Source organism: Streptomyces sp. NPDC049837 (genome assembly GCF_040674455.1).
GTDB lineage: Bacteria > Actinomycetota > Actinomycetes > Streptomycetales > Streptomycetaceae > Streptomyces.
The window spans coordinates 280,939-338,609 of sequence record NZ_JBFAMP010000008.1 but is presented as its reverse complement, the minus strand read 5'-3'; the positions used below and the strand labels follow the sequence as shown (position 1 = coordinate 338,609).

At 72.8% G+C, this 57,671-nt stretch carries 50 protein-coding genes (2 of these 50 only partly in view); 31 read left to right on the top strand and 19 right to left on the bottom strand.

Features of this window, described 5'->3' with window-relative positions:
• The 4 genes from AB0J57_RS23385 to AB0J57_RS23370 form a co-directional block, all read right to left on the bottom strand.
• Positions 1-283 carry the beginning of an alkaline phosphatase D family protein gene (locus tag AB0J57_RS23385; protein ID WP_366130221.1) on the bottom strand. It extends 1,373 nt beyond the left edge of the window, so 283 of the gene's 1,656 nt are visible here — the first part of the coding sequence; the start codon lies at positions 281-283; its stop codon lies beyond the left edge, outside the window.
• Positions 284-371: 88 nt separating this feature from the next.
• Positions 372-1,184: a DsbA family protein gene (locus AB0J57_RS23380; protein WP_366130220.1), complete on the bottom strand. Its 813-nt coding sequence runs from the start codon at positions 1,182-1,184 to the stop codon at positions 372-374.
• Positions 1,185-1,265: 81 nt separating this feature from the next.
• On the bottom strand, positions 1,266-1,952 hold the full coding sequence (locus AB0J57_RS23375; RefSeq protein ID WP_366130219.1) for a hypothetical protein: 687 nt from the start codon (positions 1,950-1,952) through the stop codon (positions 1,266-1,268).
• A gap of 65 nt (positions 1,953-2,017) precedes the next feature.
• Positions 2,018-3,343 carry a DUF2252 domain-containing protein gene (locus AB0J57_RS23370; protein ID WP_366130218.1) on the bottom strand — a complete coding sequence of 442 codons (1,326 nt, stop codon included), beginning with the start codon at positions 3,341-3,343 and terminating at the stop codon, positions 2,018-2,020.
• Positions 3,344-3,547: 204 nt separating this feature from the next.
• Here AB0J57_RS23370 and dnaE point away from each other — a divergent pair, with 204 nt between their 5' ends.
• On the top strand, positions 3,548-7,087 hold the full coding sequence (gene dnaE, locus AB0J57_RS23365) for a DNA polymerase III subunit alpha (RefSeq protein ID WP_366130217.1): 3,540 nt from the start codon (positions 3,548-3,550) through the stop codon (positions 7,085-7,087).
• Between the two features lie 96 nt (positions 7,088-7,183).
• On the opposite strand, the gene AB0J57_RS23360 is transcribed toward dnaE, so the two are convergent.
• Positions 7,184-7,357: a hypothetical protein gene (locus AB0J57_RS23360; protein ID WP_366130216.1), complete on the bottom strand. Its 174-nt coding sequence runs from the start codon at positions 7,355-7,357 to the stop codon at positions 7,184-7,186.
• A gap of 225 nt (positions 7,358-7,582) precedes the next feature.
• Between AB0J57_RS23360 and AB0J57_RS23355 the strand changes: the two genes are divergently transcribed.
• Genes AB0J57_RS23355 through AB0J57_RS23340 form a run of 4 tightly spaced genes read left to right on the top strand, consistent with a single transcriptional unit; the run spans position 7,583 to position 11,528 of the window.
• Positions 7,583-8,968 (top strand): NYN domain-containing protein, encoded by a 1,386-nt coding sequence (locus AB0J57_RS23355; RefSeq protein ID WP_366130215.1) that lies wholly within the window; start codon positions 7,583-7,585, stop codon positions 8,966-8,968.
• A gap of 38 nt (positions 8,969-9,006) precedes the next feature.
• The gene (locus AB0J57_RS23350) at positions 9,007-9,978 is read left to right on the top strand and encodes an ABC transporter ATP-binding protein (RefSeq protein WP_366130268.1); all 972 of its coding nucleotides are present in this window, start codon (positions 9,007-9,009) and stop codon (positions 9,976-9,978) included.
• A 40-nt stretch (positions 9,979-10,018) separates the two neighbouring features.
• On the top strand, positions 10,019-10,828 hold the full coding sequence (locus AB0J57_RS23345; RefSeq protein ID WP_366130267.1) for an ABC transporter permease: 810 nt from the start codon (positions 10,019-10,021) through the stop codon (positions 10,826-10,828).
• Between the two features lie 34 nt (positions 10,829-10,862).
• Positions 10,863-11,528 carry a DUF2567 domain-containing protein gene (locus AB0J57_RS23340; RefSeq protein WP_366130214.1) on the top strand — a complete coding sequence of 222 codons (666 nt, stop codon included), beginning with the start codon at positions 10,863-10,865 and terminating at the stop codon, positions 11,526-11,528.
• 165 nt (positions 11,529-11,693) lie between these two features.
• Here the strand turns inward: AB0J57_RS23340 and ybaK are convergent, their stop codons facing one another.
• From ybaK to AB0J57_RS23320, 4 genes are all read right to left on the bottom strand, one after another.
• Positions 11,694-12,191, bottom strand: coding sequence for a Cys-tRNA(Pro) deacylase (ybaK, locus tag AB0J57_RS23335; protein ID WP_366130213.1), 498 nt, complete (start codon positions 12,189-12,191; stop codon positions 11,694-11,696).
• A gap of 30 nt (positions 12,192-12,221) precedes the next feature.
• Entirely contained in the window at positions 12,222-12,962 is a 741-nt protein-coding gene (locus tag AB0J57_RS23330; RefSeq protein WP_366130212.1) for an LON peptidase substrate-binding domain-containing protein, read from the bottom strand.
• 5 nt (positions 12,963-12,967) lie between these two features.
• Entirely contained in the window at positions 12,968-14,014 is a 1,047-nt protein-coding gene (locus tag AB0J57_RS23325; protein WP_366130211.1) for a hypothetical protein, read from the bottom strand.
• Between the two features lie 113 nt (positions 14,015-14,127).
• Positions 14,128-15,738, bottom strand: a complete 1,611-nt coding sequence (locus tag AB0J57_RS23320) for an oxidoreductase (protein ID WP_366130210.1) — start codon at positions 15,736-15,738, stop codon at positions 14,128-14,130.
• A 160-nt stretch (positions 15,739-15,898) separates the two neighbouring features.
• Here AB0J57_RS23320 and hisD point away from each other — a divergent pair, with 160 nt between their 5' ends.
• The 8 genes from hisD (at position 15,899) to hisF (ending at position 21,757) form a co-directional block, all read left to right on the top strand.
• Entirely contained in the window at positions 15,899-17,221 is a 1,323-nt protein-coding gene (gene hisD, locus AB0J57_RS23315; RefSeq protein WP_366130209.1) for a histidinol dehydrogenase, read from the top strand.
• Positions 17,218-18,336, top strand: a complete 1,119-nt coding sequence (locus AB0J57_RS23310; RefSeq protein ID WP_366130208.1) for a histidinol-phosphate transaminase — start codon at positions 17,218-17,220, stop codon at positions 18,334-18,336. Before hisD ends, AB0J57_RS23310 begins: the two co-directional genes overlap by 4 nt.
• A complete protein-coding gene (gene hisB / locus AB0J57_RS23305; protein WP_030492957.1) occupies positions 18,333-18,926 on the top strand; it encodes an imidazoleglycerol-phosphate dehydratase HisB in 594 nt (197 codons plus the stop codon). The genes AB0J57_RS23310 and hisB overlap by 4 nt, the downstream gene beginning before the upstream one ends.
• Positions 18,927-19,014: 88 nt before the next feature.
• Positions 19,015-19,182, top strand: coding sequence for a hypothetical protein (locus AB0J57_RS23300; protein WP_366130207.1), 168 nt, complete (start codon positions 19,015-19,017; stop codon positions 19,180-19,182).
• Positions 19,183-19,187: 5 nt separating this feature from the next.
• Positions 19,188-19,829: an imidazole glycerol phosphate synthase subunit HisH gene (hisH, locus tag AB0J57_RS23295; protein ID WP_366130206.1), complete on the top strand. Its 642-nt coding sequence runs from the start codon at positions 19,188-19,190 to the stop codon at positions 19,827-19,829.
• 31 nt (positions 19,830-19,860) lie between these two features.
• The gene (gene priA, locus AB0J57_RS23290) at positions 19,861-20,586 is read left to right on the top strand and encodes a bifunctional 1-(5-phosphoribosyl)-5-((5-phosphoribosylamino)methylideneamino)imidazole-4-carboxamide isomerase/phosphoribosylanthranilate isomerase PriA (RefSeq protein WP_366130204.1); all 726 of its coding nucleotides are present in this window, start codon (positions 19,861-19,863) and stop codon (positions 20,584-20,586) included.
• Entirely contained in the window at positions 20,583-20,996 is a 414-nt protein-coding gene (locus tag AB0J57_RS23285; protein WP_366130203.1) for a RidA family protein, read from the top strand. Before priA ends, AB0J57_RS23285 begins: the two co-directional genes overlap by 4 nt.
• Entirely contained in the window at positions 20,993-21,757 is a 765-nt protein-coding gene (hisF, locus tag AB0J57_RS23280) for an imidazole glycerol phosphate synthase subunit HisF (RefSeq protein ID WP_366130202.1), read from the top strand. The genes AB0J57_RS23285 and hisF overlap by 4 nt, the downstream gene beginning before the upstream one ends.
• A 32-nt stretch (positions 21,758-21,789) precedes the next feature.
• Here the strand turns inward: hisF and AB0J57_RS23275 are convergent, their stop codons facing one another.
• Positions 21,790-22,176: a VOC family protein gene (locus AB0J57_RS23275; protein WP_366130201.1), complete on the bottom strand. Its 387-nt coding sequence runs from the start codon at positions 22,174-22,176 to the stop codon at positions 21,790-21,792.
• An 87-nt stretch (positions 22,177-22,263) separates the two neighbouring features.
• Complete coding sequence (locus AB0J57_RS23270; RefSeq protein WP_366130200.1) at positions 22,264-22,899, bottom strand: TIGR03085 family metal-binding protein; 636 nt, start codon at positions 22,897-22,899, stop codon at positions 22,264-22,266.
• 84 nt (positions 22,900-22,983) lie between these two features.
• Here AB0J57_RS23270 and hisI point away from each other — a divergent pair, with 84 nt between their 5' ends.
• From hisI to lgt, 11 genes are all read left to right on the top strand, one after another.
• The gene (gene hisI / locus AB0J57_RS23265; protein WP_073752349.1) at positions 22,984-23,334 is read left to right on the top strand and encodes a phosphoribosyl-AMP cyclohydrolase; all 351 of its coding nucleotides are present in this window, start codon (positions 22,984-22,986) and stop codon (positions 23,332-23,334) included.
• Positions 23,335-23,338: 4 nt separating this feature from the next.
• The gene (locus AB0J57_RS23260; protein WP_366130199.1) at positions 23,339-24,826 is read left to right on the top strand and encodes an anthranilate synthase component I; all 1,488 of its coding nucleotides are present in this window, start codon (positions 23,339-23,341) and stop codon (positions 24,824-24,826) included.
• Positions 24,827-24,848: 22 nt separating this feature from the next.
• A complete protein-coding gene (locus tag AB0J57_RS23255) occupies positions 24,849-25,508 on the top strand; it encodes a TIGR02234 family membrane protein (protein ID WP_366130198.1) in 660 nt (219 codons plus the stop codon).
• Between the two features lie 121 nt (positions 25,509-25,629).
• Positions 25,630-25,905, top strand: coding sequence for an HGxxPAAW family protein (locus tag AB0J57_RS23250; RefSeq protein ID WP_366130197.1), 276 nt, complete (start codon positions 25,630-25,632; stop codon positions 25,903-25,905).
• An 83-nt stretch (positions 25,906-25,988) separates the two neighbouring features.
• Positions 25,989-26,570, top strand: coding sequence for a DUF2752 domain-containing protein (locus AB0J57_RS23245; protein WP_366130196.1), 582 nt, complete (start codon positions 25,989-25,991; stop codon positions 26,568-26,570).
• Between the two features lie 115 nt (positions 26,571-26,685).
• The gene (gene trpC / locus AB0J57_RS23240) at positions 26,686-27,495 is read left to right on the top strand and encodes an indole-3-glycerol phosphate synthase TrpC (RefSeq protein ID WP_366130195.1); all 810 of its coding nucleotides are present in this window, start codon (positions 26,686-26,688) and stop codon (positions 27,493-27,495) included.
• A 141-nt stretch (positions 27,496-27,636) separates the two neighbouring features.
• The gene (locus AB0J57_RS23235) at positions 27,637-27,933 is read left to right on the top strand and encodes a tryptophan synthase subunit(beta) (RefSeq protein ID WP_366130194.1); all 297 of its coding nucleotides are present in this window, start codon (positions 27,637-27,639) and stop codon (positions 27,931-27,933) included.
• Between the two features lie 138 nt (positions 27,934-28,071).
• A complete protein-coding gene (gene trpB, locus AB0J57_RS23230) occupies positions 28,072-29,385 on the top strand; it encodes a tryptophan synthase subunit beta (protein ID WP_366130193.1) in 1,314 nt (437 codons plus the stop codon).
• Positions 29,382-30,206, top strand: coding sequence for a tryptophan synthase subunit alpha (gene trpA, locus AB0J57_RS23225; RefSeq protein WP_366130192.1), 825 nt, complete (start codon positions 29,382-29,384; stop codon positions 30,204-30,206). The genes trpB and trpA overlap by 4 nt, the downstream gene beginning before the upstream one ends.
• A gap of 63 nt (positions 30,207-30,269) precedes the next feature.
• A complete protein-coding gene (locus AB0J57_RS23220) occupies positions 30,270-31,133 on the top strand; it encodes a thioredoxin domain-containing protein (protein ID WP_366130191.1) in 864 nt (287 codons plus the stop codon).
• A gap of 87 nt (positions 31,134-31,220) precedes the next feature.
• The gene (gene lgt / locus AB0J57_RS23215; protein WP_366130190.1) at positions 31,221-32,198 is read left to right on the top strand and encodes a prolipoprotein diacylglyceryl transferase; all 978 of its coding nucleotides are present in this window, start codon (positions 31,221-31,223) and stop codon (positions 32,196-32,198) included.
• 71 nt (positions 32,199-32,269) lie between these two features.
• Here the strand turns inward: lgt and AB0J57_RS23210 are convergent, their stop codons facing one another.
• From AB0J57_RS23210 to AB0J57_RS23180, 7 genes are all read right to left on the bottom strand, one after another.
• Positions 32,270-33,091, bottom strand: a complete 822-nt coding sequence (locus AB0J57_RS23210; protein WP_366130189.1) for a CoA ester lyase — start codon at positions 33,089-33,091, stop codon at positions 32,270-32,272.
• The gene (locus tag AB0J57_RS23205; protein ID WP_366130188.1) at positions 33,088-34,287 is read right to left on the bottom strand and encodes a CoA transferase; all 1,200 of its coding nucleotides are present in this window, start codon (positions 34,285-34,287) and stop codon (positions 33,088-33,090) included. The genes AB0J57_RS23210 and AB0J57_RS23205 overlap by 4 nt, the downstream gene beginning before the upstream one ends.
• Positions 34,284-35,168: a ribokinase gene (rbsK, locus tag AB0J57_RS23200; RefSeq protein WP_366130187.1), complete on the bottom strand. Its 885-nt coding sequence runs from the start codon at positions 35,166-35,168 to the stop codon at positions 34,284-34,286. Before rbsK ends, AB0J57_RS23205 begins: the two co-directional genes overlap by 4 nt.
• Positions 35,165-36,688 (bottom strand): ADP-ribosylglycohydrolase family protein, encoded by a 1,524-nt coding sequence (locus tag AB0J57_RS23195; protein ID WP_366130186.1) that lies wholly within the window; start codon positions 36,686-36,688, stop codon positions 35,165-35,167. The genes rbsK and AB0J57_RS23195 overlap by 4 nt, the downstream gene beginning before the upstream one ends.
• The gene (locus AB0J57_RS23190) at positions 36,685-37,851 is read right to left on the bottom strand and encodes an ADP-ribosylglycohydrolase family protein (protein ID WP_366130185.1); all 1,167 of its coding nucleotides are present in this window, start codon (positions 37,849-37,851) and stop codon (positions 36,685-36,687) included. Before AB0J57_RS23190 ends, AB0J57_RS23195 begins: the two co-directional genes overlap by 4 nt.
• Complete coding sequence (locus AB0J57_RS23185) at positions 37,787-39,127, bottom strand: ADP-ribosylglycohydrolase family protein (protein WP_366130184.1); 1,341 nt, start codon at positions 39,125-39,127, stop codon at positions 37,787-37,789. Before AB0J57_RS23185 ends, AB0J57_RS23190 begins: the two co-directional genes overlap by 65 nt.
• A 449-nt stretch (positions 39,128-39,576) precedes the next feature.
• Complete coding sequence (locus AB0J57_RS23180; protein WP_366130183.1) at positions 39,577-40,602, bottom strand: ADP-ribosylglycohydrolase family protein; 1,026 nt, start codon at positions 40,600-40,602, stop codon at positions 39,577-39,579.
• Between the two features lie 231 nt (positions 40,603-40,833).
• Between AB0J57_RS23180 and AB0J57_RS23175 the strand changes: the two genes are divergently transcribed.
• The 6 genes from AB0J57_RS23175 to AB0J57_RS23150 all read left to right on the top strand — a co-directional run bounded on the left by AB0J57_RS23175 (position 40,834) and on the right by AB0J57_RS23150 (position 50,813).
• Positions 40,834-41,562 carry a VIT1/CCC1 transporter family protein gene (locus tag AB0J57_RS23175; protein ID WP_366130182.1) on the top strand — a complete coding sequence of 243 codons (729 nt, stop codon included), beginning with the start codon at positions 40,834-40,836 and terminating at the stop codon, positions 41,560-41,562.
• Between the two features lie 437 nt (positions 41,563-41,999).
• On the top strand, positions 42,000-46,562 hold the full coding sequence (gltB, locus tag AB0J57_RS23170) for a glutamate synthase large subunit (protein ID WP_366130181.1): 4,563 nt from the start codon (positions 42,000-42,002) through the stop codon (positions 46,560-46,562).
• The gene (locus tag AB0J57_RS23165; RefSeq protein WP_366130180.1) at positions 46,555-48,015 is read left to right on the top strand and encodes a glutamate synthase subunit beta; all 1,461 of its coding nucleotides are present in this window, start codon (positions 46,555-46,557) and stop codon (positions 48,013-48,015) included. Before gltB ends, AB0J57_RS23165 begins: the two co-directional genes overlap by 8 nt.
• Positions 48,016-48,342: 327 nt before the next feature.
• Complete coding sequence (locus AB0J57_RS23160; RefSeq protein ID WP_366130179.1) at positions 48,343-49,317, top strand: hypothetical protein; 975 nt, start codon at positions 48,343-48,345, stop codon at positions 49,315-49,317.
• Positions 49,318-49,327: 10 nt separating this feature from the next.
• The gene (locus AB0J57_RS23155; protein ID WP_366130178.1) at positions 49,328-49,981 is read left to right on the top strand and encodes a hypothetical protein; all 654 of its coding nucleotides are present in this window, start codon (positions 49,328-49,330) and stop codon (positions 49,979-49,981) included.
• Entirely contained in the window at positions 49,962-50,813 is an 852-nt protein-coding gene (locus AB0J57_RS23150) for an inositol monophosphatase family protein (RefSeq protein WP_366130177.1), read from the top strand. Before AB0J57_RS23155 ends, AB0J57_RS23150 begins: the two co-directional genes overlap by 20 nt.
• 1 nt (position 50,814) lies before the next feature.
• On the opposite strand, the gene AB0J57_RS23145 is transcribed toward AB0J57_RS23150, so the two are convergent.
• Positions 50,815-52,011: an SLC13 family permease gene (locus tag AB0J57_RS23145; protein ID WP_366130176.1), complete on the bottom strand. Its 1,197-nt coding sequence runs from the start codon at positions 52,009-52,011 to the stop codon at positions 50,815-50,817.
• Between the two features lie 88 nt (positions 52,012-52,099).
• Between AB0J57_RS23145 and AB0J57_RS23140 the strand changes: the two genes are divergently transcribed.
• A protein-coding gene (locus tag AB0J57_RS23140; RefSeq protein WP_366130175.1) for a TIR domain-containing protein crosses the window boundary here: on the top strand, positions 52,100-57,671 show its 5' portion. It continues 272 nt past the right edge of the window; the window shows 5,572 of its 5,844 coding nt (coding positions 1-5,572); the start codon lies at positions 52,100-52,102; its stop codon lies off the right edge, out of view.

The following is a 57,671-nucleotide window of genomic DNA, read 5'->3' as shown; positions in this document are numbered from 1 at the left end:
CGGTCCGGGTGAAGGCTCTGTCCTCGGCGACTTCCCATCTCACCTCGGTGTCCGGGCCCTTGCCGGAACCGGGGAGGGCGTCGGGGGAGGGGGTCACGCGCGTCCACAGCAGGACGCCATCGGGCAGCGGATCGCCGGAGGCGACCCCGTGGAGGAAGGCCGGGGCCCGGAGCTCCGCCGCGGCGGGCGGGGCGGCGGCCAGGACGGGCGCGGCGACAACGGTGGCGGCAGCGGCCTTGACGACCGTGCGGCGGCTGGGTGTGGAAAGAGAACGACTGGTCACGGCCGATCAGATTACTGATCGGTAGAGCACTTGGGCGGGCGAACTACCCTGAGTTCGCCCGCCCGTTGGCCGAAATCCGCGCCCCGGGTTACTTCTTGAGCGCCTCGTCGATCGCGGCGGTGAAGTCGGCAGCCGTCATGGGGGCGTTGCCCCGCGCGTCCGTCACCGGCTTGCCGTCCATCTTCAGCGTGGGCGTGCCCTTCACCCCGCTCTTGTCGAAGGCCTCGGACATCTTGAGCGCCCAGGCGTCGAAGGTGCCCTCCTCGACGTTCTTCTTGAACGCGGCGTTGCTCTTGAGCGCCGGGACGGTCTCGGCGATCTCCAGGAGGTAGGAGTCCTTGGCGAACTTGTCCTTGCTCTCCTCGGGGTGGAACTTGGCCGAGTAGAGGGCCGCCTTGTAGTCCAGGAACGCCTCGGGGCTGACGTCGAGGGCGGCACCCAGCGCGGACAGCGCGTTCTTGGAGCCCTCACCCTGGTCGCTGTTGTCGATGAAGGTGGCGCCGATGTACTTGATCTTGTACTTGCCGGCCGCGACGTCCTTCTCGATCGTCTCGCCCACTCCCTGCTCGAACGTGGCGCAGATCGGGCAGCGGGAGTCCTCGTACAGCTCCAGCGTCTTCTTCGCGGCCGGCTTGCCGATGACGAGATTGGTGCCGTTCTCGCCCGAGGTGTTCTTCGGCGCGGTGACGCTCTTCTGGTCCTTCGCCGCCTCCCAGTGGGAGGGCTTGTTCGCCTGCATCACGGCGTAGCCGACGCCGCCGGCCACCGCCAGGACGGCGACCGCCGAGACGGCGACGGTGATCTGCCGGCGGAGCTTCTCCTTCTTGGCCTGGCGCTCGCGCTCCTGGCGGAGCCGCTCGCGGGCCGCCGCCTTGTTGGCCTGGCTGTTGCGTGCACTCATGGTGGTGTTCTCCGTGGAAATCCGTGCTGAACCGGTGCGGAAAGGGACTGCTGTGCTCAGGCGGAGAGAGCCGCCCGGCATTCAGGCGGCGAGAGCCGCCCGGCACGGCGGTCCACGCCGCCCCACGGAGTGCACGAGAAGGCGGGTACGGGACGGGCGCGGCCGGCTCGTGAGCCGCGGGCCCCGCCGCACGGCCAGGCCCGGCGCGGCCACCGCGGCGACCGCGATCAGCAGGGGCCGGAACGCGAAGGCGGCCACCGCCCGCACCAGGCCGGCCAGCGCGCTCTCGCCCCGCCGCAGCCACGCCGAGGCCAGCAGCCCGACCGTGACGTGCGCGGCAAGCAGCAGCCACGGCAGCGCCGGGTCGGCGGAGCGGAGCAGGGCGGCGACACCGCCGTCGGGGGCGACGACACCGGGCAGCGGGGTGCCCACGTCGCCGCCGCACAGCACGTCGACGCCCACCGCGCGCAGGGATCCCGCCACGGGGCCGCCGGCCGGGCCGTAACAGACGTGCTGGCCGGTGGTGAAGACCGTGTCGGCGGCCAGCTCCAGCGGGACGAGGAGCCCCGCGATGCGCCAGTACCCGCGCTCGGCGCCCGCCAGCGCGTACGCCACGCCGAAGACACCGGCCGCGACGGCGGCGACGGTCGTCAGTGGCAGCGGGGCGCCCGAGAGCAGCACATGGGAGGCCACGGACAGCGTCACGACCAGTGCCGTGAAGAACGCCGCCCGCAGCCACCTGAGCCGGGTCCCGGAAATGTCGTCCATCGCCCGAGAGTGTGCCACGCCTTCCTGTAAGCGGTCCCTAAAGGATCCGGCCTCGTACCGGGCGCCTAGAGGCCCGGGATGCGGCCGTTGCGGAACAGGTCGACGAAGATCTGGTGGTCCGCCCGGGCCCGGGCGCCGTAGCTGTGCGCGAAGTCCACCAGCAGCTCCCCGAAGCCCTCCTCGTCCGCCGCGATCGCCGCGTCGATGGCCCGCTCCGTGGAGAACGGCACCAGGGAGTGCCCGCTCTCGTCGTCCGCCGCCGCGTGCATGGTGGCCGTCGCCCGGCCCAGGTCGGCGACGGTCGCCGCGATCTCCTCGGGGTCGTCGATGTCCGACCAGTCCAGGTCCACGGCGTACGGCGAGACCTCCGCCACCAACTGCCCGGCGCCGTCCAGCTCCGTCCAGCCCAGCCACGGGTCGGCGTGCGCCTGGAGCGCCCGCTGCGAGATGACCGTGCGGTGCCCCTCGTGCTGGAAGTAGCCGCGCACCGCCGGGTCCGTCACATGGCGGGAGACCGCCGGGGTCTGCGCCTGCTTCATGTAGATCACGACATCGTTCTCGAGGGCGTCGCTGTTGCCTTCGAGGAGGATGTTGTACGAGGGCAGCCCGGCCGACCCTATGCCGATGCCGCGCCGCCCCACCACGTCCTTCACGCGGTACGAGTCCGGCCGGGCCAGGCTCGACTCGGGCAGCGTCTCCAGGTACCCGTCGAACGCGGCCAGCACCTTGTAGCGGGTGGCCGCGTCCAGCTCGATCGATCCGCCGCCGGCCGAGAACCGGCGCTCGAAGTCCCGGATCTCGGTCATGGACTCCAGCAGCCCGAACCGGGTCAGTGACCGGGCGTCACGCAGCGCGTCCAGCAGTGGTCCCTCGGCCGTGTCCAGGGTGAACGGCGGGACCTCCTCGTTCTTGGCGCCCGTGGCCAGGGCGTGGATGCGCTCCCGGTAGGCGGCGGCGTAGATCCGTACCAGCTCGGTGATCTGCGCGTCGCTGAGCGCCTTGGTGTAGCCGATCAGCGCCAGGGACGCCGACAGCCGCTTCAGGTCCCAGGTGAACGGCCCGACGTACGCCTCGTCGAAGTCGTTGACGTTGAAGATCAGCCGGCCGTTGGCGTCCATGTACGTGCCGAAGTTCTCGGCGTGCAGGTCGCCGTGGATCCACACCCGGCCGGTCCGCTCGTCCAGGTACGGGCCGCCGTGCCGTTCCCGGTCGAGATCGGCGTAGAAGAGGCAGGCCGTGCCCCGGTAGAAGGCGAAGGCCGAGCCGGCCATCTTCCGGAACTTGACCCGGAAGGCGGCCGGGTCGGCGGCCAGGAGCTCGCCGAACGCGGTGCCGAAGACGGAGAGGATCTGCTCACCGCGTTCCTCGGCGGTGGGCTGCGGGACCGACATCGCGGGGTGCCTCCTGGTGCGTACCTACACGGGCGCGCGCATGACCGCGCGCATGACAAAAAGGACAGGTGTTCCGTCCCCCTCCAACGCGCGACCGTACTCCCGAGTGCCCGCCCGCCACTCCCCATCGGGCACATCCGTTGTCAGTGGGGCGACGTAGACTTCCGAGCTGTCCCCCATCCCCGACCCCCGGAGGCAGCAGCCGTGTCGAAGCCGCCGTTCACGCACCTTCACGTGCACACCCAGTACTCGCTGCTGGACGGTGCCGCGCGGCTCAAGGACATGTTCAACGCCTGCAACGAGATGGGCATGACGCACATCGCGATGTCGGACCACGGCAACCTGCACGGGGCGTACGACTTCTTCCACTCGGCGCAGAAGGCGGGGGTCACGCCGATCATCGGCATCGAGGCGTACGTCGCCCCCGAGTCGCGGCGCAACAAGCGCAAGATCCAGTGGGGCCAGCCGCACCAGAAGCGGGACGACGTCTCCGGTTCGGGTGGTTACACCCACAAGACGATCTGGGCGGCGAACGCGACCGGCCTGCACAATCTGTTCCGGCTCTCCTCCGACGCGTACAAGGAGGGCTGGCTCCAGAAGTGGCCGCGTATGGACAAGGAGACCATCGCCCAGTGGTCCGAGGGGCTGATCGCCTCCACCGGCTGCCCCTCCGGCGAGCTCCAGACCCGGCTGCGCCTCGGCCAGTTCGACGAGGCCCTGAAGTCGGCTTCCGAGTACCAGGACATCTTCGGCAAGGACCGGTACTTCCTGGAGCTGATGGACCACGGCATCGAGATCGAGCGCCGGGTCCGCGACGGCCTGCTGGAGATCGGCAAGAAGCTCGGCATCCCGCCCCTGGTCACCAACGACTCGCACTACACGTACGCGCACGAGGCCTCCGCACACGACGCGCTGCTGTGCATCCAGACCGGCAAGAACCTCTCCGACCCGGACCGCTTCAAGTTCGACGGCACCGGCTACTACCTCAAGTCCACGGACGAGATGTACGCCATCGACTCCTCGGACGCCTGGCAGCAGGGCTGCGCCAACACGCTCCTGGTGGCCGAGCAGATCGACACCACCGGCATGTTCGAGAAGCGCGACCTCATGCCGAAGTTCGACATCCCCGAGGGCCACACCGAGGTGAGCTGGTTCAAGGAGGAAGTCCAGCGCGGCATGCACCGCCGCTTCCCCGACGGCATCCCCGAGGACCGCCAGCAGCAGGTCGAGTACGAGATGGACGTCATCATCCAGATGGGGTTCCCGGGGTACTTCCTCGTCGTCGCCGACTTCATCATGTGGGCGAAGAACCAGGGCATCGCGGTGGGCCCCGGCCGAGGCTCCGCGGCCGGTTCGATCGTGGCGTACGCGCTGGGCATCACCGACCTCGACCCGATTCCGCACGGCCTGATCTTCGAGCGGTTCCTCAACCCCGAGCGCGTCTCCATGCCCGATGTCGACATCGACTTCGACGAGCGCCGGCGCGTCGAGGTGATCAGGTACGTGACCGAGAAGTACGGCGAGGACAAGGTCGCCATGATCGGCACGTACGGCACGATCAAGGCCAAGAACGCGATCAAGGACTCCGCGCGCGTGCTGGGCTACCCGTACGCGATGGGCGACCGCATCACCAAGGCCATGCCCGCCGACGTCCTCGGCAAGGGCATCCCGCTGTCCGGCATCACCGACCCCTCCCACCCCCGGTACTCGGAGGCGGGCGAGGTCCGCTCGATGTACGAGAACGAGCCGGACGTGAAGAAGGTCATCGACACCGCGCGCGGTGTGGAGGGCCTGGTCCGGCAGATGGGCGTGCACGCCGCAGGCGTGATCATGTCCAGCGAGCCCATCGTCGACCACGTCCCCGTCTGGGTGAGGCACACCGACGGCGTGACCATCACCCAGTGGGACTACCCGAGCTGTGAGTCGCTCGGCCTGCTGAAGATGGACTTCCTGGGCCTGCGCAACCTCACGATCATGGACGACGCCGTCAAGATGGTGAAGGCCAACAAGGGGATCGACATCGATCTCCTCGGCCTCCCGCTCGACGACCCGACCACCTTCGAGCTGCTCCAGCGCGGCGACACCCTCGGCGTCTTCCAGTTCGACGGCGGCCCCATGCGGTCCCTGCTGCGGCTGATGAAGCCCGACAACTTCGAGGACATCTCCGCCGTCTCGGCCCTCTACCGGCCGGGCCCGATGGGCATGAACTCGCACACCAACTACGCGCTGCGCAAGAACGGCCAGCAGGAGATCACCCCGATCCACCCCGAGCTGGAGGAGCCGCTCAAGGAGGTCCTCGGGGTCACCTACGGCCTGATCGTCTACCAGGAGCAGGTGCAGAAGGCCGCCCAGATCATCGCCGGGTACTCGCTCGGCGAGGCCGACATCCTCCGCCGCGTCATGGGCAAGAAGAAGCCCGAGGAGCTGGCGAAGAACTTCACCATCTTCCAGGCCGGCGCCAAGAAGAACGGCTACAGCGACGAGGCCATCCAGGCCCTGTGGGACGTGCTGGTCCCCTTCGCCGGATACGCCTTCAACAAGGCCCACTCCGCCGCGTACGGACTGGTCTCGTACTGGACGGCCTACCTCAAGGCGAACCACCCCGCCGAGTACATGGCGGCGCTGCTCACCTCGGTCAAGGACGACAAGGACAAGTCGGCCGTCTACCTGAACGAGTGCCGCCGCATGGGCATCAAGGTGCTCCCGCCCAACGTCAACGAGTCGGAGTCGAACTTCGCCGCCCAGGGTGATGACGTCATCCTCTTCGGCCTGTCCGCCGTGCGGAACGTCGGCACCAACGTCGTCGAGTCGATCATCCGGTGCCGCAAGGCGAAGGGGAAGTACACCTCCTTCCCCGACTTCCTCGACAAGGTCGAGGCGGTCGTCTGCAACAAGCGCACCATCGAGTCGCTCATCAAGGCCGGTGCCTTCGACGAGATGGGCCACACCCGCAAGGGCCTGGTCGCCCACCACGAGCCGATGATCGACAACGTGGTCGCGGTCAAGCGCAAGGAGGCCGAGGGGCAGTTCGACCTCTTCGGCGGCATGGGGGACGAGACCAGCGACGAGCCGGGCTTCGGGCTCGACGTCGAGTTCTCCGATGTCGAGTGGGACAAGTCCTACCTCCTCGCCCAGGAGCGCGAGATGCTCGGCCTGTACGTCTCCGACCACCCGCTCTTCGGCATCGAGCACGTCCTGTCCGACAAGACCGACGCGGCGATCTCCCAGCTCACGGGCGGGGAGCACGCGGACGGCGCGGTCGTCACCATCGGCGGCATCATCTCCGGCCTCCAGCGGAAGATGACCAAGCAGGGCAACGCCTGGGCCATCGCGACCGTCGAGGACCTCGCCGGCTCCATCGAGTGCATGTTCTTCCCGGCGACGTACCAGCTCGTGTCCACCCAGCTCGTCGAGGACACCGTCGTCTTCGTCAAGGGCCGCCTCGACAAGCGCGAGGACGTGCCCCGGCTGGTCGCCATGGAGCTGATGGTCCCCGACCTGTCGTCGGCCGGCACCAACGCGCCCGTGGTGCTCACCATCCCGACCGTCAAGGTCACCCCGCCGATGGTCAGCCGCCTCGGCGAGATCCTCACCCACCACAAGGGCAACACCGAGGTGCGGATCAAGCTCCAGGGCCCGCGGTCGACCACCGTGCTCCGGCTCGACCGGCACCGCGTCCAGCCCGACCCGGCGCTCTTCGGCGACCTCAAGGTGCTCCTCGGCCCCTCCTGCCTGGCCGGCTGACCGGCCCGGCCACGTCACCGCGCGGAAGGGGCGCGCCCGTCGTCACGGGTGCGCCCCTTCCGGCGTACGCGGGGTACGCCGCGCCTTCAGGCGTGCCTAGTTGTGGCCGAACCTCTTCTGCCGGCCCTTGCGCGCGACGTCCGCCGGGGTGGCCGCCGCCATGCGGTGCTCGGCCTGCGCCTCCATCGAGGTGCGCTGGGCGTCCTGGCTGCTGCGCTCCGCCGGCGACGCCTTCGGCTGACTTCGGTCCGACTTCTTGTTCTTGGCCATGGTGATGCCTCCTGTGGGGGTGTAGGGGCCAGGGCCGCTGCCAGACTCACATACGTACATAATGCGCGCATTTTGGATCATTGCGGACGGTAGTCGGCGGCCCTCATGGGGGCTTGCGGCGATCCGCCACGCCGATGATCCAGTTCCGGCCGTTAACCCCTCGGCAGTCGGGCAGACTCGAAGGAAACCCGAAGCAACTTCCGATCCCGAGGTTCCCGAAAGAGGGTGGAACACGTGGACCGCTGCGTCGTTCTGGTGGACGCCGGCTACCTGCTGGGAGCCGCCGCCAGCCTTCTCGCCGGAGAACCGGCCCGCTCCCGGATCACCGTCGACCACACCGCCCTCATCCAGGGCCTCCGCGAACGCGCCGAGGCCGACACCCAGCAGCCCCTGCTCCGGATCTACTGGTTCGACGGCGCCCCCGACCGCGTACCCCAGCCCGAACACCGCCGGCTGCGCGTCATGCCGCGCGTCACCGTCCGGCTGGGCGCCCTGACCCGCAGCGACGGCCGCTGGGCCCAGAAGGGCGTCGACGCCGCCATGCACGCCGAACTCACCGAACTGGCCCGCAACCGCGCCTGCTCCGACATCGTGCTGGTCACCGGCGACGGTGACCTGCTGCCCGGTCTGATGTCCGCCAAGGAACACGGCGTCGCCGTCCACCTGTGGGCCGTCCAGGCCGCCGACGGCGACTACAACCAGTCCGAGGACCTGGTCGCCGAGGCCGACGAACGCCGGGTGCTCGACCGCGAATGGATCACCCGGGCCGTACGCGCCAAGGAGCTCACCGGCCCCTGCTCGCCGCCCCCCGCCCCGCGCCCCGAGATCGCCGCGATCCTCTCCGCCCCGCTGCCCGAGTCGGCGCTCGCCGCCTCCGCCGAGCGCGCCGCCGAAGCCTCCCCCGCAGCCTTCGGCGCGGGAGGTACCCCCACTGCCGCCGCCGTCAACGGCTCGTCGTCCGTCAACGGCTCCACGGCCGTGAACGGCACACCGCCGGGCCACGGGACGTCCGTCAACGGCACACCTGTCCACGGCGCCCCCCGCGAGGGCGGGGCCGGCACCGACGAATCCGGCGCGCCCACCCCCGCCGGCGGCGGCAAGGGCGGCGTCCCCACCCCCAAGGACCTGGCGGCCCTGCACGCCCCCGGCCACCAGAACACCAGCCCGGGACCCGCCCAGCCCGCGAACGCCACCCTCCGCTGGTCCTCCGACCGGGGCTGGGTCGACCGCCCCGGCGGCACCGTGGGCGAACCGCCCGAGACCGCCTCGCTGCCCACCCTCGCCCAGCTCACCAGCGCCGAGCAGCGCTGGGCCGACCGCGAGGAGGACATCACCACGGTCGGCGGCGACCCCTTCGAGGTCGGCCAGGTCTTCGCACGGCGCTGGATGGAACGGCTCCCCGACCCCGCCCACGTACAGAAGCTGTCCACCATGTACCCGCGCATCCCGCACCGCATCGACGGCGAACTGCTCCGCTACGCCGCCCGCTTCGGGCTCCTCGCCCACAAGGACGACCAGATCGACGAGCACGACCGGTACGCGATCAGGGCCGGGTTCTGGCGCGAGATCGACGTCCGCACGGCGGCCGAGCACGCCCCCGTGGGCGAATAGGGCACGGCGACCCTTTAGGCTCATCCCTCGTGAGTACGGTGTGCGTGGTGCGGGAGCTGGTCAAGACGTACCCCGCCACGCGCGGCGGGCGAGGGAGGCCCGCGACACCCGAGGTGCGCGCCACCGACGGGGTGTCCCTGGACGTGCGCGGCGGTGAGATCTTCGGCCTGCTCGGCCCCAACGGCGCCGGCAAGTCCACCCTCGTGCGCCAGCTCACCGGCCTGATGCGGCCCGACTCCGGCACCGTCCAGATGCTCGGCCACGATCTCGTACGCCACCCCGAGCGCGCCGCGCGCCTCATCGGCTACCTCGGGCAGGAGTCCACCGCCCTGGACGAGCTGACCGTCGCGCTCGCCGCCGAGACCACCGGGCGGCTGCGCGGCCTCACGGCTCGGGACGCGCGGGCCGAGCGGGACGCCGTACTGGACGAACTCGGGCTGTCCGGGCTCGCCGGGCGGCCCCTGAAGAAGCTGTCCGGCGGGCAGCGGCGGCTCGCCTGTTTCGCGGCCACGCTGGTGGGGGAGCGGCCCGTGCTGATCCTCGACGAGCCGACCACCGGCATGGACCCCGTCGCCCGGCGCGCCGTGTGGGCGGCGGTCGACCGGCGGCGCGCCCAGCACGGCACGACGGTGCTGCTGGTCACCCACAACGTCATCGAGGCCGAGACGGTACTGGACCGGGTCGCCGTCCTGGAGCGCGGGCGGGTCATCGCCTGCGACACCCCGGCCGGGCTCAAGGAACGGGTGGCGGGCGAGGTACGGGTGGAGCTGGTGTGGCGCGAGCGGGCACCGCTGGACGTGCCCGAGGTGGCGGCGCTGCGGGAATCCGCGCAGGAGTCCGGGCGCACCTGGGTGCTGCGGCTCGCGCCGGACGAGGCGCGGGCGGCGGTCGCGGCGGTGACGGGCGGCGCGGCGTTCGCGGCGCTCGACGACTTCACGCTCGCCACGCCGAGCCTGGAGGACGTGTACCTGGCGCTGGGCGGCGAGACGAAGGGCCTGGTCAAGGCATGAACAGGAGTATCCGTTGAGCATCGTGCCCGCACAGGCCGCTCTGTCGTCGGGCGCGGCCGTCTCCGCGCCGGCCGCCGGCGCCGACACACCTGACGCCGCGCCGCTCGCGCCCCGGGCGCGGCTGCTGCCGGCGCTCGCCGCCGTGTACCGGGCCCAACTGTCGCGGGCCCGGGTGGCCCGTATCCCGCTGCTGTTCGTGGCGACCTTCCAGTCCGTCGGGATCATGGTCCTGATGCGTGGGGTCGTGGACGGCGGGGCGGAGGCGCGGGCCGTCGTGGCCGGCTCGTCGGTGCTCGTGGTGGCGTTCGTGGCGCTGAACCTGCTCGCGCAGTACTTCGGGCAACTGCGGGCCAGCGGCGGGCTCGACCACTACGCCACGCTTCCGGTGCCGCCCGCCGCGGTGGTGCTGGGCGCGGCCGGCGCGTACGCCTCCTTCACGGTGCCCGGGACGGTCGTGACGGCGGTGGCCGGCTCGGTCCTCTTCCAACTGCCGCTGACCCACCTGTGGATCCTGGCCGCGGTCGTGCCGCTCGCCGGGGCCGCCCTCGCCGGGCTCGGCGCGGCGCTCGGGCTGCTCGCGCCGCGTCAGGAGCTCGCCACCCTGCTGGGCCAGCTCGGCATGTCGGCCGCCCTGCTGCTGGGCGTGCTGCCGGCCGACCGGCTGCCGCAGCCCATCGGGTGGGCACGCGACCTGCTGCCGTCGACGTACGGGGTGGAGGCGCTCGCCCGGACGTTCGACGCCCGGCCCGACTGGGCGGCCGTCGGGCTGGACCTCGCGGTGTGCGCGGTGGTCGGCGTCGTCTCGCTGGCCGCCGCGACGTGGGCGTACCGGCGGGCGGCGGTCCGGTGAGGCACCGGGCCGGGGCGCCTGGCACGATGGCAGGGTGACCGCACCGCTGACTCCGCCCCACCGGCCCTCCCCGCACGACTCGCACGGTTCGCACGGTTCGTCCGACTCGCATGGCTCGCACGGCTCGCACGAGACCGGGTGGCCGCCGCCGTATCCCACCGCCCCGAAGGGCGCGGACGACGCGCCGGACGTGGCCACGGAGGTACGCCAGGGTGCCGTGGTGCTGCTCGGGGTGACCCTCGCGGGTATCGCGCTGGGGCTGCTGTGGCTGTGGCTGGCCCCCCGGATTCCGCTGGTCTCGGACGGCAAGGCGGTGTTCCTCAAGGACACGGAGGGCGAGGGCGCGGTCGGCGCCGACGGTACGTTCGCCCTGCTGGCGCTCGGCCTCGGGGCGCTCAGCGCGGCCGTCGTCTTCTGGTTCCACCGGCACGGTGGCATCGCGATCGTGGTGGGCCTGGCCCTGGGCGGCCTGCTGGCCTCGCTCCTCGGGTGGGGCGTCGGCACCCTGCTCGGCCCGGCGCACGACGTGGCCGAGCACGCCCGCGCGGTGGGCGCGGGCGTCACGTTCGACGCGCCCCTGAAGCTCCAGGCGCACGGGGCGGTACTGGCGTGGCCGGTGGCGTCGATGCTGGTGCACCTGGCCCTCACGGCCCTCTTCGGCCCCCGCGACCCGGAACCGGACTGGGACGCCCCTGCCTGAGTCCCTTCAGAGACGGGCAGGGTCAGGACGGGCGGCGGCCGTGGTTGGCGCGGTGCTTGCGGATGCGCCACTTCCGTTTGCGGGTCCTCTTCGACATGGGCGGCCCCTTCCGAGACGCGTTCCGTTCCTACGGTCGTAGCCGAGGACGGGACCGCCGTCGAGGGGTTACGCGCGACCGATCGGCGCCAGCACCGCGTCCGTCAGGGCAGCCAGGTCCGACGGGGCGAGCTCGACCTCCAGGCCCCGGCGCCCCGCCGAGATACAGATCGTGTCGTGCTTCGACGCCGAGGCGTCCAGCACCGTGGGCAGGCGCTTGCGCTGGCCCAGCGGGGAGATGCCGCCCCGGACGTACCCCGTCGTGCGTTCCGCCGCGGCCGGGTCGGCCATCGTCGCGCGCTTGCCGCCCACCGCCGCCGCGAGGGCCTTCAGGTCGAGCTGGCCGGCGACCGGGACGACCGCGACCGTGAGGGTGCCGTCCACATCGGCGACCAGGGTCTTGAAGACCCGGTCGGGGGAGACCCCGAGGGCCTCGGCGGCCTCCTCGCCGTACGAGGGGGAGGCCGGGTCGTGGTCGTAGGCGTGCACCGTGAAGGGTGTGCCGGCCGCCGTCAGGGCCACCGTCGCGGGCGTGCCGTTGGCCTGCTTCTTGGGCTTCTTCGCCACCTGTCGTGTCCTCGGGTCGGTTGGGTCGCGTCAGTTGGGGCTCGTCGGCGCCCGGGTCAGTTCCACCGCCGGCAGCGACGGCAGGTGCCGCAGCACCGCCGTCTCCGCGCGCAGCAGGTGCAGTTCCTCCCGCAGCCGCGTCGCCGTGTCCGGTGCCTGGAGGAGCCGCTGCTTGGCCGGGGTGTCGAGCACCGCCGCCGCGGCCACCAGGTACGAGACCACCGACGGCTCGTCGGGCAGTTCCTGACCGGCCGTCATGGACCGTTCCCGGGCTCCCGCCAGCCGCTTCTGGTAGGCGCGGAAGGCCCGCAGGACGCCCTCCGCGAGCGCCCCGGCCCCCTCGCCCTGTTCCTCCTCCAGCTCCTCCAGCTCCGCCGTGAGGAACGGGCCGCTCGCGTCGACCGAGAGCAGCTTGACCCGTTTCGTCCCGGTGGCCAGCACCTCGAAGCTGCCGTCCTCCCGCTCCCGGATCGTCGCCGCGTCGGCGATGCACCCGACCCGGTGGAAGGCCTGGATCGGGTCGGGGCCGAAGCCCGCGGCGGGACCCTTCTCCGGCAGCGCCGTCTGGTCGGGCATCCCGGGCGCGGTGGGCGCGACCTCACGCCCGTCGCGGATCGCCACGACGGCGAAGCGGCGCGGCTCCGACTCGTCGGTCTTCGACAGCTCGCGCATCATGGCGCGATAGCGCTCCTCGAAGACGTTCAGGGGCAGCACGAGGCCTGGGAACAGCACCGCGTTCAGCGGGAAGAGTGGCAGGCGAGCGGTGGTCACAGCGGTTAAGCGTAATGGCCGCCGAAGCGGCCGCGTCCGGCCCGTCCGCGCAACGGGACGGCCGAGGCCACCTCCAGCCGTACGCCGTGGCGCGCGTCGAGGAACCGGCCCAGCGGGTCGTCGCTCACCGACGACCACGGAAACGACGTCGCGTACGGGCCGATCAGCCGGAACTGGTCCAGCGCCGCCGCCCACCGCTCCCGCCCCACCAGCACGTACACCAGGACGTTGCGCACCTCGGCCGGCCACGGGTCGGCGACCGCGTACCGCCCGGACAGCTCGACCGCCAGGTCCGCCGCCGCGTCGATCCGCTCCGCCCGTACGGGCTTGGCGCCACCGGCCAGCAACTGCGCGAACGCCGCCCGCACCGGAAGCGCCCTTATCAGCGACCCGGGCAGCGCGTCGGCGGCGGCCTGCTCGGCGAAGTCGAAGCAGAAGTCGAAGTCGAAGGACCCGCGGTGCGAGCCGCGCCGCTGGGTGGCCAGGTACTTCAGCGCGGCCACATGGCAGCCGTAGTGGTGCGCGGCGCGGCGCACGGCCTGCTCCCACAGCGTCTCGAACGCGGTGTGTGTGGCGTGCGTACCGCGCGCGTGGTCCAGCGCCAGGCGCCAGGGCACCGGATCGTGCGGCGCGGCCTCGGCCGCCGCGTCGACCAGCGGTCCCAGCTCGCGCAGCCGCTCGGCCCGCGCCGGGGACTGCCACGCCCTGCGGACCGCGACCTCCGCATTGACCAGCAGGGCGTCCGGGTCGTGGGGCGTGGCCGCCAGCCAGCCGGTCAGCCACTCGTCGCGGCTGTGCGCGAAGGCGGCGAGCCGCTTGACGTACCGGTCACGGCTCTCCCACTCGGCGGCCCCGCGTGTGGCGGCCAGCAGCTTCGCGGCCGGTTCGTGGTCCCCGAGGGCGGCGGAGACCAGCGCCGGAGCCAGCCGCTCGTCCGGCGCGTCGAGCAGCACCGCGTGGTCCGGCGGCAGCCCGTCGGCGAGCTGCGGGACGTGCCGGACCGCGCGCGCGGTGCTGAGCAGGGCACGGAGCAATGACATGGTGCGGACCATTGAAAACCGCAGGTCGGAGCCGCGCCAGTGGCCTGCTGTGAAGCTTTGGTGGCGGCGGAATGGTTGCACGGACGAATGCCAAGAGAGCGTAAAGAAAGCGGTGTACGGGTGTGTCAACTGCGCCTCAGGAGACGCGAGGCACCGGCCGCGACGGTAGTGGCGAGGATCCAGCCCAGCAGGATCAGCACGGTCGACGCCCACTGCCATATGCCGCCCAGCCGCCAGTACCCGTCCTGGCCGAGATTGATCACCGGCAGCAGCAGATCCAGCGCGTACAGGGCCGCGTTCCAGTTCGGGTGCTCAGCCGGCTTGATCGGCGGCGGATCGCACTGCGCGAAGGCGAGCGTCCCCGCCGCCCACAGCACCGCCATCCACAGCGCCGCCCGGCCCGGCCGGTAGCCGTACGCCACCGTCCAGTCCTGTAAGTAGCCCCACATCTTCGCCGCCAGCGGGAGCGTCTCGCGCCGCCGGCGCTGCTTGGCCAGCAGCACTTCGCGCGCGTCCGCGTCCTCCCCGCTGTTGCGCAGCACGGTCGCCAGCCGCTCGTACGGCTCCGGGGCGAACTCCGGGGTCGCCGCCGCCACCCACTCCAGACGGCGGGCGAGCGGGAAGTGCCCGTACGGCACGAGGTTCTCGTACACGAAACCGCCCATCGCCAGCCCGCCGGGCCCCGGCCAGCTCGTCGACAGGTCGATCAGCGTCACGACCTTCGCGCCGTTCAGCACCACCCGCCCCTCCTCCGGGCGCTCCCCGTTGAAACGCAGCTCCGGGGTGACGATCCGGCGCAGCGACAGCTCCTCCCGCCGCTCCGAGGACAGCAGGAACCGCGCGTGGTGGAAGTCCACCGCGTCCCCGAACCGGCCGTCGTCCAGCCGCACCCCGCCCCGGCACTCGAACGGCTGCACGCGCGTGCCGCGCATCGGCGTGTTGAAGTTCGCCAGCCCGCCGGGCGGCGTCGTACCCGCCGCGTTGCCCGTGCGGTCGCTGACCCAGGCGTACGTCATGTACAGCGTCCGCTCCACGGTGAGCTGCGGCGCGTTGAGCGCCCGGCGGCCCTCCGCGCCCCGCAGCCTGCTGCCGCGCAGGCTCAGCGAGACGCCGATCTTCGCCCCGCGCAGCGAGAACTCGCCATGCGTCTCGATCAGCTCCGCCGTCAGGTCCTGCGCCACCGCCATCCCGTCGGCGACGATCGCCCGCCCCCGCCGGTCCGGGCCCACATGGATCTGGCTGATCAGCAGGTCCGTGCCGATCTGGGCGTCGGTGAGCCGCATCCCGTGCTCCACCCGGCAGCGCGGCAGGTGCAGGTCGCCCTCCGTGTGCAGCCGCGCCGCCTCCAGCCGGGGTATCGCGCACTTGACCATGCGCAGCGTGGTGAACCGCGACTCCGGCAGCACCACCTCGTTCTCGAACCGGCAGCCGTACAGCTCCACGTACGGCCCCACCGTGCCGCCCGCAAGATCCAGCGTGCCGGTGATCTGCACCCCGCGCAGCTTCAGCGCCGAGACGCGCCCGGCCAGCGCGGGCGGCCCGTCGAGCAGCAGCAGCGCCACCTTGTCCGCCCGCACGCTCCGCTCGGGCGGCCAGACGCGCGGCGAGAACGGATCGTCCAGCATCGCGTTGCCCGCGCTCAGGTCGTACGTGGCGCCGATCCGGAACGCCTGCCACATGCCCACCTCGGACGGGGTGAGGTCGTCCGGTACGTCGTCGTCGTGCGGCTCGGTCACTGCCGCCCCCTCCGCTTCCCCTGTTTCGTACGGCTGTTCTTCCCGCTGTGTGACGGACTGAACGCTAACGGTCAGGTGTGACAGTCCAGCCCTGCCGTGGCGTGTATCAGCCAGTGATACGGACGTCCGGCCGCGGGAAGCCGTCTGCGAGAATTGACCTGTGATCTCACGAATCGATCTGCGCGGCGACGCCCTCCCCAAGGGTGGCGCTCTGCGCGACCTGCTGCCCCGTGCCGAGTTCGACGTGGAAGCCGCCCTGGAGAAGGTGCGGCCGATCTGCGAGGCCGTGCATCATCGGGGAGACGCGGCGCTGATCGACTACGCGGAGAAGTTCGACGGTGTGGTCCTCGACCAGGTGCGCGTTCCGGCCGCCGCGCTCACGCGCGCGCTGGAGGAGCTCGACCCGGCCGTCCGCGCCGGACTGGAGGAGTCGATCCGCCGCGCCCGCATCGTCCACCGCGAGCAGCGCCGCACCCAGCACACCACCCAGGTGGTGCCCGGCGGCACGGTGACCGAGAAGTGGGTTCCGGTCGAGCGCGTCGGGCTGTACGCGCCGGGCGGCCGCTCCGTCTACCCCTCGTCCGTGATCATGAACGCCGTACCGGCGCAGGAGGCGGGCGTCGAGTCGATCGCCCTCGCGTCCCCGCCGCAGAAGGAGCACGGCGGCCTGCCGCACCCGACGATCCTCGCCGCCTGCGCGCTGCTCGGCGTCGACGAGGTGTACGCGGCCGGCGGCGCCCAGGCCGTCGCCATGTTCGCGTACGGCACCGAGTCCTGCGCCCCCGCCAACATGGTCACCGGCCCCGGCAACATCTGGGTCGCCGCCGCCAAGCGGTACTTCACCGGCCGGATCGGCATCGACACCGAGGCCGGCCCGACCGAGATCGCGGTCCTCGCCGACGACACCGCCGACCCCGTCCACATCGCCGCCGACCTGATCAGCCAGGCCGAGCACGACCCGCTCGCCGCCGCCGTCCTGGTCACCGACTCCGTCGACCTCGCCGAGGCCGTCGAGAAGGAGCTGGAGCCGCAGGTCGCCGCCACCAAGCACGTCGAGGACCGGATCGTGCCCGCCCTGCGCGGCAGGCAGTCCGCGATCGTGCTGGTCGACGGCCTGGAGGAGGGCCTGCGCGTGGTCGACGCGTACGGCGCCGAGCACCTGGAGATCCAGACCGCCGACGCCGCCGCCGTGGCGCAGCGCGTGCGCAACGCGGGCGCCGTCTTCGTCGGCCCCTGGGCACCGGTTTCGCTCGGTGACTACTGCGCGGGCTCCAACCACGTCCTGCCCACCGGCGGCTGCGCCTGCCACTCCTCGGGCCTGTCCGTGCAGTCCTTCCTGCGCGGCATCCACATCGTGGACTACACGCGCGACGCGCTCGCCGAGGTGGCCCACCACGTGGTGACCCTCGCGGAGGCGGAGGACCTCCCGGCGCACGGCGCGGCCATCAAGGCCAGGTTCGAGTGGAAGGTGCCCCAGCGGTGACGATCGGCATCGACGACCTGCCCATCCGCGACGAGCTGCGCGGCAAGTCCCCCTACGGCGCGCCCCAGCTCGACGTGCCCGTACGCCTCAACACCAACGAGAACCCGTACCCGCTGCCCGAGCCGCTCGTCGAGCGGATCGCCGAGCGCGTCCGGGAGGCGGCCCGTACGCTCAACCGCTACCCCGACCGGGACGCCGTCGAGCTCCGCACGGAACTGGCCGCCTACCTCACCCGCACCACCGGGTACGAGGTCGGCCTCGCCAACGTCTGGGCCGCCAACGGTTCCAACGAGGTCATCCAGCAGCTCCTCCAGACCTTCGCGGGACCGGGCCGCATCGCGATGGGCTTCGAGCCCTCGTACTCGATGCACGGCCTGATCTCGCGCGGCACCGGGACGGGCTGGATCTCCGGACCGCGCCGGGACGACTTCACCATCGACGTGGCCGACGCCACGGCCGCCATCGCCGCGCACCGCCCCGACGTCGTCTTCATCACCTCGCCCAACAACCCCACGGGTACCGCCGTCGACGCGGAGACCGTGCTGGCGCTGTACGAGGCGGCGCAGGCGGCCAGGCCGGCGCTGGTGATCGTCGACGAGGCGTACGTGGAGTTCAGCCACCGCCCGTCCCTGCTGTCCCTCATCGAGGGCCGCCCCCACCTGGTGGTCTCCCGGACCATGTCCAAGGCGTTCGGCGCCGCCGGACTGCGCCTGGGCTACCTCGCAGCCCACCCGGCCGTGGTCGACGCCGTCCAGCTCGTACGCCTGCCGTACCACCTCTCGGCCGTCACCCAGGCCACCGCGCTCGCGGCCCTGGAGCACACCGATACGCTGCTGGGGTACGTCGAGCAGCTCAAGGCCGAGCGGGACCGGCTGGTCGCCGAGCTGCGGGCCATCGGCTACGAGGTGACCGAGTCCGACGCCAACTTCGTCCAGTTCGGGCGCTTCACCGGCGAGGGCGGCGCCCACGCCGTGTGGCAGGCGATCCTCGACCGGGGCGTCCTGGTCCGGGACAACGGCGTACCGGGCTGGCTGCGGGTCACCGCCGGCACACCCGAAGAGAACGACGCGTTCCTGGATGCGGTTCGCGCACTGAAGAAGGAGCAGAGCTCATGAGCCGCGTAGGACGGGTCGAGCGCACCACCAAGGAGACGTCCGTCGTCGTCGAGATAGACCTCGACGGCACCGGAAAGGTCGATGTGTCGACCGGCGTCGGCTTCTACGACCACATGCTCGACCAGCTCGGCCGCCACGGTCTGTTCGACCTCACCGTCAAGACAGACGGCGACCTGCACATCGACTCGCACCACACCATCGAGGACACCGCCCTCGCGCTCGGCGCCGCCTTCAAGCAGGCCCTCGGCGACAAGGTGGGCATCTACCGGTTCGGCAACTGCACGGTGCCGCTGGACGAGTCCCTCGCCCAGGTCACCGTCGACCTCTCCGGCCGCCCCTACCTGGTGCACACCGAGCCGGAGAACATGGCGCCGATGATCGGCTCCTACGACACGACGATGACCCGGCACATCCTGGAGTCGTTCGTCGCCCAGGCCCAGATCGCGCTGCACGTCCACGTGCCGTACGGGCGCAACGCCCACCACATCGTGGAGTGCCAGTTCAAGGCCCTCGCCCGCGCCCTGCGCTACGCCTCGGAGCGCGACCCGCGCGCGGCCGGCATCCTGCCCTCCACGAAGGGCGCGCTGTGAGCGACGCACGCGCGGCCGCCGGGCCGCGGACGAGCGTGATGCCCGCGCCGCTGCGCCGCGCGGGCGGAGAAGCGAACGAGGGAGCACTGTGAGTCCGCTGTCCACGCTGCTCATCATCGTCGGACTTTTCCTCGCGGGAGGCGTGTACTCCTTCAGCAAGCAGAAGATGCCCAGGGGCGTCATCGTCCTGCTGGCCGTCGCCTCGGCGATGTGCCTGCTCGCGGGCGTCCTGCGTATCCAGGGGATCTGGGAGTGAGCGCAATGAGCACTGCGAAGAAGGTCGTGGTCTTCGACTACGGATTCGGCAACGTCCGCTCCGCCGAGCGGGCGCTCGCCCACGTCGGCGCCGACGTCGAGATCACCCGCGACTACGACAAGGCCATGAACGCCGACGGGCTCCTCGTCCCCGGCGTCGGCGCCTTCTCCGCCTGCATGGCCGGGCTCAAGGAGGCCCGCGGGCACTGGATCGTGGAGCGCCGGCTCTCCGGCGGCCGCCCCGTCATGGGCATCTGCGTCGGCATGCAGATCCTCTTCGAGCGCGGCATCGAGCACGGGGTGGAGACCGAGGGCCTGGACGAGTGGCCCGGCACGGTCGGGCCCCTGAAGGCCGCGGTCGTCCCCCACATGGGCTGGAACACCGTCGAGGCGCCGGAGGACAGCGAGCTGTTCGCCGGCCTCGGCGCCGACGCCCGGTTCTACTTCGTGCACTCCTACGCCGTGCACGACTGGAGCCTGGAGATCACCAACCCCGCGATGCGCGCGCCCAAGGTCACCTGGTCCACGCATGGCGAGCGGTTCGTGGCGGCCGTCGAGAACGGGGCGCTGTGGGCGACCCAGTTCCACCCCGAGAAGTCCGGCGACACCGGCGCACAGCTCCTGACCAACTGGCTCAACACCTTCTGACCTCCCTCCAAAGGATCTAGGACCCGCTGAGATGAGCAAGCTCGAACTCCTCCCCGCCGTCGACGTCCGGGACGGCCAGGCCGTACGGCTCGTCCATGGCGAGTCCGGTACGGAGACGTCCTACGGCTCCCCGCTGGAGGCCGCCCTCGCCTGGCAGCGCGCGGGCGCCGAGTGGCTGCATCTCGTGGACCTCGACGCCGCGTTCGGCACCGGTGACAACCGGGACCTGATCGCCGAGGTCGCGAAGGCCATGGACATCAAGGTGGAGCTGTCCGGCGGCATCCGGGACGACGCGTCGCTCGCCGCCGCGCTCGCCACCGGCTGCACCCGCGTCAACCTGGGCACCGCCGCGCTGGAGACCCCCGAGTGGGTCGCCAAGGTCATCGCCGAGCACGGCGACAAGATCGCGGTCGGCCTGGACGTGCGCGGCACGACGCTGCGCGGCCGCGGCTGGACCCGCGACGGCGGCGGCCTCTACGAGACGCTGGCCCGCCTCGACTCCGAGGGCTGCGCCCGCTACGTGGTCACCGACATCGCCAAGGACGGCACGCTCCAGGGCCCCAACCTGGAGCTGCTGCGCAACGTCTGCGCGGCCACCGACAAGCCGGTCGTCGCCTCCGGCGGCGTCTCGTCGCTCGACGACCTGCGGGCCCTGTCGGAACTCGTTCCGCTCGGTGTCGAGGGCGCGATCGTCGGCAAGGCGCTCTACGCGAAGGCGTTCACCCTGGAGGAAGCGCTCGCGGTGGTGGCCGAATGACCCAGACCGTACGCAAGGTCGTGACCGGCGCGCCCTGGGAGGAGCAGTTCGGCTACTCCCGGGCCGTCGAGTTGCCGAACGGCCTGGTCCTGGTCTCCGGCTGCACCTCCGTCGTCGACGGCGTGATCGCCGAGGGCGGCCCCTACGAACAGGCGGTCAACTCCTTCAACGTCGCCCTGGGCGCGCTGGAGCAGCTCGGCCTCGGTGCGGCGGACGTCGTCCGTACGCGCATGTACATCACCCACGCCCGGGACGTGGAGGAGGTCGGCCGCGCCCACAAGGAGCTGTTCGACGCCGTCCGCCCCGCCTCATCGATGATCATCGTCGAGGGCTTCGTCGACCCGCGGCTGGTCGTCGAGGTCGAAGTCGAGGCGTACCGGGCAGCAGAGCGAGGAGGTGCCTCGTCATGACCCTCGCGGTCCGAGTGATCCCCTGCCTGGACGTGGACAACGGCCGGGTCGTCAAGGGCGTCAACTTCCAGAACCTGCGCGACGCGGGCGACCCCGTCGAGATGGCCAAGCTGTACGACGCCGAGGGCGCCGACGAGCTGACCTTCCTGGACATCACCGCGTCGTCCGGCAACCGGGAGACCACCTACGACGTGGTGCGCCGCACCGCCGAGCAGGTGTTCATCCCGCTGACCGTCGGCGGCGGCGTGCGCAGCGCCGAGGACGTCGACAAGCTACTGCGCGCCGGCGCGGACAAGGTCGGCGTCAACACCGCCGCGATCGCCCGCCCGGAGCTGATCCAGGAGATCGCCGAGCGCTTCGGCCGCCAGGTGCTGGTCCTGTCGGTGGACGCCCGCCGTACCGACTCCGGCACGCCCTCGGGCTTCGAGGTCACCACGCACGGCGGCCGCCGGGGCACCGGCATCGACGCCGTCGAGTGGGCCCACCGGGCCGCCGAGCTCGGCGCGGGCGAGATCCTGCTGAACTCGATGGACGCGGACGGCACCAAGGACGGCTACGACACCGAGATGATCGCGGCCGTGCGCAAGCACGTCACCGTGCCGGTGATCGCCTCGGGCGGCGCGGGCAGGCTCGCGCACTTCCCGCCGGCGATCGACGCGGGCGCGGACGCGGTGCTGGCGGCTTCCGTGTTCCACTTCGGCGACCTGCGGATCTCCGAGGTGAAGGACACCTTGCGCGAAGCGGGCCACCCGGTCCGCTGAGGCATCTTCCGGCGGTCAGGCCCTTCCGGCGGTCAGACGAGCGGCTGGGCGAGCTGTACGAGGTTGCCGACGGTGTCGTCCAGCACGGCCGTCACCAGCGGACCCTGCTCCGTGGGCGGCTGGGTGAACCGCACACCCAGCCCGCTCAGCCGCTCGTACTCGGCCGCCAGATCGTCCACACCGAGGACGATGCAGGGCAGCCCGGCCTCCCGCAGCCCCTTGCGGTACTGCTCCGCCACCGGGCTGTCGCCGGGCTCCAGCAGCAGCTCCACGTCCTGCCCGGGGGCGGCCACCGTGATGAAGCGCGCCTCACCCAGATCGAGGTTCGTCCGGGTCTCGAAGCCGAGCACGTCCGTGTAGAAGGCGTGGGCCTTGTCCTCGTCGTCGACGTACACGTTGGTCATCGCGATCTTGATCATGGTCCGCCTCCCGGGTGAGCCGCGTACGTCCGATGATGCCCGCCACCACTGACAACGGCTCCCCGAGGCCTCCCACGAGGGAGGCGGCTAGATCCCGAGCTGCTTCGCCCCGTGCAGCCGCTCCACGGCGTCCTTGTCGCCCTCCACCTCGACGTTCGCCGCGTCCTGGCGGCCGAACGCGAACATCGTCAGCTCGCCCGGCTCACCCGTCACCGTCACCACCGGCGCACCCCGGTGCGCCACCACCGTCTGGCCGTTGGGGCGGCGCAGGACCAGGCCCACGGGGACCTTGCGGCACAGCATGCGGGCCGCCTTCTCCAGGCGTACCCACAGGGCCTCCGCGAAGACCGGGTCCAGCTCGCGGGCCGTCCAGCCCTGCTGCGCGCGCCGCACGTCCTCGGCGTGCACGTAGAACTCGACCGTGTTGGCCCCCTCGTCGACCTGCTTGATCGCGTACGGGGACATCCTCGGCGGGCCCGTCCGGATGAGCTGGATCAGCTCCTCGTACGGCTTGGATGCGAATTCCGCCTGCACCTGCTCCAGGCGCCCGCGCAGCGGGCCCAGCAAGATCCCCGCCGCCGCGTCCGGGCGGCGCTCGCGCACCACCACGTGGGCCGCCAGATCGCGGGTCTTCCACCCCTCGCACAGGGTCAGGGCATCGGGGCCCGCCGCCTCCAAGAGGTCGGCGAGCAGGAGCCGTTCACGCTTGGCATGGGTCGACATGGAGGCCAGCGTACGGCCGCACGGTCCGGTCCGCCCAGTGGACGCACCACCGGGAACACCTCGCCGTCACGGCACAATGGCGACATGACCAGCAACCTTGACCCGGCCATCGCCGCCCGTCTCAAGCGCAGCCCCGACGGGCTGGTCCCGGCCATCGCCCAGCAGTACGACACCGGCGAGGTGCTCATGCTGGGCTGGATGGACGACGAGGCCCTGCACCGCACCCTCACCACCGGCCGCTGCACCTACTGGTCCCGCAGCCGCCAGGAGTACTGGGTCAAGGGCGACACCTCCGGTCACGTCCAGCACGTCAAGTCCGTCGCCCTCGACTGCGACGCCGACACCGTCCTGGTCAAGGTCGACCAGGTGGGTGCCGCCTGCCACACCGGCGCCCGGACCTGCTTCGACGCCGACGTCCTCCCGCTGGGAAAGTAACGCCATGGATCTCGAGACCTTCCGCAAGCTGGCGGCCGACCGCCGCGTCATCCCCGTCAGCCGCCGCCTCCTCGCGGACGGCGACACCCCGGTCGGCCTCTACCGCAAGCTCGCCGCCGAACGCCCCGGCACCTTCCTCCTGGAGTCCGCCGAGAACGGCCGCTCCTGGTCGCGGTACTCCTTCATCGGCGTCCGCAGCTCCGCCACCCTCACCGCCCGTGACGGCCAGGCCCACTGGCTCGGCACCCCGCCCGTCGGCGTACCCGTGGACGGCGACCCCCTGAAGGCGCTGCGCGCCACCGTGGAGGCCCTGCACACCCCCCGTGACCTCGCCTCCGGGATGCCGCCCTTCACCGGCGGCATGGTCGGCTACCTGGGGTACGACATCGTGCGCCGCCTGGAGCGCATCGGCGACCACGGCACGGACGACCTCCACCTGCCCGAGCTGACCATGCTGCTCACCTCGGACCTCGCCGTGCTCGACCACTGGGACGGCACGGTGATGCTCATCGCCAACGCCATCAACCACAACGACCTCGACACGGGCATCGACGAGGCGTACGCGGACGCCGTCGCCCGCCTCGACGCCATGGCCGCCGACCTCGCGAAGCCGCTCGCGACGGAGCCCGCCGCCCTGCCGCCCTCCGAGCTCCCGCCGTACACCGCCCTGTGGGGCGGCCAGGCCTACCAGGACGCCGTCGAGGACATCAAGGAGCGCATCCGGGCCGGCGAGGCCTTCCAGGTGGTGCCCTCCCAGCGCTTCGAGACGCCCTGCACGGCGAGCGCCCTGGACGTCTACCGGGTGCTGCGGGCCACCAACCCGTCCCCGTACATGTACCTGTTCCGCTTCGACGGCTTCGACGTCGTCGGGTCCAGCCCCGAAGCCCTGGTCAAGGTCGAGGACGGGCACGCCATGGTCCACCCGATCGCCGGCACCCGCCCGCGCGGGGCCACGCCCCAGGAGGACCAGGCTCTGGCCGACGAGCTCATCGCCGACCCCAAGGAGCGCGCCGAGCACCTGATGCTCGTCGACCTCGGTCGCAACGACCTCGGCCGGGTCTGCGAACCCGGCTCCGTCGAGGTCGTCGACTTCATGTCGATCGAGCGGTACTCGCACGTCATGCACATCGTCTCGACCGTCACCGGCCGGGTCGCCGAGGGCCGCACCGCCTTCGACGTGCTCACCGCCTGCTTCCCCGCCGGAACGCTCTCCGGCGCGCCCAAGCCGCGCGCCATGCAGATCATCGAGGAGCTCGAACCCACCCGGCGCGGACTGTACGGCGGCTGCGTCGGCTACCTGGACTTCGCCGGCGACTCGGACACCGCCATCGCCATCCGCACCGCCCTGCTGCGTGACGGCACGGCGTACGTCCAGGCCGGCGCGGGTGTCGTGGCCGACTCCGACCCGGTCGCCGAGGACACCGAGTGCCGCAACAAGGCGGCCGCCGTCCTCCGCGCCGTGCATACCGCCAACCGGATGAACGGCGCATGACGGCATAAGGGATAGTGGTGACGTGAGTGCCGCATCCGTACCCCAGCCCCGTGCCACCCGCGCGGACGAGACGGCGGCCGCTTCGGGCGGCCGCCGCAGCCTCGCCGCCGCCCTGTCCCTCGGCGCCGTCGGCGCGGCCGTCGTGCTGCTCGCCTCGGGCCAGACCTGGGCCGAGGGCACGGTCGCGGTCGGCGGCGGCACCGTGCCGCTCGAAGCGTCGGGCGGCGACGTCACCGGCGTACCGACCGCCCTCGCCATCGTGGGCCTCGCGGCCCTCGTCGCCGTCTTCGCGGTACGCCGCGCCGGCCGGTTCCTGGTGTCGCTGCTGCTCACCCTGAGCGGCGCGGGCGCGGCCCTCGCCGCCTACCTGGGCGCCACCGACAGCGCGGCGCTCAACGCGAAGGCCGCCGCGACCACCGGCGACGCCGCGGCCCGGATCGGCACCCTCACGCACGGCGCCTGGCCCTACATCACGGCCGCCGGGGGCCTGCTGATCCTCGTCGCCGGGCTCCTCGCCCTCCGCCACGGCCGGACCTGGCCGGCGATGTCCGGGCGGTACGAACGCGACGGCGGCCCCCGCGAGCGCAAGGGCACCCGCACGGCCGCCCCCGCCGGCCCGGACCGTCCCGAGGACCTCTGGAAGGCCCTGGACCGGGGCGAGGACCCCACCCGCGACGCGTGACGCGCGGCGGCCTCCGAGGGTGACCCCCGGATCACCCCGCACGCGCGCGTGCGGGACAATGACGCTGAGCGTCCGCACCCGGCGGGGCCGTACACAGAGCAACAGCAACGAGGAGCAATTCATGGCGGGCAGCGACCACGGACACACCCCGGCCGCCTGGACCGGAGTCACCATCTCCTTCATCGGCTTCTGCGTCGCCGGTGTCTTCATGGTGGCGGCCAACCCGCTCGGCTTCTGGGCCGGCATGGCCGTCATCCTGCTCGGCGGTGTCGTCGGATACGCGATGAAGCTCGCCGGCCTCGGCCAGAAGGAGGCGCCCGAGCTCGTCCGGGCGCGTGAAGAGGCCGCCCGCAAGGACCACACCCCGGAGACCGCCCGCGCGGACGTCCACGCCTGACCCGTCCGGGCGCATCGCGACACGAGGCGCGGTCCGGCACGAGCCGGGCTGCGCCTTTCCGTATGACCGGCGACAATCACCCGGTGGACCCCAACCCGACCCCCGCGTCGCCCGCCGAGCCGCCCGTTCCCGCCCGGCCCGGGCCGTCCGGCCCCGCGCCGGCACCCGTGCGGCCCGGCCCGGACGGGGCGGCACCTGTGGAGCCCGGCCCGGATGGGGCGGCACCCGTGTGGCCCGGCCACACCGTGGCGGCGGCCCCGCCCCCAGCCCCGCTCGTACGGCGTGTCGCGGCGCCCCTGGGCGTCCTCGCCGCGGTCGCCGGGGCGTTCGCGTACGTCGGCGCGGTCGACCCCAACGAGCCCGGGCACTATCCCGTCTGCCCCCTGCTCCGCTTCACCGGGATCCTCTGCCCCGGCTGCGGCGGCCTGCGCAGCGCCCACGCCTTCATCCACGGCGACCTGACCACCGCCCTCGGCGCGAACGCGATCGCAGTCGCCGGATACCTGCTCTTCGCGGTGTGGCTCGTGTACTGGCTGGCGCGCGCCGTCCGGGGACTGCCCGTACGGATCACCCTCGGACCCGTGTGGTGGTGGTCCGCCGGCGCCCTGCTGGCGGTTTTCTCCGTCGTCCGGAACCTTCCGTTCGGCTCCGCCCTCGCTCCGTGAAACACCAGGTCACAGCGGTGCGGTCGGCCGGATGAGGACTCTCGGCCCCGGTACGGATACCATCAAGGTGACTGATCCTGATCCAACATCACCGTCGTGGAAGGGGGCCTCTCGCGTGAGTGTGCTCGACGAGATCATCGAAGGCGTTCGCGCCGACCTCGCAGAGCGACAGGCGCGGGTGTCCCTCGACGAGCTCAAGGAGCGGGCGGCCAAGGCGCCCCAGGCCAAGGACGGCGCCGCCGCGCTGCGCGGCGACGGCGTCAAGGTCATCTGCGAGGTGAAGCGCTCCAGCCCCTCCAAGGGCGCGCTCGCCGCGATCGCGGACCCCGCAGGGCTCGCCGCGGACTACGAAGCGGGCGGCGCCGCCGTCATCTCCGTACTGACCGAGCAGCGGCGCTTCGGCGGCTCCCTGGCCGACCTCGAAGCGGTGCGCGCCAAGGTCGACATCCCGGTCCTGCGCAAGGACTTCATCGTCACCGCGTACCAGCTCTGGGAGGCCAGGGCGTACGGCGCCGACCTCGCCCTGCTGATCGTCGCCGCGCTGGACCAGCCGGCCCTCGAGTCGCTGATCGAGCGGGCCGAGTCCATCGGTCTCACCCCGCTGGTCGAGGTGCACGACGAGGAAGAGGTCGAGCGGGCCGTCGACGCGGGAGCCCGCGTCATCGGCGTCAACGCCCGCAACCTGAAGACCCTCAAGGTGGACCGCTCCACCTTCGAGCGGGTCGGCCCCGAGATCCCCGCCGGGATCGTGAAGGTCGCCGAGTCCGGCATCCGTGGCCCGCACGACCTGATCGCGTACGCCAACGCGGGCGCCGACGCGGTGCTCGTCGGCGAGTCCCTGGTCACCGGGCGCGACCCCAAGTCCGCGGTGGCCGACCTGGTCGCCGCGGGCGCCCACCCGGCCCTCCGGCACGGACGGGGCTGAGCCTCTCCCATGACCGCCGCCCGCCCTCGCGTCTGCGCCGCCCCGGCGCCGCACCGCACGCCGCCGCGTGCCGTGCCGCCGGGCGCCGCGGCGCGCCCGCGGGCGAGCCGTTCCACGGCTTCGGCGACGGCGGTTTCCGCGGTGAGCGGGACCGCCACCGGTGTGGCGGACTCGGCCGCGACCCCGGCCACGCGCGCGTGCGTGGCCTCCGCGACGGCCGGACGTGTCTGCCGCCCCTACGCGGCGGACCTCCTCACCGGCGTGCACGCCGTCCCCGACGCGTACGCCCGGCTGGCCCGGGGCTGCCGCCCGCGTGGCTGCCGTGCCCCGGCGCGGCGCGTGCACGGGCGCCGCGTCCGCTACGTCATCGGTGACGAGCCCGGCCAGGTCAACGGCATGCGATGGCGCGCGCGCACCGCGCGCCTCCGCCACCGCTGACCCACAGCCCTCCGTCCGTACGACACGGACGTGACGACGGGCGGGCAGCGGTCGCCCGGTGGCGTCGGCGCACACCGTGACCACCGTCAAGCCGAGACGTCCGGGGGCGAACACCGCCCCCGTAGAGGAGCATGTCGCATGCCCAGCGAGTTCTTCATTCCCGATCCCGAGGGCCAGGTCCCGAGCGCCGAGGGTTACTTCGGTGCCTACGGCGGCAAGTTCATCCCCGAGGCCCTCGTCGCCGCGGTCGACGAGGTGGCCGTCGAGTACGACAAGGCCAAGAACGACCCCGCGTTCGCGGCCGAGCTCGACGACCTGCTGGTCAACTACACCGGCCGTCCGAGCGCCCTCACCGAGGTGCCCCGGTTCGCCGAGCACGCGGGCGGTGCCCGGGTCTTCCTCAAGCGCGAGGACCTGAACCACACCGGCTCGCACAAGATCAACAACGTGCTCGGCCAGGCCCTGCTCACCAAGCGGATGGGCAAGACCCGGGTCATCGCCGAGACCGGCGCCGGACAGCACGGCGTGGCCACCGCCACCGCCTGCGCCCTGTTCGGCCTCGAATGCACCATCTACATGGGCGAGATCGACACCCAGCGCCAGGCGCTGAACGTCGCCCGGATGCGGATGCTCGGCGCCGAGGTCATCCCGGTCAAGTCCGGCAGCCGCACCCTCAAGGACGCCATCAACGAGGCGTTCCGCGACTGGGTCGCCAACGTCGACCACACGCACTACCTCTTCGGCACCGTCGCCGGACCGCACCCGTTCCCCGCCATGGTCCGCGACTTCCACCGCGTCATCGGCGTCGAGGCCCGCCGCCAGATCCTTCAGCGGGCCGGCCGGCTGCCCGACGCGGTCGTCGCCTGCGTCGGCGGCGGTTCCAACGCCATCGGCCTCTTCCACGCGTTCATCCCGGACGCGTCCGTACGCCTCGTCGGCTGCGAGCCCGCCGGACACGGCGTCGAGACCGGCGAGCACGCGGCCACGCTCACCGCCGGCGAGCCCGGCATCCTGCACGGCTCCCGCTCGTACGTCCTCCAGGACGACGAGGGGCAGATCACCGAGCCGTACTCGATCTCCGCCGGCCTCGACTACCCGGGCATCGGCCCGGAGCACTCGTACCTCAAGGACAGCGGACGCGGTGAGTACCGCGCGGTCACCGACGACGCCGCCATGCAGGCCCTGCGCCTGCTGTCCCGTACCGAGGGCATCATCCCGGCCATCGAGTCCGCCCACGCGCTGGCCGGTGCCCTGGAGCTCGGCCGGGAACTCGGCGAGGACGGCCTCATCGTGGTCAACCTGTCCGGCCGCGGTGACAAGGACATGGACACCGCCGCGCGTTACTTCGGCCTCTACGAGACCGACGCCGCCCCCGTCGAGGCCGACGCCTCCGCCGAGGACGGCGCCGCCGAGATCCAGACGGACACCACGATCCAGGGGGGAACCAAGTGAGCGGCAACATCCAACTCCTGACCGACACCCTGGAGCACGCCAAATCCGAGAACCGGGCCGCGCTCATCGCGTACCTCCCGGCCGGATTCCCGACCGTCGACGGCGGTATCGAGGCCATCAAGGCCGCCTTCGACGGCGGCGCCGACGTCGTCGAGGTCGGCCTGCCGCACAGCGACCCGGTCCTGGACGGCCCGGTCATCCAGACCGCCGACGACATCGCGCTGCGCGGCGGCGTGAAGATCGCCGACGTGATGCGCACGGTCCGCGAGGCGCACGAGGCCACCGGCAAGCCGGTCCTCGTCATGACGTACTGGAACCCCATCGACCGGTACGGCATCGAGCGCTTCACCGCCGAGCTGGCGGAGGCCGGCGGCGCCGGCTGCATCCTGCCGGACCTGCCGGTGCAGGAGTCGGCCGTGTGGCGCGAGCACGCCGAGAAGCACGGCCTGGCGACCGTCTTCGTGGTCGCGCCCAGCAGCAAGGACGAGCGGCTGGCCACCATCACGCGCGCGGGGAGCGGCTTCGTGTACGCCGCGTCCCTGATGGGCGTCACCGGCACCCGTGAGTCGGTCGGCGAACAGGCCGCCGACCTGGTGCGGCGCACCCGCGCCACCTCCGAGCTGCCGGTCTGCGTCGGCCTCGGCGTCTCCAACGCCGACCAGGCCGCCGAGGTGGCCTCCTTCGCCGACGGCGTCATCGTCGGCTCCGCCTTCGTCAAGCGGATGCTCGACGCCGACGACCACGCGGCCGGCGTCGCCGCCGTACGGGAACTGGCGGGCGAACTGGCACGAGGGGTGCGGCGCTCCGCGACGGTTTCGTAGCTCGTACGGGTGGATCTGGACCGGGGAGGCGCGCGGGCGCCTCCCCGGTTCGTTGCTGTGGGCGTGAGCGACAAGAACAGTGCAGGGAAGCGGAGCGCGCGAGAACGGCTCCAGGTGGAACGCGAGCGGCAGAAGGCCCGCGACAAGCGCAGGCGCACGCTGATCGTCGCGGCCGCCGTGGTCGGCGTGCTCGGGCTGGCCACGGTCGTCGGGCTGATCGCCGCCAACACCGGCGACGAGAGCGACGGCTCCGGCTCCGGCCCCGTCGCCGCCCCGACGGGCGCCGCCGGCAAGGACCAGCTCGCCATCCCGGTCGGTGCCACCGACGCCCCGTCCACGCTCACGATCTGGGAGGACTTCCGCTGCCCGGCCTGCGCCCAGTTCGAGAACGCCGCCCGGGACACGATCCACCAGCTCACCGACTCCGGCCAGATCAAGGTCGAGTACCACCTCGCCACGATCATCGACGGAAACATGGGCGGCAGCGGCTCGCTCAACGCGGCGAACGCCGCGGCGTGCGCCCAGGACGCCGGCAAGTTCGTGCCGTACCACGACGTGCTCTACCAGAACCAGCCCCCGGAGCAGGACGACGCCTTCGCCAGGGACGCCAGGCTGTTCGAGCTGGCGGCCAAGGTGCCCGGCCTGGACACCCCCGCCTTCCGCTCCTGCGTCACGGAGGGCACCCACGACAGTTGGGTGAACAAGTCCAACGAGGCCTTCCGCGCCGGCGACTTCCGGGGCACGCCGACCGTGCTGCTCAACGGAGAATCGATCTTCCCGACCAAGGGCAAGGAACAGATCTCCATCGAGAACCTGAAGAAGTGGGTCGCCGAGGCGAACAAGGGCAAGAAGCCGGGCACGGCGTTCCCGTCCCCGCCCGCGTCGCCTCCCGCGTCGCCGGCCCCCGCGAGCCCGACGACGAGCTGAGCGGGCGCGGCTGTCCCGCGCTGTTATGCACTCTTTGCCGGGCGGGTTGCCCCGTCTCCCGCCCGGCAGGGTAGCGTCGGTCCTGCCATGGACCTTGCCTACATTCCCAGCCCGTCGACCGGCGTCCTCTACCTCGGACCGGTCCCGCTGCGCGGCTATGCCTTCTGCATCATCATCGGTGTCTTCGTCGCCGTCTGGTACGGCAGCAAGCGCTGGCTCGCCCGGGGCGGCAAAGCCGGTACCGTCGCCGACATCGCCGTCTGGGCGGTGCCCTTCGGCCTCGTCGGCGGCCGGCTGTACCACGTCATCACCGACTACCAGCTCTACTTCAGCGAGGGCGAGAACTGGGTCGACGCCTTCAAGATCTGGGAGGGCGGCCTCGGCATCTGGGGCGCGATCGCGCTCGGCGCGGTGGGCGCCTGGATCGGCTGCCGCCGCCGTGGCATCCCGCTCCCGGCGTACGCCGACGCCATCGCGCCCGGCATCGCGTTCGCCCAGGCGATCGGCCGCTGGGGCAACTGGTTCAACCAGGAGCTGTACGGCAGGCCCACCGACCTGCCGTGGGCGCTGAAGATCAGTGAGGGCCCCAACCGCGAGGCCGGGCTCTACCACCCGACCTTCCTGTACGAGTCGCTCTGGTGCATCGGCGTCGCCCTGCTGGTGATCTGGGCGGACCGCAGGTTCAAGCTGGGCCACGGCCGGGCGTTCGCGCTCTACGTCGCGGCGTACTGCGCGGGACGCGCCTGGATCGAGTACATGCGCGTCGACGAGGCGCACCACGTCCTGGGCCTCCGGCTGAACGTGTGGACGGCGATCCTGGTCTTCCTGCTGGCCGTGGTGTACATCGTCGTCTCGTCGCGGATGCGTCCGGGGCGCGAGGAGGTCGTGGAACCGGCGGCACTCGCGGACGAGGCGAAGGCGCACGCGGCGAAGCTCGCCAAGGCGGACGCGGGTGACGCCGCCCCGGGCGACGCGGCCCCGAGCGACGCGGGTGACGACGCCGGTGCTGGCGGCGGCGCCGGTGCCGGTGCCGGTGCGAAACCGGAGTCGGCGGAGAAGAGCTGATTCGTTCATGGTGCGAGGCGGCCGTCGGGACCTGGAGGTTCCGGCGGCCGCCTCGCTTTTCATGTGCGGTTTCATGCGCGGTGGGTCCTGATGAGGGAGAGCGTGCGGCGGGCGGCCGCGACGACCGCCGCGTCGACGAAGCGGCCGTCCGGCAGGGCCAGCGCCCCGGCGTCGGTGGCGGCCGCCTTGACGATCTCCTCCGCCGCGGCGACCTCTTCCGGGGTCGGTAGGTACGCCTGCTCGATGACCGGCAACTGGCGGGGGTGGATCGCCGCCCGGCCCAGGAACCCCAGCGCCCGGCCGTGGGCGCACGACGCGGCGAGGCCGTCGAGGTCGCGGGTGTCCGGGTGGACGGACTGCGCGGGCGGCGGGAGGCCCGCAGCGCGGGCGGCCACCACGACCCGGCCGCGCGACCAGTCGAGGCCGCTGTCGTCGCGTACGCCCAGGTCGGCGCGGAGGTCCGCCTCGCCGATGGCGATGCCCCGGACGTCCCGGTGGGCGGTGGCGATGGCGTGGGCGTGCTCGATGGCCAGGGCGGATTCCAGCAGCGCGTACAGCGGGACGCCGGGGGCGAGGGCCGCGATCCGGTGGATGTCAGTGCCGTGTGTCACCTTGGGGATACGCAGTGCAGCGAGGCCGGGCAGGGGGGCCAGGGCTGCGATGGCCGTGGTGTCGTGCGCGCTGGGGAGGCGGACATGGACCGGTACGGGGTGGGGCGAGGAGAGCAGGTCGGTCGTGGCGGCGAGGGCGTAGGCCTTGCGGTCCGGAGGCACCGCGTCCTCCAGGTCGACGATCACGACGTCGGCGCCGGACGCGAGGGCCTTGGCGACGACGTCGGGGCGGTCGCCGGGGGCGTACAGCCAGGTGAGCGGGGTGGCGGGGTCGGAGGTCATAGCGCGCCCTCGGAACGCAGGGCGGCGATCTCGGCCTGGCTCAGGCCGAGTTCGGTGAGGACGGCGTCGGTGTCGGCGCCGTGGGGGCGGCCCGCCCAGCGGATGGCGCCGGGGGTCTCCGAGAGGCGGAAGAGGACGTTCTGCATACGGATGGGGCCGAGCTCGGGGTCGGGGACCTCGGTGACCGTGTCCAGCGCCTGGTACTGGGGGTCGGCCATGACGTCGCGGATGTCGTAGATCGGGGCGATCGCCGCCTCGGCCTTCTCGAACGCCGCCATGGCCTCCTCGCGGGTGTGCCGGGCGATCCAGGAGCCGACCGCTTCGTCGAGGACGTCCGCGTGCTGGGCGCGGGTGGTGCCTTCGGCGAACCAGGGCTCGGCGATCAGGTCGGGGCGGCCGACCAGGCGCATCACGCGTTCGGCGATGGACTGGGCGGAGGTGGAGACGGCCAGCCAGGTGCCGTCGGCGGTGCGGTAGGTGTTGCGGGGGGCGTTGTTGCGGGAGCGGTTGCCGGTGCGGGGCTGGACGTAGCCGAGCTGGTCGTACCAGAGCGGTTGCGGGCCGAGGACGGTGAGGATCGGTTCGATGATCGCCATGTCGACGACCTGGCCGTGGCCGGTGGCGGTACGGGCGTGGAGGGCGGTCATCACGGCATAGGCGGTGGCCAGGGCCGCGATGGAGTCGGCCAGACCGAAGGGAGGGAGCGTGGGCGGACCATCGGGTTCGCCGGTGATCGCCGCGAAGCCGCTCATGGCCTCGGCGAGCGTGCCGAAACCGGGGCGCCGGGCGTACGGGCCGTACTGTCCGAAGCCGGTGACCCGGGCCAGGACCAACCGGTCGTTGGCGGCGGAGAGTTCGGGCCAGCCCAGGCCCCACTTCTCCAGGGTGCCGGGGCGGAAGTTCTCGATGACCACGTCGGCGGTGGCGGCGAGGCGGAGCAGGGTGGCGCGGCCGCCGGGGGTGGACAGGTCGAGGGTGATGGCGCGCTTGTTGCGGCCGAGCAGCTTCCACCAGAGGCCGATGCCGTTCTTGGCGGGGCCGTGGCCCCGGGACGGGTCGGGCTTGCGGGGGTGCTCGACCTTGATGACGTCAGCGCCGTAGTCACCGAGCATGGTCGCCGCGAGCGGGCCGGCGAAGAGGGTGGCGAGGTCCAGGACGCGCAGTCCTTGGAGCGGGGGAGGAGGTGTGGTGGTCATACGGCGTCGATCTCCGTGCGGTACGGCATCGAGGACGAGGCTCCGGGGCGCTGGACGGACAGCGCCGCGGCCGACGACGCCCAGGTGAGGGCATCCACCACGGGCCTGCCCTCGCCGAGCGCGACGGCCAGCGCGCCGACGAAGGTGTCGCCCGCGGCGGTGGTGTCGACGGCCCGGACGCGGGGTGCGGGGACCGTGACGGGGTCGGTGCCGCGCGCGGCGTGGAGGCTGCCGGAGGCGCCGAGGGTGATGACGACCTCGGGGACGTGGCGGAGCAGTTCCTCGGCGGCGGCGCGTGGGTCGGCGAGGCCGGTGAGGATCGCGGCCTCGTGCTCGTTGGGCACCAAGAGGTCGGTGGCGGCCAGCAGTTCGGGCGGGAGGGGCTGGGCCGGGGCGGGGGTGAGGATCGTACGGACGCCGTGGCGGCGGGCGGCTCGCGCACCGGCGGTGACGGCTGAGAGGGGGAGTTCGAGCTGGAGCAGCAGCGAGTGGGCGGTGGCGATGAGCGTCTCGTCGCCGGGGGAGAGGGAGGTGACGGTGCCGTTGGCGCCGGGGATGACGATGATCGCGTTGCCGCCCTCGTCGTCGACGACGATATGGGCGGTGCCGGAGGGGCCGTCGACGGTGCGGAGGAGATCGGTGTCGACGCCGGCGGCGGCCAGACCGGCCCGGAGCCGGGTGCCGAACTCGTCGGAGCCGACGGCGCCGATCATCGACACCTCGGCCCCGGCGCGGGCGGCCGCGACGGCCTGGTTGGCGCCCTTGCCGCCGGGGATCGTACGGAACTCGCGTCCCGTGACGGTTTCGCCGAGCTTGGGGGCGCGGCTCACATAGGCGACGAGGTCCATGTTGGTGCTGCCCAGCACCACGATGCGGGTCATGGGCGGTGTGCCTCCTGGTGGGCGAGGGCGTGCGTGAGTCCGGCCAGCGTGTCGAAGCCGATGCCGTCGAAGGTGTGGACGGAGGTGGCGAGGCGGTTCTTGAGGGGGGTGGTCCAGCGGTCGGGGATCCGGTCGGGGCGGCCGGCGAGGAGACCGGCGACCGAGCCGGCGGTGGCGCCGTTGGAGTCGGTGTCCCAGCCGCCGGAGACGGCACGGCAGACGGAGAGGGTGAAGTCGCCGTCGGCGTGGGTGAGCGCGGCGGCGAGGAGGGCGGTGTTCGGGACGGCGTGCACCCAGTGGTAGGAGCCGTAGGCGGCGTGGAGCCGGTCGGCGACGGTGTCGAAGTCGGTGTGGGCGTGGGCCGTCGCGATGCCGAAGCGGACCGCGCGGGCCAGGCGTGAGCCGGGCGGGACGACCGACAGGCCGGCGGCGAGCGCCTGGTGGACGTCGGCGGTGCCGGAGGCGGCGGTCGCGATGACGGCCGCGGTGAACATCGCGCCGTACACGCCGTTCGCGGTGTGGGTGAGCGTGGCGTCCCGGTGGGCCTGTTCCGCGGCGGCCGCCGGGTCGCCCGGGTGGGTCCAGCCGTGCGCGTCCGCGCGGATCTGGGCGCCGATCCACTCACGGAACGGGTTGCGGTGGGTGGCGGTGAGCGGTGGTTCGAGGCCGGAGAGGAGGTTGCGGTAGGCGACGCGTTCGGCGGTGAAGGTGCGGCCGGCGGGCAGTTCGTCCAGCCAGAGGCGGGCGACGTCGGCGGTGGAGAAGCCGGGGCCGTACCGCTGGAGGAGCAGCAGATTGAGAAGGGGGTAGTTGAGGTCGTCGTCCTCGGGCATGCCGTCGATGTTCTCGGCGAGCGAGGTGGCGGCGGAGCGCCGGTTCCACGGATGGGCGGCGGCGAGCTCCGGGGGCACGCCCCTGGCGGTGAACCAGGAGGTGAGCGGCCAGTTCCCGGTGGCCCGGGCGAGCGCCCGGATGGCGGGGAGCGGCAACTTCTCGACGGGCTTGCCGAGCAGGCACCCGGCGGCGCGCCCGACCCACGCGGCATGCAGCCGGGCGTGCAGCCCGGGCGCGACGGTGGCGGGCGCGACGGTGGCGGGCGCGGTGCGCGGGGCGTCGCAAGGGACGGGGGCGGGTGGGTGCGCGGTCCCGGGCGGGTGCCCGGGTAGGTGGGGCGGTGCGGCCGCCGAGGGGGCGGTCGGGGGCCTTGCGTCGGGCGGGGCGTTCGGTGTGGGGGCGGGCCAGTGGGGGCAGAGGCGCTTGATGTGGGGGAGCGGGGTCGGTTCGGCGGAGGCAAGGGGGGTGGGGAGGGAGGCGAGTTCGTCCAGGAGGTGTTCCGCGAGGGCGCGGAGGTGTGGGGGCGCGGGGGCCGGGGAGGCGCCGGCCGCCGTGGGGGCGGGGGTGCCGCCCGCGGCGTGCCAGCGGGCGGCGACGGCCGAGGCGTCGCGGCCGTCCTCCGCGGCCTGGCGCAGTTCGTGGCCGATGAGGTCCTCGGGCTGGACCCAGGTGAGGCGCACGTTCACCGGGGCGCCCCAAGGGCGGGGGAGAGGGCGACGAACGCCCGCTCGTGGGCGCGGCGGCGGGCCGTGTCGCGCATGAAGACCTCGTGGGCGACGTCGGCCAGTACCGCAGCCGGGGCGTGCAGGTCGAGGCGGCTGGCCTCGGCGACCTGTTTCGCCCAGGTGGCGGGGACCGCCGCCGCCCCGTGCAGCGCGCCCGCGATCGCGCCCGCCATGGTGGCGATCGAGTCGCAGTCGCGGCCGTAGTTGACGGCGCCCAGCACCGTACGGCGGTAGTCGCCCTCGCCGACCAGCAGCATGCCCAGCGCGATCGGGAGCTCCTCGATGGCGTGCACCCGGGACGGGCGGCGCGCGCCGAGGGAGGGGGAGCGGTAGTCGGGGCCGACCGTGTCGAAGGGGGCGACCGCCTCCCGGAGGGGCCGGAGGGCGGACTCGAAGTCCGTGTGCCGGGCGGCGACTTCGGCCACCGCCTCGATCGCCGAACGGGTGCCGTCCTTGGCGAGACCGAGCGCCGCGTCCACCACGGAGCCGGGCGTCGCGCCGGGCAGGCAGGCCGCCGCGACCGCCGCCGCGAACACCCCGGCGGCCTCGCGGCCGTACGAGGACTGGTGGGCACCGGCGACGTCGAGGGCCTCGGCGTAGGCGGCGGGCGGGTTCGCGGCGTTGACCAGCCCGACCGGGGCCATGTACATCGCGGCGCCGCAGTTGACGATGTTTCCGGTGCCCGCCTCGCGCGGGTCGACGTGGCCGTAGTGGAGGCGGGTCACCAGCCACTTCTCGGCCAGGAAGACCCGCTGGAGGGGGAGCGCCTCGGCTTCGAGTTCGGGGATCCAGCGGGGGGTGGAGATCAGGTCGGGTACGAGATGGTCGGCGACGGCGTACGCGTCGAGGTGGTCGCGGACCGCGTCGTACACCCGGATCAGCGCGTGGGTCATCAGGGTGTCGTCGGTGACGTGCCCGTCGCCCTTGTGGTACGGGGCGATGGGGCGGGCGGTGCGCCAGGCGTCGCCGTTCCAGGGGCCGACGATGCCGGTGACGCGGCCGCCGTGGCGTTCGGCGATCTGGTCCGGGGTGTAGCCCTCGACCGCGCCGCCGAGCGCGTCACCGACGGCTGCTCCGACGAGGCTCCCGGTGATCCGGTCCTCGAGTGTGGGTTTCGGCGTCATGTCGGAATTGTCCACCCGGGGTGGCGAGTTCCGTGTGTGCGAGCTGTTCGGCGAGTTCCACGAGATCGGTGCCCGCGAGGCGGGGCAGTGCGCAGCCCGCGAGGGTGCGGCAGGCGTCGCGCCAGGTGGCGGGCACGCCGGCGCCGCCGCTGAGGGTGCCGGTCAGCGCGCCGGCGAGGGCGGGCGCGGAGTCGGCCACCCGGGAAAGGCAGGCGGCGGCCGGTACCGCCTCGGTGACCCGGCCCCGGGCGGCGGTGGCGAGCGCGAGGGCCACCGGGACGGTCTCGGCGGCGGCGATGCCGTAGCTGTAGACGTGGTCGACGATCTGGTGCTCCAGGAGCGGGACGAGCTCGAAGGCGCTGTCGGCGGCGCGGGCGAGCCTGGTGGCGTGCCGGGCGTTGCGGCCGATCTCCGTGGTGGGCGGGAGCTGGCCGAGCGCGGCGTCCACGGCGTCGTCGACGCTGGCCCCGCCGAGCGCCGCGGCCACGGCGGCGGCCATGGCCCGGGCGCCGTGCACGCCGTCGCCGTCCTGGGTGTAGCGGGCGTCGAACTCGGCGAGTTCGGCGGCGGAGCGGGGGTCGCCGGGGTGGGCGACGGCGAGGACGGCGGCGCGGACGCAGGCGGCGTCGTCGAAGTAGTGCGGGTTGTCGTGGCCGGTGGCGGGCGGGCGCAGCCCGGTGGCGAGGTTGCCGAGTCCGGCGCGTACGGAGATGCGGGCGCGGAGGGGGAGGACGGCGGACTCGACCTCGGGGGCGCGGTCGGCGGCGGCGGCGATCTCGGCGGCGAGGGAGTTCCAGGCCAGGTCGACGGCGGCGCACAGGCGGCGGGCGGCGGGCAGGGAGCGGAAGAGCCCGCCGGCGGCGGTGAGCAGGGTCTCGGCGGTGAACACCGCCCACTCGGCGTCGTCGGAGGGGCCGAGGCGGAGGGGCTCGGGGGGCTGGTTGAGGGCGATGGGCACGGGGAGGGTGGTGGTGGCGTTCTGCTCGGCGAACGTGTCGAGCTCGCGGGTGAGGCGGCGCGTCCACTCGGGCATCCGCGCGGCACGGTGCCGCGCGGCGGGCCACCCGGCCGCGTCACCGGCGGCCAGCCCGAGCAGGAGGCCTTCCACACGGCGCGCCCCACCACCGGCACCGTGCGGTCGGGCGCGCTGCGGGCCCGCGCTCCGCGAGCGGCGCCCCGCCTCCCTGGCCGTGCTCCCGGCCCCCCAGGCCCCGCCAAGGCCCTCGGGCACCGACACCGGTGGGGCTGCGGGGGCTGCCGGGGGTGCAGGGGCCACCGAGGCGGTCGGTGCTGCCGGAACCACGGACGCTGCCGGGGCTGCGGGGTCCCCCGAGGCCAGCGGGACCGCCGGCGTTCCGGACGCTGCCGGGGCCGCCGGGGGTGTGGGCGCTGCCGGGGCCGCCGGGCTCACCGGGGTCACCGGGGCCGTTGGGGGGCGGGGCGCTGCCCGGGCTACCGCAACCGCCGGGGCTGCGGGCCCTCCCGGGGCGATCGGGGCTCCGGAGGCTGTGGCCCCTGCCGGGCCTGCGGAAGCCGCAGGGGCTACCGGCGCCACCGGAACCGCCGGGGGTGTGGACGCCCCGGACACCGCTGGCGTTCCGGCCACTGTCGGAGCCGCCGGGGCTCCTGAAGCCGCCAGAGCCACCGGCGCCACCGGGGCCACCGGCGTTCCGGGTGCCGTCTGCCCTGCCGGGGGTGCCGGTGCCGTGGGGGGCGTGGGGTGCATCAGGGGGTCTCCGTGTCGTCGTACGGGGTGAGCAGCTCCGCGATGTCGAGGACGTGGTAGCCGCGCATCGAGGGGAGGCAGGTGCCGCGTACGGGGCCGATGGCGGCCGCCCAGTCCGGGGGGATCGCCGTCGCGCCGGACATCGCGCCGGCCAGGGCGCCCGCCACCGCGGCGGTGGTGTCGGCGTCGCGGCCCATGTTGACGGCCGTGAGGACCGACGTACGGAAGTCGCCGCGGGCCGCCGCGAACGCGCCGAAGGCGAGCCCGACCGCCTCCGGGGCCAGGTCCGTCCACGGGTAGCCGCCGATGACCACCGCCGAGCGGACGGTCCGTTCGCGGACGAGCGGGTCCGGCTGGACGCGCTGGGCCGCGACGACCGCGCGGCGCATCGAGCGGGCCGTCCAGGAGTCCATGGGCACCACCGACAGGGCGGCCGCGATGACCGAGGCGGGACCGGCGCCCGACATCGCCGCCGCCACGCCCGCCGCGACCGCCTGGCCCCCGTAGATGCCCTCGCCGTCGTGGCTCACCGTGCCGTCGATGGCGACCAGCCGCGCCGCCTCCGCCGGGCGCCCCGCCGCGAAGACGCCGAAGGGCGCCGCCCGCATGGCCAGCCCGTCGCTCCAGGCGTGCCGGTGCTGGGCCGAGATGGGGGCGGCCAGGCCCCGCCGGAGGTTCTCCAGGGTGCCGCGCTCGCTGAAGCCCGCGCCCCGGAACGGCCCCTCGTCCAGGTCGGCGATCCACCGGTGCCACGCCTTCTCGACATGTGAGACGGTCAGGGCGGAACCGTGCCGGGCCAGCAGCAGGCCTGAGAAGATCGCGTACTCGGTGTCGTCCGTACCCACCGGGTCCTCGCTGACGAACCCCTCGATACGGCCCCAGCGGCGGCGGATCTCGGAGGGGCGCATGTTCTCGGCGGGCGCCCCGAGCGCGTCGCCGACGGCCAGTCCCAGCAGCGCGCCCCGGGCGCGGTCGAGGAGCACCGCGGTGTCGGCGGGGGCTGGATCGCAGGCGATCGGGTCCATGCCGTGGCCCTTCCGTGCGCACCGGTCCGATTCCTGGATCTGTGCCACGTCGGGGGTGCCGGGTCGTCAGGCCGGCGGCAGCTTCACCCGGGTGCCTCACCCGCCGGTCAACGCTGGTTAGTAAAGCCTGCCTTGCTGGCGCGCCCCTTACATCGCGCGTAGTTTCGAGGGTGTTGGGGGGAGCGGGATGGCCCGTGCCCGCTGCTGTACGCACGTATCAAGGGGAGAGCTGTGTCCATCATCGAGACCGAGGCGACGCTTCACGAGGCGCACCGCGACAACCACACGCACCGCGATGTGAACGGTGGCTGGCTCCGCCCCGCCGTCTTCGGCGCGATGGACGGTCTCGTGTCCAACCTCGCCCTCATGACGGGTGTGGCGGGCGGCGCGGTGTCGCAGCAGACCATCGTCATCACGGGCCTGGCCGGGCTCGCGGCCGGCGCGTTCTCCATGGCCGCCGGCGAGTACACCTCCGTGGCCTCGCAGCGCGAGCTGGTCCAGGCCGAACTGGACGTGGAGCGTCACCAACTGCGCAAGCACCCGGTGGACGAGATGGAGGAGCTGGCCGCGCTGTACGTGGCGCGTGGCGTCGAGCCGCCGCTCGCCCGCGAGGTCGCCATGCAGTTGTCGAAGGACCCGGAGCAGGCGCTGGAGATCCACGCCCGCGAGGAGCTCGGCATCGACCCGGACGACCTGCCCTCGCCGATGGTCGCCGCCGTCTCGTCCTTCGGATCGTTCGCGCTCGGCGCGCTGCTGCCCGTCCTGCCGTACCTGCTCGGCGCGACGGCCCTGTGGCCGGCGGTGCTGGTGGCGCTCGTCGGGCTGTTCGCGTGCGGCGCGCTGGTGGCCCGGGTGACCGCGCGTAGCTGGTGGTACAGCGGGCTGCGTCAGCTCGCGCTGGGCGGCGCGGCGGCGGCCGTCACCTACGGGCTCGGGGCCCTGTTCGGCGCCGCGGTCTGAGAACCTCCAGGTCAGCCCCCTCGGCAGGCGATCGAGGGGGCTTCGCCGTACCGTTGCCGTACCGTTGTGCGGAAGGCCGTAGTCGTTGTGACGAACGTCCAATAGCCCGATGCGCTCCTCCGATGAGACACTATGCGACGCGGCACATAAGTAGCCGTAACACGGCGGTTTCGATCCCCTCATCACAGGGCATGAGCCGTTAGCGCTGCGGGCAATGAAGCCCGCGCTCCCCCCGCAGGCCGCCGGACGCCGATCCTTCGACGGCCTGCCCCTGGAAGCCGATGAACCACCTCCACCGCCACCAGCGGTGTCCGCATGCTGGAATGAGCTATCCGTTCTTCGAGAAGCACTCCATCATGTAACCTGCACGAAATTTCGCGGAGGGCCAACGTCGTCCCTTCGGCACTGCATATGCCACGACGACGACGGGAGAGCCGATGCGTTCCGACGCCTGGTCGCCCATGGACGGTCGCCCCGCCCCGCAGGGTATGTACGACCCCCGCAACGAGCACGACGCCTGCGGTGTCGGGTTCGTCGCCACCCTCACCGGTGTCGCCAGCCACGCGCTGGTGGAGCAGGCGCTGACCGTTCTGCGCAACCTGGAGCACCGGGGCGCCACCGGCTCCGAGCCCGACTCCGGCGACGGCGCGGGCATCCTCTTCCAGGTGCCGGACGCGTTCCTCCGCGAGGTCACCGACTTCGAGCTCCCGGCGGCCGGCGAGTACGCCGTCGGCATCGCCTTCCTCCCCGCCGACGGCTCCGCACAGGCCGTCGAGCGGATCGAGGCGATCGCCGCAGAGGAGAACCTGACCGTCCTCGGCTGGCGCGACGTCCCCGTCGCCCCCGAGCTGCTCGGCGCCACCGCCCGCTCCACCATGCCGGCCTTCCGCCAGCTCTTCGTCAGCGACGGCGGTACGAGCGCGGGCATCGCCCTGGACCGCAAGGCGTTCGTGCTGCGCAAGCGCGCCGAGCGCGAGGCCGGGGTGTACTTCCCCTCGCTCTCCGCCCGCACCATCGTTTACAAGGGCATGCTCACCACCGGTCAGCTCGAGCCCTTCTTCCCGGACCTGTCGGACCGCCGCTGCGCCACCGCCGTCGCGCTCGTCCACTCCCGGTTCTCCACCAACACCTTCCCGAGCTGGCCGCTGGCCCACCCGTACCGCTTCGTCGCGCACAACGGCGAGATCAACACGGTCAAGGGCAACCGCAACTGGATGCGGGCCCGTGAGTCGCAGCTCGTCTCCGACCTCTTCGGGCCTGAGAAGCTGGACCGGATCTTCCCGGTCTGCACGCCGGACGCCTCCGACTCGGCCTCCTTCGACGAGGTGCTGGAGCTGCTCCACCTCGGTGGCCGTTCGCTGCCGCACAGCGTCCTGATGATGGTCCCCGAGGCGTGGGAGAACCACGACTCCATGGACCCGGCCCGGCGCGCCTTCTACCAGTACCACTCCACGATGATGGAGCCCTGGGACGGCCCCGCCTGCGTCACCTTCACCGACGGCACCCAGGTCGGCGCCGTTCTCGACCGCAACGGTCTGCGCCCCGGCCGCTACTGGGTCACCGACGAGGGCCTCGTCGTGCTGTCCTCCGAGGTCGGCGTCCTCGACATCGACCCCGCCAAGGTCGTCCGCAAGGGCCGCCTCCAGCCCGGCAAGATGTTCCTCGTCGACACCGCCGAGCACCGCATCATCGAGGACGACGAGATCAAGGCCGCCCTCGCCGCCGAGCACCCGTACCAGGACTGGCTGGAGAGCGGGATCATCGAGCTCGAGGACCTCCCCGAGCGCGAGCACATCGTCCACACCCACGCCTCGGTCACCCGCCGCCAGCAGACCTTCGGCTACACCGAGGAGGAGCTGCGCGTCCTCCTCGCGCCGATGGCCCGCACCGGCGCCGAGCCGATCGGCTCCATGGGCACGGACTCGCCGATCGCCGCGCTCTCCGAGCGCCCGCGACTGCTGTTCGACTACTTCACCCAGCTCTTCGCGCAGGTCACCAACCCGCCGCTGGACGCCATCCGCGAGGAGCTCGTCACCTCGCTGCACTCCTCGCTCGGCCCCCAGGGCAACCTGCTGGAGCCGACCGCCGCGTCCTGCCGCAGCGTCACCCTGCCGTTCCCCGTCATCGACAACGACGAGCTGGCCAAGCTCATCCACATCAACGCCGACGGCGACATGCCCGGCATGAAGGCCGCCACGCTCTCCGGCCTCTACCGGGTCTCCGGCGGCGGCGAGGCCCTGGCCGCCCGCATCGAGGAGATCTGCGCCGAGGCCGACGCCGCCATCGAGGGCGGCGCCCGCCTGATCGTGCTCTCCGACCGGCACTCCGACGCCGAGCACGCGCCGATCCCGTCGCTGCTGCTCACCTCGGCCGTCCACCACCACCTCATCCGCACCAAGCAGCGCACCCAGGTGGGCCTGCTGGTCGAGGCCGGTGACGTCCGCGAGGTGCACCACGTCGCGCTGCTCATCGGCTACGGCGCCGCCGCCGTCAACCCGTACCTCGCCATGGAGTCCGTCGAGGACCTGGTCCGCGCCGGCACCTTCGTCGAGGGCCTGGAGCCCGAGCAGGCGATCCGCAACCTGATCTACGCCCTCGGCAAGGGCGTCCTGAAGGTCATGTCCAAGATGGGCATCTCGACCGTCGCCTCCTACCGCGGCGCGCAGGTCTTCGAGGCCGTCGGCCTGGACGAGGCCTTTGTCGAGAAGTACTTCAACGGCACCGCCACCAAGATCGGCGGCGCCGGCCTGGACGTCGTCGCCAAGGAGGTCGCCGCCCGTCACGCCAAGGCGTACCCCGCCTCCGGCGTCCCCTCCGCGCACCGCGCGCTGGAGATCGGCGGCGAGTACCAGTGGCGCCGCGAGGGCGAGCCGCACCTGTTCGACCCGGAGACGGTCTTCCGCCTCCAGCACGCCACGCGCTCCGGCCGCTACGACATCTTCAAGAAGTACACGGACCGGGTGAACGAGCAGTCCGAGCGCCTGATGACGCTGCGCGGCCTGTTCGGCTTCAAGTCCGGCCGCCCCTCGATCCCCATCGAGGAGGTCGAGCCGGCCAGCGAGATCGTCAAGCGGTTCTCCACCGGCGCCATGTCGTACGGCTCCATCTCCCAGGAGGCGCACGAGACGCTCGCCATCGCCATGAACCAGCTCGGTGGCAAGTCGAACACCGGTGAGGGTGGCGAGGACCCCGAGCGCCTCTACGACCCGGCGCGGCGTTCGTCGATCAAGCAGGTCGCCTCCGGCCGCTTCGGCGTCACCTCCGAGTACCTGGTCAACGCGGACGACATCCAGATCAAGATGGCCCAGGGCGCCAAGCCCGGCGAGGGCGGCCAGCTCCCGGGCCACAAGGTCTACCCGTGGGTGGCCAAGACCCGGCACTCCACCCCGGGTGTCGGCCTGATCTCCCCGCCGCCGCACCACGACATCTACTCCATCGAGGACCTGGCCCAGCTCATCCACGACCTCAAGAACGCCAACCCGGCCGCCCGCATCCACGTGAAGCTGGTGTCCGAGGTCGGCGTGGGTACGGTCGCCGCCGGTGTGTCCAAGGCCCACGCGGACGTCGTGCTGATCTCCGGCCACGACGGCGGTACGGGCGCCTCGCCGCTGACGTCGCTGAAGCACGCGGGTGGCCCCTGGGAGCTCGGCCTCGCCGAGACCCAGCAGACCCTGCTGCTCAACGGCCTGCGCGACCGGATCGTCGTCCAGACCGACGGCCAGCTCAAGACCGGCCGCGACGTCGTCATCGCCGCGCTCCTCGGCGCCGAGGAGTTCGGTTTCGCGACCGCGCCGCTCGTCGTCTCCGGCTGCGTCATGATGCGCGTCTGCCACCTGGACACCTGCCCGGTCGGCATCGCCACCCAGAACCCGGTGCTGCGCGACCGCTTCTCCGGCAAGGCCGAGTACGTCGTCAACTTCTTCCAGTTCATCGCGGAGGAGGTGCGCGAGCTCCTCGCCGAGCTGGGCTTCCGCACGCTGGAGGAGGCCGTCGGCCACGCCGAGCTGCTCGACACCACCCGTGCCGTGAACCACTGGAAGGCGCAGGGCCTGGACCTGGAGCCGCTGTTCTACGTGCCCGAGCTGCCCGAGGGCGCGGTGCGCCACCAGCTCATCGAGCAGGACCACGGCCTGGAGAAGGCGCTCGACAACCAGCTCATCGAGCTGGCCGCCGAAGCGCTCGGCGCCGCCTCCGCCGAGGAGGCCCAGCCGGTCCGCGCCCAGGTCGCGATCCGCAACATCAACCGCACGGTCGGCACGATGCTCGGCCACGAGGTGACGAAGAAGTTCGGTGGCGCGGGCCTGCCCGACGACACCATCGACATCACCTTCACCGGCTCGGCCGGCCAGTCCTTCGGCGCGTTCGTGCCGCGCGGCATCACGCTGCGCCTGGAGGGCGACGCCAACGACTACGTCGGCAAGGGCCTGTCCGGCGGCCGGGTCATCGTCCGCCCCGACCGGGGCGCCGACCACCTGGCCGAGTACTCCACCATCGCGGGCAACACCATCGCGTACGGCGCGACCGGCGGCGAGATCTTCCTCCGCGGCCGCACCGGCGAGCGGTTCTGCGTCCGCAACTCCGGCGCGCTGGTCGTCTCCGAGGGCGTGGGCGACCACGGCTGTGAGTACATGACCGGCGGTCACGCGGTCGTCCTCGGCGAGACGGGCCGCAACTTCGCGGCCGGTATGTCGGGCGGTGTCGCGTACGTCATCGACCTCGACCGGGACAACGTCAACTCCGGCAACCTCGGCGCGATCGAGGCCCTGGACGAGACGGACCAGGCGTGGCTGCACGACGTCGTGCGCCGCCACCACGAGGAGACGGGCTCGACCGTAGCCGAGAAGCTCCTTGCCGACTGGGACACCGCGGTGACCCGATTCAGCAAGATCATCCCGACCACGTACAAGGCAGTGCTCGCCGCCAAGGACGCCGCTGAGCTCGCCGGTCTCTCCGAGCAGGAGACCACCGAGAAGATGATGGAGGCGGCGACCAATGGCTGACCCCAAGGGCTTCCTGACCACCGGGCGCGAGGTCGCCAAGACCCGCCCCGTGGCCGAGCGCGTCAAGGACTGGAACGAGGTCTACGTCCCCGGCTCCCTGCTGCCGATCATCAGCAAGCAGGCCGGCCGGTGCATGGACTGCGGCATCCCGTTCTGCCACAACGGCTGCCCGCTCGGAAACCTCATCCCCGAGTGGAACGACTACGCCTACCGCGAGGACTGGTCCGCCGCCTCCGAGCGGCTGCACGCCACGAACAACTTCCCGGAGTTCACCGGGCGGCTGTGCCCGGCTCCGTGCGAGTCGGCGTGCGTGCTGGGCATCAACCAGCCCGCCGTCACCATCAAGAACGTCGAGGTCTCGATCATCGACAAGGCGTGGGACTCCGGTGACGTCACGCCGCAGCCGCCGGAGCGGCTGTCCGGCAAGACCGTCGCCGTCATCGGCTCCGGCCCGGCCGGTCTCGCCGCCGCGCAGCAGCTCACCCGGGCCGGCCACACGGTCGCCGTGTACGAGCGGGCCGACCGCATCGGCGGCCTGCTGCGGTACGGCATCCCCGAGTTCAAGATGGAGAAGGTGCACATCAACCGGCGCATCGAGCAGATGCGCGCGGAGGGCACCAAGTTCCGCACCGAGATCGAGATCGGCCGCGACATCGACGCGGCGAAGCTGCGCCAGCGGTACGACGCCGTCGTCATCGCCGCCGGTGCCACCGTCTCGCGCGACCTGCCGGTCCCGGGCCGGGAGCTCAAGGGCATCCACTTCGCGATGGAGTACCTGCCGCTCGCCAACAAGGTGCAGGAGGGCGACTTCATCCAGCCGCCCATCACCGCCGAGGGCAAGCACGTGGTCGTCATCGGCGGCGGCGACACCGGCGCGGACTGCGTGGGCACCGCCCACCGCCAGGGCGCGGCCTCCGTCACCCAGCTCGAGATCATGCCGAAGCCGGGCGAGGAGCGGAACGCCAACCAGCCCTGGCCGACCTTCCCCATGCTCTACAAGGTCACCTCGGCCCACGAGGAGGGCGGCGAGCGGATCTACTCCGTCTCCACCACCCACTTCGAGGGCGACGAGGACGGCAACGTCCAGTTCCTCCACCTCGTGGAGGTCGAGTTCAAGGACGGAAAGCTGGAGCAGAAGCCGGGCACCGAGCGCAAGATCCCGGCCCAGCTCGTCACCCTGGCCATGGGCTTCACGGGCACCGACCAGTCCAACGGCCTGGTCCAGCAGTTCGGCCTGGAGCTCGACGAGCGCGGCAACATCGCGCGCGACGAGAACTTCGCGACCAACGTCGACGGCGTCTTCGTCGCCGGTGACGCGGGCCGTGGCCAGTCGCTGATCGTCTGGGCCATCGCCGAAGGCCGCTCGGCGGCACGCGGCGTGGACCGCTACCTGACCGGCACCAGCGAACTCCCGGCCCCCATCCGCCCGACGGATCGCGCCCTGACGGTCTGACCTCCCTCGGACCGGGTGCCCCGCACGACGCGGTGCGGGGCACCCTCCGGCCGGCCCCGGCAGGGTGCCGGTCGGAGCCCGTGCGGAAGGGCGGCACCACGCGCGGTAGAGTCGGTGCGAACCGGCTTCCCCGGCCCGAACCGCTCCAGCGGCGGAGGGCACCCCTCATACGTCCCGTACAACGGCGTGCGGAACACAGCAGCGCCTGCCGTGTCCCCGACCGGACCTTCGGCAGGCGCTGCGCCCTGTGTGCGCCACATGCGCCCTGTCGGTGGCCGCACCGCGTCTCCTACGATCGGTTACCCGATCGGGGGAGGGGATGCGGTCATGGCGTTGCCGGAGCGAACGCAGCGAACGGCGCGGACGAACCGGGTGGAGCGGGCGGTCGCCTTCTGCCTGCGCAACTTCGAAGTGGTCTTCGCGGCCGGGATCGGTCTGACCGTCGGCTTCCTGGACATCTTCGGCGACCAGCTCATCAAGTCCGACTTCGCCTCCGGCGCCACCCTAGTGGTCCTCGGCGCCCTCGCCGTCGGCTCCCTCTCCGAGCGGGTCCGCCGCCCGCACGCCATCCAGGAGGCCATGGCGGGCACCCGCCGCGCCATCGAGGACCTCACCATGGTCCGCTCCCTGGCCGGCAACGAGGTCCGCGAAGCGCTCCGCGAGGCACGCCAGGGCACCAACCTCTGGTACTTCAAGGGCGGCACCGGCACCTACCTCAGAGCCGTCACCCTCCCGCAGTGCGTACGCGCCGCCAAGGAGCAGCGCTCGCAGCTCAACGTCAAGATCGAAATACTGAACCCCGCGGACGAACAGGCATGCAGCGCCTACGCCCAGTTCCGCCGCATGTTCTCCGGCAGCCGCTCACAGACCGGGGACGTGTGGACCGCCGGCCGCGCCCGCAAGGAGTCGTACGCCACCGTCCTCGCCGCCTGCTGGTTCCGCATGCAGCTCACCACGCTCGACATCAGCGTCCACCTGTCGTCGACCGTGCCGACGCTCCGTTTCGACCTGTCCGACTCCAGCCTCATCATCACCCAGGACGACCCCTCCCGGGTCAACCTGGAGGTCAAGCGCGGACAGCCGCTGTACGACTACTACCTGACGGAGCTTCACCAGAGCCGCGAGCAGGCCACCGCGGTCGACCTGCGCAACGCCACCCTGCTCAGCCTGTCCCCGACCGTCGACGAAGTGCGCGCCCTGTTCGACGCGCTCGCGCTGCCCCTGCCCCGCACCTTCACCGACGCCGACGTCGGCGAGGTCATCGCCAAGGCCCTGCACGCAGAGGACCCCTACGGGAGGTGAACCGTCCGCCATGGACGACATGGACGACATGGACGCCCGGCACGACGACCCCATGCGCCGCCACGTCGACACCTTCGTACCCGTCCTGGAGGAGATCGCCTCGGGGAAGCGGGACCTGCCCGCCGTCCGGCACCCGCTCGGCTTCCTGTGCCTGCCGCTGGTCAGAGAGGGAGCCGACGGCGTCTGCGTCCACCTCTTCGGCGGCGGCCGGGACACCGCCGAAGTGCCGCCGCTGCACGCCCATAGCTGGGAGCTGCGCAGCCACGTCCTGTACGGGGAGGTCGGCAACGTCCGCGTCCGCGTACGGGACGACACCGACACACCCACCCACCGCGTCTTCGAGGTGCACAGCGGCCCCGGCGGGGTGGACGAGATACGGCCCACCGCGCGGCTGGTGCGCGGCGAGCCGGGGCCCGTGCACCACAGCCCGGCGGGGGAGACGTACGCGCTGGACGCGGGCGAGTTCCACACCACGGTGGTGACACCGGGCCGCGCGGCCGCCACCCTCGTCCTGGGACGGTCCCTGCCCGGCGGACGGGACCTGTCGCTCGGCCCGCTCGACGGGCCGCCGCGCCGCACGACCCGCCGGCTGTACGGGACCGAGGCGACCATGCGGGCCGTGCGCACGGCCCTGGGGAGGATCCATGCAGAACGCCGCGCCTGACATCGGCCGCCGCCCGCCGTTCGCGGCCGAACGCCGGGTGGCCGTCGCCGCGGCCGAGGCGACCGGACGGCTGCTGCGCGGCCACTTCGCCGACGCGAAGGCCGTACGGACCAAGGGCACGCACGGCGACGTGGTCACCGACCTGGACCTGGCCGCCGAGGAGCTGATCCTCGCCCGGCTGCGGCGCCACTTCCCGCACGACCGGATCCTCTCCGAGGAGGCCGGGCTGCTGGAGACGGGCAACGGCCGCACCTGGCTGGTCGACCCGCTGGACGGCAGCAACAACGTGGCCATCGGACTGCCCGCGTACGTCGTCGGCATCGGGCTGTGCGTCGGGGACACCCCGGTCGTCGGCGTCGTCCACGAACCCGTCACCGGCCGCACCTGGCACGCCGTCACCGGCCAGGGCGCCCACGACGACGACGGCACCCGGCTGCGCGGCCCGTGCGGCACCCTGCCGGGACCGGGGCCCGTGCTCGCCTGGACGCAGGGCCACGCGGTGGGGCGCGGCGACCCCGTGGCGACGGCGCTGCGCGGCGGGCTGGAGCGGCGCTGCCGGCGCGTCCTGCAACTGTGGGCGCCGCTGCTGGGCTGGAGCATGCTGGCGCGCGGCACCATCGACGGGTTCGTCGGCTACCGCGCCGAGGGCGTCGACCTGCCGCCCGGGGCGCTGCTCGCCGCCGAGGCGGGCGCGGAGCTGCGCACCCTGCGCGGCGCGCCGTTCCGGCCCGGGTTCACCGGCCCCGACTCCGGGCGCAGCTTCGTCGCCGCGCGGGCGGAAACCCTCACCTACGTACTCGAAGAGGTCGCCGCCGCCCTGCGCGGCGCGTGAATCACGACGTCGCCGACAGCGCCACCGTCGCCGCCAGCGTGCCCGACGCGGCCAGCACCAGGCTCGTGCCCATGAAACGGCCCAGGTCGATGCGGGTGCCGTGCCAGCGGCAGCGCTCGAACCAGAGCAGGGTCGCCAACGACGCCCACGGGGTGACCAGCGGGCCCACGTTGACGCCGATCAGCAGCCCCAGCAACTGCTCGTGATGCCCGAGCGGTACCACCGCCTCACCGGCCACGTACGCCGGGAGGTTGTTGAGCGCGTTGGAGAACCCCGCCCCCACCGCCGCCGTACGCAGCACCCCCAGCGGGCCCTCCTGGGCGCCGATCGCCGAGGCCAGTATCCGGTCCATCCCCAGCACGCCGGCCGTCTCCACCACCAGGAACATCCCCGGCACCAGCACCAGCAGCCGCCACGGCACCAGGGACCACCGCAGCTCCTCGCGGCGGCGCCGTGCGAACGCCACCGCGACCACCAGCGCCGCCGTCGTCGACGCCGCCCACAGCGGCACCAGGTCGACCAGCAACACCAGCAGGAACCCGCCGCACGCCAGCGCGCACACCCGCAGCAGCACCGGGTCGGCGGGGCGCGGCGGCTCCGGCGGGACGTAACGGTCCTCGCCGCGCCGGCCACGCCGCCAGTAGAACACCCACAGGCACACCATCGTCGCCACGATCGCCGCCACCTGCGGCGGCCACATCACGGCCGCCATCTGCGACGGCGACAGCGCCACCCGGTCGGCGGCCAGCAGGTTCGTCAGGTTCGACACGGGCAGCAGCAGGCTCGCCGTGTTCGCGAGCCACACCGTCGTCATCGCCAGCGGCACCGCCGCGATGCCCACCCGGGCCGCCAGCGCCAGCATCACCGGCGTCAACAGCACGGCCGTCGTGTCCAGGTTGAGGGTGATGGTGGTCACCGACGCGAACAGCACGCAGAGCCCGAACAGCAGCGCGTAACTGCCCTTCCCCGCCCGCGCCACCCAGGTGGCGACCACGTCGAAGACCTCGGCCTTCCCCGTCAGCTCCGCCAGCACGATCACCGTCGCCAGGAACACCAGCAGCGGCCCGATCCTGGCCAGCACGTCGGACGCCGGACCGGACGGCAGCAGGCCCGTGGCGACCGCGAGCAGTCCCAGCGCGAGGAGCCCGGCGGCCAGCCAGTCCAGCGGATGCAGGCGTCCGCCCACACGTACGCCCACACGTCCGATCGTGCGTCCGAGGAAAGTCACGGGACGAGCATAGATTTTCCCCCGGACACCGCACCGTGCCGCGTCCTAATGTGGACACATGCTGAGGGGTGACGAAACAGGGCAGCGCACAAGCGAATTGGACTTCTTCATCAGCTACTCGCCCGCCGACGAGGCCTGGGCGTCCTGGATCGCCTGGACCCTGGAAGAGGCCGGATACCGCACCGTCGTACAGGCCTGGGACTTCGTCCCCGGCAGCAACTTCATCGACTTCATGGACCGCGGCGTCAGCGAGTCCGCCGCCGTCATCGCCGTTCTCTCCCGCCACTACGAGCGCTCCACCTACGGCCGGATGGAGTGGACCGCCGCCCTCCGCGCCGACCCCGAGACCCCGGAACGGCGCCTGCTCACCGTCCGCGTGGACGACATCCCCGTCGAAGGGCTGCTCGCCACCATCACGTACGTCGACCTCGTCGGCGTCCACGACAGCGCCGCCGCCCGCTCCCTCCTCCTCGCCCGCGTCGAGCAGGCCCTCGACGGCCACGCCCGGCCCGCCCGCCGCCCCGGCTACCCCGGCGACGCGGCCACCGCCCGCACCACCGGACAGCCCGTCGCCCCCGAGGCCCGGCTGCCCGCGCAGCGGTGGATCGGCGGCCCCGGCTGGGCCGGCCGCAGACGCCCCCAGAAGGCGCCCCGCTACCCGCAGGGCCCGCACAGCGCCGCCGCCCAGGACGCCGTCACCGTCCTCCACCTCGCCGGCCCCGACTTCGGGCGCGGCCGCGAACCGGAGGCGCTGCGCCGCGAGATCCGCGGCGACCTCATCGTGCTGCGCGACAGCGGCGCGCCCGCCCCCGACCTGCTCGTCGTCACCGGCGACCTCACCGCCTCCGGCAGCCCCCGCGAATGCGACCAGGCCCTCGCCTTCCTCACCTCCGTACGCTCCCTGCTCGACCTGCCGCCGCAGCGCGTCGTCATCGTCCCCGGCGCCCAGGACGTCAACCAGTCCGCGTGCCGCGCCTACTTCCACACCTGCGAGGCCGACGAGGTCGCCCCGCAGCCCCCGTACTGGCCCAAGTGGCGCCACTACACCCGGCTGTTCCGCAGCTTCTACCACGGCCTCGACACCGTCTTCGACAGCGACCAGCCCTGGACGCTGTTCCCCGTGCCCGAACTGAACACCGTCGTCGCCGGGTTCAACTCGTCCATCGCCTACAGCCACCGCCTGGAGGACCAGTACGGCCACGTCGGCCGCGACCAGGCCGCCTGGTTCGCCGAGGCGCTGCGCAGCTACGAGGAGGAGGGCTGGCTCCGCGTCGGTGCCCTGCGCCACCCCCTCACCCCCGGCACCCGCCCCGGCGACGCCGAGGGCGGCCCCGGCGCCCTCGACGACAGCGCCACCCTCACCGAACTCGCCGCACCCCGCCTCCACCTGCTCCTGCACGGCCCCACCGGCGGCCCCCGCACCACCGGCTCCGTCCCCAGCCACACCCGGCTGCCCGGCACCGGTGCCGACCCCGGCGCCGGCCTGCCCGTCCTCGGCGCCGCCGCACCCGCCCGCTTCCAACTGCTGCGCATCGCCGCCGACGGCATCACCCGCTGGTACGACCGCGGACGCACCGGACCCGAGACGTTCCCCGGCACCTGGCCCCGCGCCCGCCGGATCTTCCCCGCCGCCGACGTCCCCGTCACCAGCGCCGCCGACCCCGACCCCGTCCACGAGCACACCCCGTTCGACGAGCCCCCCGACTCGCTCACCGAGCGCGTCAAAGAGGTGTGCCTGGCCCGCCGCGACGGCGTACGGCTGCGCGACGTGCCCCGCCGCACACCCGGCGACATGGCCCAGCTCATGGTCACCTGGCGCGAGGAGGGCGTCGTCCGCCAGCTCCGGATCGCCATCCACCCCGGCACCCCCACCGAGGACCAGCTCGACCGGTTCCTGGCCCAGCTCCACGCCACCGGCCCCGGCGTCGAAGCCGAACTCGTCCACGACGGCCCCGCCCCCGGCCAGGCGTTACGCGACCGCGCCGTCCGCCACGGCATCCGCGTCCGCAGCTTCCTCGAATTCCAGGGCCTGCTCGACCTGCGCGGCTACGTCGCCGCCCAGACCGGCCGCCTCCTCGCCAGCGACAGCTACGCCCCCGTCCGCTACCTCCCCCAGCGCTACCGCGACGCCGACCGCCCCGACATCGACGCCGGCGCCGAACACGACAACCTCGTCGAAGACCTGCTGGAGCTCCTGGAGGCCGACCACGGCCGGTTCGTCCTGCTCCTCGGCGACTTCGGCCACGGCAAGACCTTCGCGCTGCGCGAGCTCGCCCGCCGCATCCCCGAGGAACTCCCGCACCTCACCCCGCTGCTCATCCCGCTCAACACCCTCGACCGCGCCCACAGCCTCGAAGGGCTCGTCGCCGCCCACCTCGCCGGCAACGGCGTCGACACCATCGACCTGCGCGCGCTGCGCTACATGCTCGCCCAGGGCCGCGTCGTCCTCCTCTTCGACGGCTTCGACGAACTGGTCAACCGCGTCAGCTACGACCGCGCCGCCGACCACCTCCAGGTCCTCCTCGACGCCGCCGTCGACAACGCCAAGATCGTCGTCTCCAGCCGCACCCAGCACTTCAAGTCCCACGAACAGGTCCTCACCGCCCTCGGCGAACGCGTCGGCCTGCTGCCGCAGCGCCGCATCCTGTCCGTGCAGGGCTTCACCCCCGACCAGATCCGCGCCTACCTCGCCAAGAGCTACGGCGACGAGGACGCCGCCGCACGCCGCTTCCAGCTCCTCCAGAACATCCCCGACCTGCTCACCCTGTGCCGCAACCCCCGGCTGCTGTCCTTCGTCGCCCAGCTCGGCACCGACCGGCTGCGCGCCGTCGCCGGAGCCGGCCGCGCGCTGAGCCCCGCCCGCCTCTACGAGGACATCTTCACCTCCTGGCTCCAGTACGAGGCCGACCGCGGCCGCAAGGGCCCCGGCTCCCCGCCCGGCCTCACCCTCACCGAACTGTGGGCCGCCGTCACCGCACTGGCCCAGCGCCTGTGGGAGTCCGGCCGCACAGCGCTGCGCCTGGACGAGCTCACCGACGCCGTCGCCGACACCCTCAGCCGCCTCACCGACACCGCCCGCTCCAGCCTCGAACTCGGCCACGCCGTCGGCGCCGGCAGCCTCCTCGTCCGCACCGACGACGGGCTGTTCCACTTCATCCACGGCTCCGTCGAGGAGTGGCTGATCGCCCGCGAGGCCGCCCGCCGCCTCGACCACGGCGACGACGGGCTCCTCCACGGCCGCGCCCTCAGCCGCCTCGCCGTCGAGTTCCTCTGCGACCTGGCCGACCACGAACGGTGCGCCCAGTGGGTACGGGAGACCCTGGGCGGCCGCGCCGAGGCGGACGAGACCGCCCGCGCCAACGCCGTCCGCATCGGCGACCGGCTCCGCGTACCCGCCCACGCCGATCTGCGCGGCGCCCGCCTCGCCGGCGAGGACCTCTCCCACCGGGACTTCTCCGGCGTCGACCTCACCGGCGCCGACCTCACCGACACCCGCCTCGTCGGCGCCAACCTCCAGCAGGCCGACCTCACCGACGCCCGCCTCACCGGCGCCCGCCTCGACCGGGCCGACCTGCGCGGCGCGAACCTCACCGGCACCGACCTCCGCCGCGCCCGCCTCACCCGCACCGACCTGCGCGACGCCCGCCTCACCGGCAGCCGATGGCACCGCGCCGCCCTCATCGACCCCGTCGTCGACGACACCACCCGCGCCGCACCCGAACTCCGCACCGCGGCTCTCGCCCCCGGCATGCCCGTCGACGCCGGCTTCCGCCCCTCGTCCGTCGGCGTCCCCTACGGCTACGGCATGCGCACCGGCCGGCTCCCCGAACCCATCGCGTACAGCCCCGACGGCGAACTCCTCCTCGTCGGCAGCGAGGACGGCGGCATCCTCGTCTGCGACACCGCGGGCGGCCGCGCGCTGCGCACCCTCCAGGGCCACGAGGGGCGCGTGTACGCCGTCAAGCACGCCCCCGGCGTCATCGCCAGCGGCGGCTCCGACGGTGTCGTACGCCTCTGGGACCCCGTCTCCGGCGAGTGCCGCCACCGCCTGGACATCCACCCCGACGGGGTGTGGCCGGTCACGCTGAGCGCCGACGGCACCCGGCTCGCCACCGGTGACGCCGAAGGGCTGGTCACCGTCTGGGACGTGGCCACCGGCGAGCCCGTGCACCGGCTGCCCGGCCACCTCGCACCCGTCTACACCGCCGTCTTCAGCCCCGACGGGCACACCCTCGTCACGGGCGACGCCGCCGCCGACGTACGGATGTGGTCCCTGGACAGCGGGCGCTGCGAGCGCGAGCTGCCCCGCCACGGCGGCGCCGTCTACCGGGCGCGGTACAGCCCCGACGGCACGCTGATCGCCACCGGTGACCGGGCCGGGGCGGTACGCGTCTGGGAGGCGGCGGAGGGCCGGCTGCGGCAGGAGTTCGCCGGGCACACCGGGCGCGTCTACACCCTGGACTTCCACCCCGGCGGGCGGCTGCTGGTCAGCGGCTGCACCGACGGGCAGGTCCGGCTGTGGGACCCGGTCGTCGGCACCCCGCTCGGCAGCCTGGAGCGCTGCCCCGGCGCGATGTACCAGGTCCTGTTCAGCGCCGACGGCAAACTGCTCGCCGGCTGCGACAGCGACGGCACGGTCCGGCTGTGGACGGTCACCAGCACGCCCCGCCAGGGCCACGTCGTCACCCTCCACGCCCGCCGGCCCACCCCGCACCGGGGCTCCGCCTGGGCGTGCGCCTTCCACCCGTACGAGTCGCAGCTCCTGACCGTCGGCAACGACGGCGGCGCGCAGATCTGGGAGGCCGCCACCGGCCAGGGCAAGCGCATCCTGCGCGGCCACGGCCGGCGCGTCACCGGCGTCACGTTCAGCGCCGACGGCACCCGCCTCGCCTCCTGCGGCAGCGACGGCGCCGTACGGCTGTGGGACACCCGCACCGGCGCGCGCACCGAGGAGCTCACCGGGCGCGGCGACCGGCTCGTCTCGGCCGCCTTCAGCCCCGCCCGGCCGGTCCTCGGCACCGCCAGCAACGACGGCGGCGTCTACCTGTGGAACCAGGACGGCGAGTTCCTGCGCGAACTGGACGCCGAGACCGAGCACATCTGGGCCCAGGCGTTCAACCACGCGGGCGACCTGCTGGCGACCGCCAACGACGACGACACCGTGCGCCTCTGGTTCCGCTCCACCGGTGCCCGCATCGCCACCCTCGACCGGCACCGGGGCCGGGTGCGGTCCATCGCGTTCCGCGCCGGCAACTCGGGCGGCGACCTGCTCGCCACCGGCTGCGACGACAGTCGCGTACGGCTCTGGGAAGCGCGCGAGGGCCGGCTGATCGCCGAACTGTCCGGGCACGAGGACCGGGTGTACGGCGTCGCCTTCGGCCCCGGCGATGCCTGGCTCGCCAGCGCCTCCTGGGACGGCACCGTCATCGTCCGGCACGACGGCGAGGCCCGCCCCCGGCTCCGGCTGCGCGCGGGCGGGGGCAAGCTGTGGACGGTCGCCGCGCACCCCTCGCGCCCGGTCATCGCCGCCGCCGGCGACAACCGCACGGTCGTCCTGTGGAACGCCGACACCGGCGCCCGGCTCGCCGAACTCACCGGCCACACCGGCCGCGTCCTGTCGGTCGCGTTCA

Coding starts and splice junctions, on each gene's coding strand:
- AB0J57_RS23275 (WP_366130201.1), bottom strand. CDS start 22,176: ATGATCAAGATCGCGATGACCAACGTGTACGTCGACGACGAGGACAAG.
- AB0J57_RS23250 (WP_366130197.1), top strand. CDS start 25,630: ATGGCGGGCAGCGACCACGGACACACCCCGGCCGCCTGGACCGGAGTC.
- AB0J57_RS23160 (WP_366130179.1), top strand. CDS start 48,343: ATGGCGTTGCCGGAGCGAACGCAGCGAACGGCGCGGACGAACCGGGTG.
- AB0J57_RS23150 (WP_366130177.1), top strand. CDS start 49,962: ATGCAGAACGCCGCGCCTGACATCGGCCGCCGCCCGCCGTTCGCGGCC.
- rbsK (WP_366130187.1), bottom strand. CDS start 35,168: ATGACCCGCATCGTGGTGCTGGGCAGCACCAACATGGACCTCGTCGCC.
- hisH (WP_366130206.1), top strand. CDS start 19,188: ATGAGCACTGCGAAGAAGGTCGTGGTCTTCGACTACGGATTCGGCAAC.
- AB0J57_RS23325 (WP_366130211.1), bottom strand. CDS start 14,014: ATGGTCCGCACCATGTCATTGCTCCGTGCCCTGCTCAGCACCGCGCGC.
- hisF (WP_366130202.1), top strand. CDS start 20,993: ATGACCCTCGCGGTCCGAGTGATCCCCTGCCTGGACGTGGACAACGGC.
- trpB (WP_366130193.1), top strand. CDS start 28,072: ATGCCCAGCGAGTTCTTCATTCCCGATCCCGAGGGCCAGGTCCCGAGC.
- AB0J57_RS23285 (WP_366130203.1), top strand. CDS start 20,583: ATGACCCAGACCGTACGCAAGGTCGTGACCGGCGCGCCCTGGGAGGAG.
- AB0J57_RS23370 (WP_366130218.1), bottom strand. CDS start 3,343: ATGTCGGTCCCGCAGCCCACCGCCGAGGAACGCGGTGAGCAGATCCTC.
- lgt (WP_366130190.1), top strand. CDS start 31,221: ATGGACCTTGCCTACATTCCCAGCCCGTCGACCGGCGTCCTCTACCTC.
- AB0J57_RS23380 (WP_366130220.1), bottom strand. CDS start 1,184: ATGAGTGCACGCAACAGCCAGGCCAACAAGGCGGCGGCCCGCGAGCGG.
- AB0J57_RS23165 (WP_366130180.1), top strand. CDS start 46,555: ATGGCTGACCCCAAGGGCTTCCTGACCACCGGGCGCGAGGTCGCCAAG.
- AB0J57_RS23260 (WP_366130199.1), top strand. CDS start 23,339: ATGGATCTCGAGACCTTCCGCAAGCTGGCGGCCGACCGCCGCGTCATC.
- AB0J57_RS23190 (WP_366130185.1), bottom strand. CDS start 37,851: ATGACGCCGAAACCCACACTCGAGGACCGGATCACCGGGAGCCTCGTC.
- gltB (WP_366130181.1), top strand. CDS start 42,000: ATGCGTTCCGACGCCTGGTCGCCCATGGACGGTCGCCCCGCCCCGCAG.
- AB0J57_RS23180 (WP_366130183.1), bottom strand. CDS start 40,602: ATGGACCCGATCGCCTGCGATCCAGCCCCCGCCGACACCGCGGTGCTC.
- AB0J57_RS23360 (WP_366130216.1), bottom strand. CDS start 7,357: ATGGCCAAGAACAAGAAGTCGGACCGAAGTCAGCCGAAGGCGTCGCCG.
- priA (WP_366130204.1), top strand. CDS start 19,861: ATGAGCAAGCTCGAACTCCTCCCCGCCGTCGACGTCCGGGACGGCCAG.
- AB0J57_RS23270 (WP_366130200.1), bottom strand. CDS start 22,899: ATGTCGACCCATGCCAAGCGTGAACGGCTCCTGCTCGCCGACCTCTTG.
- hisB (WP_030492957.1), top strand. CDS start 18,333: ATGAGCCGCGTAGGACGGGTCGAGCGCACCACCAAGGAGACGTCCGTC.
- AB0J57_RS23375 (WP_366130219.1), bottom strand. CDS start 1,952: ATGGACGACATTTCCGGGACCCGGCTCAGGTGGCTGCGGGCGGCGTTC.
- hisI (WP_073752349.1), top strand. CDS start 22,984: ATGACCAGCAACCTTGACCCGGCCATCGCCGCCCGTCTCAAGCGCAGC.
- AB0J57_RS23155 (WP_366130178.1), top strand. CDS start 49,328: ATGGACGACATGGACGACATGGACGCCCGGCACGACGACCCCATGCGC.
- AB0J57_RS23210 (WP_366130189.1), bottom strand. CDS start 33,091: ATGACCTCCGACCCCGCCACCCCGCTCACCTGGCTGTACGCCCCCGGC.
- AB0J57_RS23205 (WP_366130188.1), bottom strand. CDS start 34,287: ATGACCACCACACCTCCTCCCCCGCTCCAAGGACTGCGCGTCCTGGAC.